Origin of the sequence: Cellvibrio sp. OA-2007, assembly GCF_000953825.1 — a bacterium.
Taxonomy (GTDB): Bacteria; Pseudomonadota; Gammaproteobacteria; order Pseudomonadales; family Cellvibrionaceae; genus Cellvibrio.
This window is the reverse complement of the sequence record NZ_BBUL01000084.1, coordinates 57672-111127: the sequence shown is the minus strand read 5'-3', so window position 1 is coordinate 111127 and position 53456 is coordinate 57672. Positions and strand designations below refer to the sequence as shown.

At 48.9% G+C, this 53456-nt stretch carries 49 protein-coding genes (1 of these 49 only partly in view); 17 read left to right on the top strand and 32 right to left on the bottom strand.

Annotated features, from left to right (window positions below):
• Positions 1–125: 125 nt before the first annotated feature.
• Together pssA and ilvC are read right to left on the bottom strand one after the other, a co-directional pair.
• On the bottom strand, positions 126–956 hold the full coding sequence (gene pssA, locus AWU77_RS07525; RefSeq protein WP_062061095.1) for a CDP-diacylglycerol--serine O-phosphatidyltransferase: 831 nt from the start codon (positions 954–956) through the stop codon (positions 126–128).
• A gap of 92 nt (positions 957–1048) precedes the next feature.
• Positions 1049–2065 carry a ketol-acid reductoisomerase gene (gene ilvC / locus AWU77_RS07520; protein ID WP_062061092.1) on the bottom strand — a complete coding sequence of 339 codons (1017 nt, stop codon included), beginning with the start codon at positions 2063–2065 and terminating at the stop codon, positions 1049–1051.
• A gap of 150 nt (positions 2066–2215) precedes the next feature.
• On the opposite strand from ilvC, the gene ilvY reads away from it, so the two are divergent.
• Both ilvY and AWU77_RS07510 read left to right on the top strand, forming a co-directional pair.
• Complete coding sequence (gene ilvY, locus AWU77_RS07515) at positions 2216–3079, top strand: HTH-type transcriptional activator IlvY (protein WP_062061090.1); 864 nt, start codon at positions 2216–2218, stop codon at positions 3077–3079.
• A gap of 119 nt (positions 3080–3198) precedes the next feature.
• Entirely contained in the window at positions 3199–3591 is a 393-nt protein-coding gene (locus tag AWU77_RS07510; RefSeq protein ID WP_062061087.1) for a hypothetical protein, read from the top strand.
• 302 nt (positions 3592–3893) lie between these two features.
• Here the strand turns inward: AWU77_RS07510 and AWU77_RS07505 are convergent, their stop codons facing one another.
• The 6 genes from AWU77_RS07505 to AWU77_RS07480 form a co-directional block, all read right to left on the bottom strand.
• Positions 3894–4856: a DUF6999 family protein gene (locus AWU77_RS07505; RefSeq protein ID WP_152625302.1), complete on the bottom strand. Its 963-nt coding sequence runs from the start codon at positions 4854–4856 to the stop codon at positions 3894–3896.
• Positions 4857–4859: 3 nt separating this feature from the next.
• Positions 4860–6737, bottom strand: a complete 1878-nt coding sequence (locus AWU77_RS07500) for a StlD/DarB family beta-ketosynthase (RefSeq protein ID WP_062061084.1) — start codon at positions 6735–6737, stop codon at positions 4860–4862.
• A gap of 3 nt (positions 6738–6740) precedes the next feature.
• Entirely contained in the window at positions 6741–7604 is an 864-nt protein-coding gene (locus AWU77_RS07495; RefSeq protein WP_062061079.1) for a fatty acid desaturase, read from the bottom strand.
• A gap of 5 nt (positions 7605–7609) precedes the next feature.
• Positions 7610–8362, bottom strand: coding sequence for a sterol desaturase family protein (locus tag AWU77_RS07490; RefSeq protein ID WP_062061075.1), 753 nt, complete (start codon positions 8360–8362; stop codon positions 7610–7612).
• Between the two features lie 120 nt (positions 8363–8482).
• A complete protein-coding gene (gene ilvN / locus AWU77_RS07485) occupies positions 8483–8974 on the bottom strand; it encodes an acetolactate synthase small subunit (RefSeq protein ID WP_062061070.1) in 492 nt (163 codons plus the stop codon).
• 20 nt (positions 8975–8994) lie between these two features.
• On the bottom strand, positions 8995–10731 hold the full coding sequence (locus AWU77_RS07480) for an acetolactate synthase 3 large subunit (RefSeq protein WP_062061066.1): 1737 nt from the start codon (positions 10729–10731) through the stop codon (positions 8995–8997).
• A 569-nt stretch (positions 10732–11300) separates the two neighbouring features.
• Here AWU77_RS07480 and AWU77_RS07475 point away from each other — a divergent pair.
• Entirely contained in the window at positions 11301–11729 is a 429-nt protein-coding gene (locus AWU77_RS07475; RefSeq protein ID WP_062061063.1) for a DUF4124 domain-containing protein, read from the top strand.
• Between the two features lie 74 nt (positions 11730–11803).
• On the opposite strand, the gene clpB is transcribed toward AWU77_RS07475, so the two are convergent.
• The 4 genes from clpB to rluD form a co-directional block, all read right to left on the bottom strand.
• The gene (gene clpB, locus AWU77_RS07470; RefSeq protein WP_062061060.1) at positions 11804–14461 is read right to left on the bottom strand and encodes an ATP-dependent chaperone ClpB; all 2658 of its coding nucleotides are present in this window, start codon (positions 14459–14461) and stop codon (positions 11804–11806) included.
• Between the two features lie 124 nt (positions 14462–14585).
• Complete coding sequence (locus AWU77_RS07465; RefSeq protein WP_062061058.1) at positions 14586–15113, bottom strand: DUF4870 domain-containing protein; 528 nt, start codon at positions 15111–15113, stop codon at positions 14586–14588.
• An 86-nt stretch (positions 15114–15199) separates the two neighbouring features.
• On the bottom strand, positions 15200–15958 hold the full coding sequence (gene pgeF, locus AWU77_RS07460) for a peptidoglycan editing factor PgeF (protein ID WP_062061056.1): 759 nt from the start codon (positions 15956–15958) through the stop codon (positions 15200–15202).
• The gene (rluD, locus tag AWU77_RS07455; protein ID WP_062061053.1) at positions 15951–16916 is read right to left on the bottom strand and encodes a 23S rRNA pseudouridine(1911/1915/1917) synthase RluD; all 966 of its coding nucleotides are present in this window, start codon (positions 16914–16916) and stop codon (positions 15951–15953) included. The genes pgeF and rluD overlap by 8 nt, the downstream gene beginning before the upstream one ends.
• A gap of 181 nt (positions 16917–17097) precedes the next feature.
• Here rluD and AWU77_RS07450 point away from each other — a divergent pair, with 181 nt between their 5' ends.
• The gene (locus AWU77_RS07450; protein WP_375600835.1) at positions 17098–17979 is read left to right on the top strand and encodes an outer membrane protein assembly factor BamD; all 882 of its coding nucleotides are present in this window, start codon (positions 17098–17100) and stop codon (positions 17977–17979) included.
• A 69-nt stretch (positions 17980–18048) separates the two neighbouring features.
• Here the strand turns inward: AWU77_RS07450 and AWU77_RS07445 are convergent, their stop codons facing one another.
• Positions 18049–19677, bottom strand: coding sequence for an NAD+ synthase (locus tag AWU77_RS07445; protein ID WP_062061047.1), 1629 nt, complete (start codon positions 19675–19677; stop codon positions 18049–18051).
• Positions 19678–19924: 247 nt separating this feature from the next.
• Here AWU77_RS07445 and AWU77_RS07440 point away from each other — a divergent pair, with 247 nt between their 5' ends.
• Positions 19925–21589, top strand: coding sequence for a PAS domain-containing sensor histidine kinase (locus AWU77_RS07440; RefSeq protein ID WP_062061044.1), 1665 nt, complete (start codon positions 19925–19927; stop codon positions 21587–21589).
• A 30-nt stretch (positions 21590–21619) separates the two neighbouring features.
• A complete protein-coding gene (locus AWU77_RS07435; RefSeq protein ID WP_062061039.1) occupies positions 21620–23026 on the top strand; it encodes a sigma-54 dependent transcriptional regulator in 1407 nt (468 codons plus the stop codon).
• Between the two features lie 61 nt (positions 23027–23087).
• Here the strand turns inward: AWU77_RS07435 and AWU77_RS07430 are convergent, their stop codons facing one another.
• Genes AWU77_RS07430 through AWU77_RS07405 form a run of 6 tightly spaced genes read right to left on the bottom strand, consistent with a single transcriptional unit; the run spans position 23088 to position 30645 of the window.
• Positions 23088–23507, bottom strand: a complete 420-nt coding sequence (locus AWU77_RS07430) for a type IV pilin protein (protein ID WP_062061036.1) — start codon at positions 23505–23507, stop codon at positions 23088–23090.
• Between the two features lie 14 nt (positions 23508–23521).
• Positions 23522–27931, bottom strand: a complete 4410-nt coding sequence (locus AWU77_RS07425; RefSeq protein ID WP_062061033.1) for a pilus assembly protein — start codon at positions 27929–27931, stop codon at positions 23522–23524.
• 13 nt (positions 27932–27944) lie between these two features.
• Entirely contained in the window at positions 27945–28481 is a 537-nt protein-coding gene (locus AWU77_RS20475; RefSeq protein WP_255353638.1) for a PilX N-terminal domain-containing pilus assembly protein, read from the bottom strand.
• Between the two features lie 58 nt (positions 28482–28539).
• A complete protein-coding gene (locus tag AWU77_RS07415) occupies positions 28540–29601 on the bottom strand; it encodes a PilW family protein (protein WP_062061027.1) in 1062 nt (353 codons plus the stop codon).
• Between the two features lie 11 nt (positions 29602–29612).
• The gene (gene pilV / locus AWU77_RS07410) at positions 29613–30089 is read right to left on the bottom strand and encodes a type IV pilus modification protein PilV (RefSeq protein WP_062061024.1); all 477 of its coding nucleotides are present in this window, start codon (positions 30087–30089) and stop codon (positions 29613–29615) included.
• A gap of 13 nt (positions 30090–30102) precedes the next feature.
• Complete coding sequence (locus AWU77_RS07405; protein ID WP_084618183.1) at positions 30103–30645, bottom strand: GspH/FimT family pseudopilin; 543 nt, start codon at positions 30643–30645, stop codon at positions 30103–30105.
• Positions 30646–30855: 210 nt separating this feature from the next.
• On the opposite strand from AWU77_RS07405, the gene AWU77_RS07400 reads away from it, so the two are divergent.
• Positions 30856–31383 carry a GspH/FimT family pseudopilin gene (locus AWU77_RS07400; protein ID WP_062061018.1) on the top strand — a complete coding sequence of 176 codons (528 nt, stop codon included), beginning with the start codon at positions 30856–30858 and terminating at the stop codon, positions 31381–31383.
• 24 nt (positions 31384–31407) lie between these two features.
• On the opposite strand, the gene ispH is transcribed toward AWU77_RS07400, so the two are convergent.
• From ispH to murJ, 6 genes are all read right to left on the bottom strand, one after another.
• Positions 31408–32346, bottom strand: a complete 939-nt coding sequence (gene ispH, locus AWU77_RS07395; protein ID WP_062061015.1) for a 4-hydroxy-3-methylbut-2-enyl diphosphate reductase — start codon at positions 32344–32346, stop codon at positions 31408–31410.
• Between the two features lie 2 nt (positions 32347–32348).
• On the bottom strand, positions 32349–32798 hold the full coding sequence (locus AWU77_RS07390) for a peptidylprolyl isomerase (protein ID WP_062061012.1): 450 nt from the start codon (positions 32796–32798) through the stop codon (positions 32349–32351).
• Complete coding sequence (gene lspA / locus AWU77_RS07385; protein WP_062061009.1) at positions 32791–33288, bottom strand: signal peptidase II; 498 nt, start codon at positions 33286–33288, stop codon at positions 32791–32793. Before lspA ends, AWU77_RS07390 begins: the two co-directional genes overlap by 8 nt.
• Before the next feature lie 13 nt (positions 33289–33301).
• Positions 33302–36100 carry an isoleucine--tRNA ligase gene (ileS, locus tag AWU77_RS07380; protein WP_062061006.1) on the bottom strand — a complete coding sequence of 933 codons (2799 nt, stop codon included), beginning with the start codon at positions 36098–36100 and terminating at the stop codon, positions 33302–33304.
• Between the two features lie 28 nt (positions 36101–36128).
• Positions 36129–37082 carry a bifunctional riboflavin kinase/FAD synthetase gene (gene ribF / locus AWU77_RS07375; protein WP_084618177.1) on the bottom strand — a complete coding sequence of 318 codons (954 nt, stop codon included), beginning with the start codon at positions 37080–37082 and terminating at the stop codon, positions 36129–36131.
• Positions 37083–37201: 119 nt separating this feature from the next.
• Positions 37202–38806, bottom strand: coding sequence for a murein biosynthesis integral membrane protein MurJ (murJ, locus tag AWU77_RS07370; RefSeq protein WP_062061117.1), 1605 nt, complete (start codon positions 38804–38806; stop codon positions 37202–37204).
• Between the two features lie 166 nt (positions 38807–38972).
• Between murJ and AWU77_RS07365 the strand changes: the two genes are divergently transcribed.
• The 4 genes from AWU77_RS07365 to AWU77_RS07350 all read left to right on the top strand — a co-directional run bounded on the left by AWU77_RS07365 (position 38973) and on the right by AWU77_RS07350 (position 42308).
• Positions 38973–39275 (top strand): YebG family protein, encoded by a 303-nt coding sequence (locus AWU77_RS07365; RefSeq protein ID WP_062061003.1) that lies wholly within the window; start codon positions 38973–38975, stop codon positions 39273–39275.
• 396 nt (positions 39276–39671) lie between these two features.
• Entirely contained in the window at positions 39672–40550 is an 879-nt protein-coding gene (locus tag AWU77_RS07360) for a transporter substrate-binding domain-containing protein (RefSeq protein WP_152625301.1), read from the top strand.
• Between the two features lie 122 nt (positions 40551–40672).
• A complete protein-coding gene (locus AWU77_RS07355; protein WP_062060999.1) occupies positions 40673–41929 on the top strand; it encodes a glycerophosphodiester phosphodiesterase family protein in 1257 nt (418 codons plus the stop codon).
• Positions 41930–42047: 118 nt separating this feature from the next.
• The gene (locus AWU77_RS07350; protein ID WP_062060996.1) at positions 42048–42308 is read left to right on the top strand and encodes a TIGR03643 family protein; all 261 of its coding nucleotides are present in this window, start codon (positions 42048–42050) and stop codon (positions 42306–42308) included.
• Positions 42309–42326: 18 nt separating this feature from the next.
• Here AWU77_RS07350 and AWU77_RS07345 read toward each other — a convergent pair whose 3' ends face one another.
• The 4 genes from AWU77_RS07345 to AWU77_RS07330 are packed head-to-tail and all read right to left on the bottom strand — an operon-like array spanning position 42327 to position 45443.
• The gene (locus AWU77_RS07345; protein ID WP_084618175.1) at positions 42327–43547 is read right to left on the bottom strand and encodes an SAM-dependent methyltransferase; all 1221 of its coding nucleotides are present in this window, start codon (positions 43545–43547) and stop codon (positions 42327–42329) included.
• 15 nt (positions 43548–43562) lie between these two features.
• Complete coding sequence (locus AWU77_RS07340) at positions 43563–44537, bottom strand: TIGR01777 family oxidoreductase (RefSeq protein ID WP_062060993.1); 975 nt, start codon at positions 44535–44537, stop codon at positions 43563–43565.
• A 12-nt stretch (positions 44538–44549) separates the two neighbouring features.
• Entirely contained in the window at positions 44550–44978 is a 429-nt protein-coding gene (locus AWU77_RS07335) for a thiol-disulfide oxidoreductase DCC family protein (protein WP_202966633.1), read from the bottom strand.
• A 15-nt stretch (positions 44979–44993) separates the two neighbouring features.
• Positions 44994–45443: a hypothetical protein gene (locus AWU77_RS07330; RefSeq protein ID WP_062060986.1), complete on the bottom strand. Its 450-nt coding sequence runs from the start codon at positions 45441–45443 to the stop codon at positions 44994–44996.
• A 71-nt stretch (positions 45444–45514) separates the two neighbouring features.
• Here AWU77_RS07330 and AWU77_RS07325 point away from each other — a divergent pair, with 71 nt between their 5' ends.
• From AWU77_RS07325 to AWU77_RS07315, 3 genes are all read left to right on the top strand, one after another.
• A complete protein-coding gene (locus AWU77_RS07325; RefSeq protein WP_062060983.1) occupies positions 45515–46084 on the top strand; it encodes a GbsR/MarR family transcriptional regulator in 570 nt (189 codons plus the stop codon).
• A 133-nt stretch (positions 46085–46217) separates the two neighbouring features.
• Positions 46218–47594: a cytochrome ubiquinol oxidase subunit I gene (locus AWU77_RS07320; protein WP_062060980.1), complete on the top strand. Its 1377-nt coding sequence runs from the start codon at positions 46218–46220 to the stop codon at positions 47592–47594.
• Positions 47595–47608: 14 nt separating this feature from the next.
• Entirely contained in the window at positions 47609–48628 is a 1020-nt protein-coding gene (locus AWU77_RS07315; RefSeq protein WP_062060977.1) for a cytochrome d ubiquinol oxidase subunit II, read from the top strand.
• Between the two features lie 55 nt (positions 48629–48683).
• Here AWU77_RS07315 and AWU77_RS07310 read toward each other — a convergent pair whose 3' ends face one another.
• From AWU77_RS07310 to AWU77_RS07300, 3 genes are all read right to left on the bottom strand, one after another.
• Positions 48684–49436 (bottom strand): hypothetical protein, encoded by a 753-nt coding sequence (locus AWU77_RS07310; RefSeq protein WP_062060974.1) that lies wholly within the window; start codon positions 49434–49436, stop codon positions 48684–48686.
• Positions 49437–49546: 110 nt separating this feature from the next.
• Entirely contained in the window at positions 49547–50005 is a 459-nt protein-coding gene (locus tag AWU77_RS07305; protein ID WP_062060971.1) for a DUF2721 domain-containing protein, read from the bottom strand.
• Between the two features lie 59 nt (positions 50006–50064).
• A complete protein-coding gene (locus tag AWU77_RS07300) occupies positions 50065–50739 on the bottom strand; it encodes a GntR family transcriptional regulator (protein ID WP_062060968.1) in 675 nt (224 codons plus the stop codon).
• Positions 50740–51081: 342 nt separating this feature from the next.
• Here AWU77_RS07300 and AWU77_RS07295 point away from each other — a divergent pair, with 342 nt between their 5' ends.
• The 3 genes in view from AWU77_RS07295 to AWU77_RS07285 are tightly spaced (at most 51 nt apart) and all read left to right on the top strand, a layout consistent with a single transcriptional unit that may run on beyond the window.
• Positions 51082–51843, top strand: a complete 762-nt coding sequence (locus tag AWU77_RS07295) for an outer membrane protein OmpK (protein WP_062060965.1) — start codon at positions 51082–51084, stop codon at positions 51841–51843.
• 20 nt (positions 51844–51863) lie between these two features.
• Positions 51864–52550, top strand: a complete 687-nt coding sequence (locus AWU77_RS07290) for a cysteine hydrolase family protein (RefSeq protein ID WP_062060962.1) — start codon at positions 51864–51866, stop codon at positions 52548–52550.
• Between the two features lie 51 nt (positions 52551–52601).
• A protein-coding gene (locus tag AWU77_RS07285) for a hypothetical protein (protein WP_062060959.1) crosses the window boundary here: on the top strand, positions 52602–53456 show its 5' portion. 735 nt of this gene lie beyond the right edge of the window; only the first 855 of its 1590 coding nucleotides appear in the window; it begins with the start codon at positions 52602–52604; the stop codon falls past the right edge of the window.

Genomic DNA, 53456 nt, shown 5'->3' with positions numbered 1-53456 from the left:
TTCGCGACTGACCCCAGCTCGGCAAGGGCGCGCACTATACGAATCCGACCACCCTTGCGCAAGCTCTTTTTGGAATTTACTGCACTTTAAATTCATTTGCGATCAATTAACAAACGCACTGATTTTTATTCGGGCGCTTTGGGCAATTTTGACCTACCCGACACAAGCTGAAACAGCCAAATAAGTGGCGCCGACAGACCATAAATCACCGCTATCGCCAGCACACCTTGTTGCTGATAAATAATAAGCGATGCAAAAACCAGCACCACCAACAACATAAAAGCAAAAGGAACCCGCCCGCGAAAGTTAAGCCCCTTAAAGCTGGTGTAGCGAAAATTAGAGACCATTAACAAGCCGGTAAACGCGGTAAGCACCGCAATAGCCGCAGCCCACACGCCCGTTGGCGCAGAGTCAAACCAAACCCAAACCGTTGCCGCAATAATTGCAGCCGCCGCAGGACTCGCCAAACCCATAAAGTATTTCTTATCTACCACACCAATTTGCGTATTGAAGCGCGCCAAGCGCAACGCCGCACACGCAGTGTAGATAAATGCAGCCGCCCAACCCCAGCGCCCAAGGTCATGTAGCACCCAACTAAACACTACTAGCGCTGGCGCAACCCCAAAAGAAACCATATCGGCGAGACTGTCGTACTGCTCACCAAAGGCGCTCTGGGTATTGGTCATGCGCGCGACACGCCCGTCCATTCCGTCGAGCAGCATGGAGCCAAAAATCGCAATCGCCGCTTGCGCAAAGTTGCCATGCATTGCCGAGACGATGGCATAAAAACCGCAAAACAGCGCGCCAGTAGTAAACAGATTAGGCAAAAGGTAAACGCCACGATGACGGACCTTCTTACCATTTTCAGAAACCTCTTCTACATGATCACCAAAAGGCAGCGGCCCTTCATGCTCAGCCGGATCTTGCTTGGAACTGTCATTATCGTGCTGATTCATACTTGCCTCTCCGATTGCGGGAGCGCCATTTTACACAGTCAGAAACAAAAAACGCGGCCTAAGCCGCGTTTTTTATCGGGATCAAAACCAGATTAGTTCTTGGTTTGGTCAACGATTTTATTCGCTTGAATCCAAGGCATCATAGCGCGCAGCTTGGTACCAACCACTTCGATACCGTGCGCCGCATTGTTGCGACGAGCAGCGGTCATTGATGAGTAGTTGGTTGCACCTTCAAGGATAAACTTCTTAGCGTATTCGCCAGTTTGGATATCTTTCAAAGCCTGACGCATCGCTTTGCGCGACTCTTCGTTGATCACTTTAGGGCCAGTTACGTACTCGCCGTATTCAGCGTTGTTAGAGATTGAGTAGTTCATGTTGGCGATACCGCCTTCGAACATCAGGTCAACAATCAACTTCAACTCATGCAAGCACTCGAAGTAAGCCATTTCTGGCTCGTAGCCTGCTTCAACCAGAGTTTCAAAGCCCATTTTAACCAGCTCAACCGCACCACCACACAGAACCGCTTGCTCACCAAACAGGTCAGTTTCAGTTTCGTCTTTGAAGGTGGTTTCGATGATACCGGTACGGCCGCCGCCTACGCCTGATGCGTAAGACAGTGCAGTGTCTTTTGCCTTGCCTGATGCGTCTTGGAAGATCGCGATCAGATCAGGTACACCGCCGCCGCGTACAAACTCAGAACGCACAGTGTGGCCTGGTGCTTTTGGCGCAACCATGATTACGTCCAAGTCTTTGCGTGGTACTACTTGGTTGTAGTGAATCGCAAAGCCGTGAGCAAAGGCCAAGGTAGCGCCTTGTTTGATGTTTGGCTCGATCTCTTCTTTGTACAGCTTTGATTGGAACTCGTCTGGAGTCAGGATCATTACTACGTCAGCAGATTTAACCGCAGTAGCAACGTCAGTGACTTTCAAACCGTGAGCTTCAGCTTTTTTAACAGTGGCAGAACCAGTGCGCAGACCAACAACAACATCTACACCTGAATCTTTCAGGTTGCAGGCGTGGGCGTGGCCTTGTGAACCGTAACCAATGATGGCTACTTTTTTGCCTTGGATGATAGAAAGATCGGCATCTTTATCGTAATAAACGTGCATAACAGACTCCTGTTGGGATGTTGCCGCCCAGTTGAATCAGGGCAGACTGGATAAAAGGCCGCCAGTGTAGAGAAACACTGGCATCGCGTAAAATGATATATTCGCAATTCAATGTTTCATTTTATGCAACAAGGTTATTAATTACCGCCCATGGACATCGCCAAACTTCGCCTATTTTGCAACCTCGCCAACAGCCTGCACTTTGGCCGCGCCGCCAATGCCAGCCATGTCAGCCCATCGACCCTGAGCCGCAATATCAAACAACTGGAGGATGACCTAGGCGTCACCCTTTTTGTGCGCGACAACCGCTCGGTCATACTCACCCACGAGGGCGAACAATTTCTCGCCTTCGCCAAAGAGGTGATTCAACAGTGGGAGACCTACCAGGAATCGCTGGTTGCCCAGGCCGATCAGCTGCGCGGCCAACTCAGCATCTACTGCTCAGTCACCGCCAGCTACAGCTTCCTCTATGAAATTCTTACCGAATTTCGCGTCAAACATCCGGGCATTGCGATCAAACTCCACACCGGCGACCCGGCGCAGTCGATTGAGCACATACTCGCTGGCGAAGAAGACATTGCCATTGCCGCCAAGCCGGACAAGTTACCGGCGGGCGTCAGCTTCAAACCCATCAACAGTTCGCCGCTGATTTTTATCACCGCTCATGACAAAGACTGGCAAGACAAAAACTGGGAGGAAATACCGGTGATTATTCCCGAGGAGGGTCTGGCGCGGGAGCGATTAAATATCTGGTTCGATTCCCTCGGCATCAAACCCAACATCTACGCCGAAGTAAAAGGTAACGAGGCAATCGTAAGCATGGTGAGTTTGGGTTTCGGCGTAGGCGTGGTACCGCAAATCGTGGTCGATAACAGCCCTCTCGCCAACAAGGTTAAACGCTTTGATCTGCAGCCAGATTTAGGCCCTTACGACACAGGGATTTGCGTGATGGAAAAGCGATTGAAAAGCCCGATAGTCAATGCATTTTGGAGCCAAGTTATGAGCAATCATTAATTGCTTTACTGGTATGCATCTTAACAATCGCTCTTAAAATCAAAACGCAGACGCTCTTGCCTGCATTTGGTGATTAATCTAAACTCGCACTCCCCTAAACCAAATCTAAAGGACTATCTATGTTTAATCTCAATTGGAAAGTAAAAGCAGTTGGTATTGTTGTATTAGTTATAGTGGGTTTTGCGTATTCTATTTTTGATAAAAATCAAAGCGCAGCCTACGCTCAGGCACCCGCCGTAGGTGATGTATACACCGTCAAGCTCAAATCATTTTTTCCTTCTGACAACCAAAGTTCTTACCCTTACGGCGTAATGAAAGTTGATGCAGTTAATGGCTCAAAAGTAACACTGAATATAGCTAGCGCACGCTTTGGCAACGCCAAAAGCGTTCGTAAATCGCTTAGAACTGACGGTCAAAACGCCAACTTTTACAGCAATGAAACGCTTGAGTTAGACAAAGAACAATTAGTAAGCCTGGTTGAATCGTCCGGCATTACACACATCGAGCGCTAATCAATATTTTTGCTTAATGCCATCGATTACTAACCAAGAAACCCCACCCTAAAAAGTGGGGTTTCTTATTTTTTAGCGCATATTAAATCGCAGCAAACGTCGATAAAAATACAAATGCACTGACAGCCTGCATTGCGCTGGCTTTTGCCAGTGAAGGTGCGCAAAGCAGCTTCAGACTGATCCTAAGCTTCTGCTTCAACAATAACTCCACCCACACCATACACAAGAAACTGCGCGCTGATTAATTGAGGAGCAACCTCATAAGAGGGAGCAGCGAAGTCGATAATGGAAAAAATTTTTCATTATTTGCCACTATCAACTGAGGTAGATTGGTTAACACTATATTCCGGTGCATGATGTTCAGCTTGCGCCTTTTTCAAATCCATCAATAACGCATGTAGCATTTCGGTTGATAAACCGTGCAATACCAAACGATAACCGGCGCGCAGGGTGCTCATCGGCACTAGCGGATGTTTGTTGTTGAGCAATACCAAATGCTGGGGTGAATTTAAAATCGTTGCTACATATAGGCCGATAGCTTCATCCAGTTGCAAGGAGTTGGATGCGCGCCAAAAATCGTTGTCGGTTAAAAATAATTGATAGGTGGGGGTAAACATTTCGATGGCGGTTTGCAAATCTATGCCGTTCAATTTTCCGCGCGGCATGGATTGCAATTGTATTTCCGGCTCTTTAATCATGCTGAAATCGGGCTGCGCAACCGGCACAAGTTTTTTATCGGCAGCGCGCAAGGCGTTGCCCAAACGAATCACAAAATTAAACAGATTCAAATCGTGTTTTAAAAACAGTTCATCTTTTAAATCATCCAGATTCATTGGTTTGAGTGGCGCGGCTTCTACTGCAACGGGTGCATTAGCCGCAACAAATTCCAGAATCTGTGCGCCCATATGAAAATGGCGCAACACCAACCAATTGGCCTCGGGGCGCACAAAATATTTTAAGCCGGTGGCGAGAATCCAATGCAACAGTTTGGACGCCGCCCAATTGCGCGGCACCACCACTTTAACAATCTGGATTAATACAATCAGTGTGCGCGCAATGGGCCGCACAAAGGGCAGTAAAAATTGGCGCGAGGGCGTTTCGGAATCGGCCAGCCAGGCTTTTTTCACATGATCGGGCAGCGGTGTACTTTGATCCAAATAGAGCGCAAGCCAAGGGCTGGGGTCGCGTGGATCAAATTCGGTTTGCAAAAACTTTGGGTTGTTTTCCCTCTTTTCTACACTGCTTACATTTTCTACACTGTCCATCGCTTATGACTCCAGAATATGTTCAAACTGCATCAAGTACAGCTGCGCCGTGCGCTTGGCGGTGGCGATAATCGCGCTTGCCGCCTGAGGGTCAATCGCCAAGACCAATTCAACTGCCGCCAACCAGCGTGCCAGATGGTGCTCATCATTTGCGCCGTGATATTCCAAAAAGCGAAATGCACTCGCGGGCAAATCCACTTGCTTGCGCAACAAAGGCAAAAGCGCAGGAACAATACGCTGCCCAGTGCCTTCAATAATATAAATTGCACCTAACAAACCAATCGGATTTTTGGTTGATGCTAATGAATGCAAATAGGTGTTCAGCGCTTCGCCGCCGGGATTGCGCTGTAAATTATCCAGCGGTTCAGTACCACCGGCTGCACAATAATCTTCATATAAAATTTTAAAGTCGTTTTGTTCTTCACCGGCATGAGTTTCAATTAATGCCGCTAAATCTGCATAAGCTCCCGTAAGCGACTCCACAGCCTCGCGCATCCATTTGCTGCCTTCGCGCACTTGCGGCACCCACTGGGCGGTCCAGTTGCGATAATCCTCCAGCGCAAATTGTTGGCTGACCAACTTATGAATGACCGGACTGCGCCATACTTGCGAGCGGTAGTCATGCCATGTTCCCGCCAGCGTGGTTAACAAACTTTGTAAATGCTGTGGCGCAGATTGCGGATCGTGTGGTGCGGCAATATCAGGCTGTACATTTTTTGCTGCTGGCGCAGCTGCCGCATGAGCAACCAAAGGTGCGTCAGCCGCTTCCACTTCAATCAACATATAGGCTGCGGTCATGCGCCCCGACTCGGGAATAAAACAAAATATTTTTTCGCCCGGCTTAACTTGATGGGTATCGAGAAATTCCGCGAGCATAATAAAAATCGAAGCCGAACCGGTATTGCCGCGCGTGGTTAAGTTGCTGTACCAGCGCTCGCGCGGAATGGACAAGCCCGCTTTATCCAACAACTCTTCCACCACCGGAATAAAACGCGCAGAGGAATAGTGACAAAGGAAGTGATCAATTTCGCTGGATGTTACCCAACCATCGTGCACCAGCTTTACATATTCGTGAATGCTCACATCAAACAAATGTGGCAGCAAGCGAATATCTTGTCGCAGCGATAAAGCACCCGCTGCTTCCGCTTCGCTGGATGACGGAAAATCCAAGAATGATTTGCTGCGACCCTCCGTCAACCCCAACTGCATACACACCGGATAATCACCGGCAAAACTTTTTTGGTGTATCCAATTAATTTTTAACCGCACACCCTTTTTTGTGTGCGGTGTATCGGTAAGCAATACTGCACCCGCGCCGTCAGACAACATCCAGCGCAGAAAATGTGCATCAAAATCACTGCTGTATCCACGCGGGGCAAAACGGCTTTTTTTGAAAATACGCGAGGGCATTTCTGCAGTGGCAACTAACGCCTGTTGATGCGCACCCAGCTCGATGGATTGCGCCGCATAATTTAATGCCGAAATACCCGCAGCGCAGACGCCAAGGCTCGACAAGGTTTCCATCGGCGGCGCGCCCAACTCACCTTGCACCATAGCGGCAAAACCGGGAATCAAGGCATCGCTACCGGAGGAGCCTACTGAGAGTAAACTTACATCACTCAAATTTGCATTAGCGCGCGTTAAACAATCGTGAATCGCATTAGCGGCAAGCTGGGTATGCGAAGTAACAGTTGCGCCGTTTTTATCAATCGCATAATGACGGGTTTGAATGCCGTTCTCCGCCAAAATTTTATTTTTAATACGCGACGAGATGCGATTAAGCGGCGCAATAAAATCATCCATTGCCTGATTATCAACTGGTTCACCCGGCAGGTGATAGCCCGCCGATTGAATATAAACACGATTAAAACGAGTAGGCATAAATTAGTCCTTGTGATGTAACGAGCGGCTGCGCCAACGCGGGTGCAGCAATGCCAAAAGATAAGTACGCAGCATATAACAAAGTAAGCTTTTTTCATGCAGCGCAGGGTGAATCTGTTGCACATAGATTTGATGCAATTCCGGCAACCGCGACCAATGCGCACGCGGATGCTGGTGATGGGCAGTATGTAAACCTATATTAAATAACAGCGGATTAAGCCAACCATAAAAATTGCGCGCAAACTGCAAATTATGACCGCGCCCATCGGCGTGGGCATGTTGTAAATAATTAGTCGCGAGCAGCCAATGCAAACCATGCAGTTGCGGAATCAATACCAGCACCAACCATTTTTCCCAATCGATCGAGGCCAGCACCAGCCACAAACCAATAACGAAAAGATACTGCAATACACAATAATAAAAATAGACACGCTGGAATTTATATCGGCGCTTTAAATAACTGACAAACTCGGGGTACAACACCGCAATCGCCTGCAGCGGATGCAATAAATACCCCAGCAGATGGTTTGTGTCACCGCGTGCGCCAGGTGTATTAAAACGGTAGGTGCGGGTTACATCCTGCTCGCCATGGTGATAGCGATGATGATTGGCAATATGGGAAGGATAAAACACAAACGTAGGATGCCCTTGCAACAGAGTGATCCATAAATCCATAACGCGATTTAAGCGGCGCGAAGCCCAGATCCGCACATGGGTATGATTGTGATGAATCACACCCACACCCAATGTTAAAAATAATTCTAATAGATAAAGCGGCCAACTAAATCCCTGCTGCCACTGCCACAGCACCAACAATGGCAAAGCCAGCAGATACACCAAGCTCTGCCAATCGCGCCAGTTACGCATAATAATTAGCGCACTCGCCAGCGATTAATTTGTTTGTCGGCGGCACCCGCTGGCAATGCTGTTTTGAAAATCCAATCCATAAACGGAAACATAAAACCGTAATTGCCGTTAAAACACGCGTGATGCAGATGGTGGCGGCGCGCACCGTTAAAAATAACGCGCGGTGAACGAGGGTTAAAATCAAAATTAGAATGGCCGATGCTATTAAACAGCAAACTAAACAAGGGCACAGAAAAAAGCGCATAGACACTAAAATCATGCAGTATCATGGGCAATAAAATCACATTGCCCAACATCATCGCTTCAACCGGATGAAATGCATAAGTAGACCAAGGCGTAGTGACTACCGAGCGATGATGAGGCAAATGAAACTGCCGCAACCAACGGGTATGCAGCAACCAATGGTTGATATAAAAATGGATTTCATTCCAGATAATCAACACAAAAATTTCCAGCCCGATTTGCAAGCCCGAAGGATTTATCGCCAACTCAGCCCAACCAAGCTGCAGCAACCCCCAGGGAAAAATCATCCCCACCCCAAAAATCCCAATCGAACTTGCAGACAACAAAAACTCGCGCCGCAACTGCCCATCACCCAACGGGCGAGGATCAAGTTTGACCCCAATATGCAAACGCGGCAACAATTGCTGGGTAAGCATTAAACTGAGCGCGCCAAACAACAAATAAATCCCACCAAAAAAAGCGAGACCAACACCGGCAATTTCGAAAATACTGCAATTTAAAATAAAGTCGCGCATTAACCTAAACTCATCGAATAAATTTTCACAACAACGCAACAACTGCGATTGACAGCTGATATCTATAAAAAAGGCCGAAGCCCTTGCGAGCTTCGGCCTTTATCATACAAACAAAAACACTTACAAACTCAACACTTTCTCACCGCGCGAAATGCCGCACACACCGGTGCGGACAACTTCGATGATGGAGGCATCGCCGACGGCTTGTAAAAATGCATCGAGCTTGTCGCTCGCGCCGGTGATTTGAATGGTGTAGAGGGTGCTGGTGACATCTACGATTTGACCGCGGAAAATATCCACGCAGCGTTTTACTTCTGCGCGCTGTGCACCGGATGCTTTGACTTTGATCAGCATAAGTTCGCGCTCAATGTGCGAACCTTCGGTCAAATCTACCAACTTAACCACGTCAATTAATTTATTGAGGTGCTTGGTGATTTGTTCGATTTTGTGATCATCGCCCAATGTTGTCAGTGTTAAACGCGACAGGGTTTCATCTTCCGTTGGTGCTACGGTCAGGCTCTCAATGTTGTAACCGCGCTGGGAAAACAAACCTACTACGCGAGACAGTGCACCAGGAGCGTTTTCGACTAATACAGAAATAATACGTCTCATACTTTTTGCTCCATGAACATTTAGGTGCGCTCCGTTTTGCTTAACAACATATCGCGCATGGAACCATTGGGCGCAACGTGCATTGGATAAACGTGTTCGGATTGATCGACCATGATATCCATAAATACCACGCGGTCTTTCAGTGCAAAACACTCCGCTAATTTCGCTTTCAGCTCTTCTTTTTTAGTCACGCGAATACCGACGTGGCCGTAAGCTTCGGCGAGTTTGATGAAGTCTGGCAATGAATCTTCATACAGACTTTCCGCGTAGCGGCTGGAGTACTGCATGTCTTGCCATTGACGCACCATGCCGAGCGCTTGGTTGTTCAAGCAAATAATTTTTACCGGCAAGTGGTATTGCGTGCAGCAAGATAATTCTTGAATACACATTTGGATTGAACCTTCACCGGTCACACAGACTACGGTTGCATCGCGATGCGCCATTTGCACACCCATCGCCGCAGGCAAACCAAAGCCCATAGTGCCGAGTCCACCGGAGTTGATCCAACGGCGCGGTTTGTCGAACAAATAATATTGCGCCGCAAACATTTGGTGCTGGCCAACATCGGAGGTGACGTATGCATCGCCGTTGGTGACTTCCCAAATCGCTTGGATAACTTCTTGCGGTTTGATTTTATCGCTCGATGTATCGAAACGATTTTTGGTATACAAACCGTGACGATCGCGCCACTCGTTAATTTGCTCCCACCAAGCAGCCAGTGCGGTGACATCGGGCTTTTCGTCGCCCTCTTTAATCAACGCGAGCATTTCACCCAGCACGCTATCCACTGCACCTACGATAGGTACATCGGCAGTAACGGTTTTGGAGATAGATGCCGGATCAATATCGATATGAATAATTTTGGCATTCGGGCAGAACTTGCTCACGGTGTTGGTGACACGGTCATCAAAACGCGCGCCCACGGCGAGGATGACATCGCTGTGATGCATCGCAGTGTTGGCTTCGTAAGTGCCGTGCATACCCAACATGCCGAGGAAGTTTTTGCCGGTGCCGGGATAAGCGCCCAAGCCCATCAAAGTATTGGTCACTGGGTAATTAAGCAGATCAACCAATTCTTTGAGCAGATGCGAAGCATTGCCCTGCACTACACCACCGCCGGAATAGATCATCGGGCGCTTGGCGCCGAGCAGCAGTTGCACCGCTTTTTTAATCTGGCCGGAGTGACCGCGAGTCGCTGGAGTATAGGAGCGCAGTTTCACCTTATCGGGATATTCATAAGGAAAGGTGTAGGCCGGGTGGGTCAAGTCTTTGGGCACATCGATAACCACTGGGCCGGGGCGACCGGTCGCAGCGATGTAGTAGGCCTTTTTCACAATCTCAGGAATTTCGCTGGCGTGTTTGATCATAAAACTGTGTTTTACGATCGGGCGGGAAATACCCACCATGTCGGTTTCCTGAAAGGCGTCTTCACCGATCAAGTGGCTTTGCACTTGGCCAGAGATAACTACCATCGGAATAGAATCCATATAGGCCGTCGCAATACCGGTAATGGCATTGGTCGCACCTGGGCCGGAGGTTACCAATACGGTGCCGACTTTACCGGTCGAGCGCGCGTAACCATCGGCAGCGTGCGTAGCTGCTTGTTCGTGGCGAACCAAAATGTGTTTAACGTCAGATTGACGGAAGATGGCGTCATAAATATGCAGCGCAGCGCCGCCTGGATAGCCAAAAACGTATTCAACGCCTTCGTCTTTCAGGGCGCGGATGAGCATATCTCCGCCGGAAAGCATTTCCACGATAATTCCCCTTTTAGGATGTGAATCGCATATGCGCGTGTGTCTTTTACCAAAAAGCTGCTACAGCCGTTAGTTAAGGAGGCAAAGAATCACACAGGAAAGTATTGGCACTTAGGGCAGGCCAACACCGTGAATGATCCACGATCAAAACCCGGCAAGGTCAGGATCGGATCAGCGAAAACCGTGCAGGTAAACAGCGGCTTTCTAAGGTGATGCTCTGGTAGGAGCACCGCCAGCAGAGGGTTCGCCAAGAGGGTGACTTGGCGGGAGGCAATTGGTGTCCGGGATTATCGGCCAGCTGCCAGCCATCTGGAGGACTAGCAATTTTCGCAAGATATGCTTTAAAGTCAAGCAATTAACTTGCTTTTGCGCACTTTTTAATCGCGCCGCCCTAATATCCAGCCTGTCCCCAGCGTGAAATAAGCAACAACCGCGCTTATGGCGCCTGCTTGCGCTCTCTCACAGATTTACGCATCCCGGTTTCGCTCCGCAGACATAAGGTCTATAGTGCTCTAAAGGCCGTTAATGGCCGCATCTATATTGCTCATTGGCGTAGAAGGATAAGATTCATGAAGTGTTCACGCGTACTCGGGGTTATAAGTGCCTTAATTCTGGGGCTGGCAATCAGCCAATCAGGCTTTGCTAAAGAAAAAGTCTACACTTGGACAGATGCCAAGGGTGTAGTTCACTATGGCGAGCGGCCACCCAAAAATGTTAAAGCAACACTGGTGAAAACCCGCACGGGGCATAGCGACCCTACGCCGGCACCAACAGCCACCACCCAACCAAAAGCTGATGCAAAGACTACTGAGAGTAATCAACCATCATTAAAAAACCCTGAACGCTGTGCCAGCGCAAAAGACAACTTGGCGATGTTAAATTCTGTAGCGCGGATCAAAACCACCAATGCCGACGGTGTTGATGTCATCCTAACTGAGGAAGACAAAGCCAAACAGCGCGAAATAGCCCAGCAAATTATCGATCAAGCGTGCGAATAGCCAACTCGCAAACCCGCAATAAAAAAACGGCCACTCAACGATGGCCGTTTTTTTATGTACTGCAATATGCACTATTAGTTAAGCCGTTTCGGATCAAACACGATTTTGTCACCGATTAAATGACCGTGAATAATCGCGCCAGGCATAAATTTACCGCCAAGAATGTCCTGCGCGAGCGGGTTTTCAATCAATTGCTGGATCGCGCGTTTTAGTGGGCGCGCACCATAGACTGGGTCAAAACCAACTCCGGCCAGTTTATCCATTACCTCATTATCCAACTCCAAACTCAGTTCGCGCTCCGCCAAACGGGTGCGCAACAGCTCCAGCTGAATATCGGCGATGCCGCGAATTTGTTCGCGTCCAAGTGGATGAAACACCACCACCTCATCGATACGGTTGATAAATTCCGGGCGGAAATGCCCGGTCACTACTTCCATCACTGCATCTTTCATTGCGTTGTAGCGATTCTCGTTATTTAACGAGTTATTTGAATCATCGCTCACAAAACTATCGAAGCTCACCGTATCAAACGATTTATCTTCCGCTAATTCCTGAATGCGATCCGAACCTAAATTCGACGTCATTACAATCACGGTATTGCGAAAATCCACTGTGCGCCCTTGGCCATCGGTTAAGCGGCCATCGTCCAATACTTGCAACAAAATATTAAACACATCGGGATGCGCCTTTTCGATTTCATCGAGCAAAATTACCGAATAGGGTTTGCGGCGCACAGTCTCGGTAAGATAACCGCCCTCTTCATAACCCACATAACCCGGTGGCGCACCGATCAAACGCGCCACCGAATGTTTTTCCATAAATTCCGACATATCGATACGCACCATGGAATCGGTGGTATCAAATAAAAATTCGGCGAGGGATTTACACAACTCGGTTTTACCCACACCGGTCGGGCCTAAAAATAAAAACGACCCATTAGGGCGATTGGCATCACTCAAACCGGCGCGCGAACGGCGCACCGCGTTGGATACAGCAACCACCGCTTCATGTTGGCCGATAACACGATTATGCAGCGCCTCTTCCATGCGCAATAATTTATCGCGCTCACCTTCCAACATTTTGGATACGGGAATGCCGGTCCATTTAGAAACCACTTCGGCAATTTCTTCTTCAGTGACCTTATTGCGCAGCAGTTTCATTTCCATCATTTCGGCTTGGCTGGCCATGTCCAACTGTTTTTCAAGCTGCGGAATAATGCCGTACTGCAATTCGCTCATGCGCGCCAAATCACCTTTGCGGCGCTTGTCTTCCAACTCCAGGCGCGCCTGCTCCAACTGGCTTTTAATTTCTTGTGAACCTTGCAGCGCTGCTTTTTCGGCGCGCCAAATTTCTTCCAAATCATTTAACTCGCGCTCAAACTTATCAATATCTTGATCAAGTTTTGCAAGGCGTTTTCTGCTTGGCTCGTCCTCATCTTTTTTCACCGCTTCGCGCTCAATTTTAAATTGAATCAAGCGGCGCTCAAGGCGATCCATCTCTTCCGGTTTGGAGTCGATTTCCATGCGAATACGGCTGGCCGCTTCATCAATTAAATCGATGGCTTTATCGGGTAATTGGCGATCGGTGATGTAGCGCTGGGATAATTTTGCCGCCGCGATAATCGCTGAGTCGGTAATATCCACCCCGTGGTGCACTTCGTAACGCTCTTTTAAGCCGCGCAGAATGGCAATGGTGTCGGACTCATTCGGTTCATCCACCTGCACTTTTTGAAAGCGGCGCTCCAGCGCGGCATCTTTCTCAATGTATTTGCGATATTCATCGAGCGTGGTGGCGCCCACACAATGCAATTCACCGCGCGACAACGCCGGCTTGAGCATATTGCCTGCATCCATTGCGCCCTCGCCTTTGCCGGCGCCGACCATGGTGTGCAATTCATCGATAAATAAAATAATGCGCCCTTCTTGTTTGCTCAATTCGTTGATGACTGATTTCAACCGCTCTTCAAATTCACCGCGAAATTTTGCCCCGGCGAGCAAACCGCCTAGGTCGAGCGATAGCAGGCGTTTATCTTTTAAACCTTCAGGCACTTCACCATTGATAATCCGCTGGGCAAGACCTTCCACAATCGCGGTTTTACCCACGCCGGGCTCGCCAATCAATACCGGATTATTTTTACTGCGGCGCTGCAATACTTGAATGGTACGGCGGATTTCGTCGTCGCGGCCAATCACTGGATCGAGCTTGCCAGCTTCGGCGCGCGCGGTTAAATCGACCGTGTATTTTTCCAATGCTTGGCGATTGCCTTCTGAATCAGCGTCATCCACGTTTTCACCGCCGCGCACTTTTTGAATCGCTTGCTGCAAGCGTTGGGCATTGCCAAATTTTTTCAATAATTCCGGCACCGCACCTTGCGACTCCAGCATTAACACCAGCAGCACCGAATCACTGGAGACAAATTTATCCCCGACTTTTTGCGCATGACGATCAGCAAGATTTAACAGACGCACCATGTCGGGCGACATAGTGACCTCGCCGGTTGGATTTTTGATTTGCGGTAAATTTTCCAGATATTCATTGAGCGCTGTGCGCAAGCCCGCCACATCAAATCCGGCCTGACTCAACAACAAGCGCACACTGGCCGCACCCTTTTGGTCGATCATCGCCAATAACAAATGGCCTGGGTCTAATTGACTGTGGTCCTGCCCCAGCGCGATGGATTGGGCATCGGAGAGTGCAACTTGCAGCTGATTGGTTAAACGGTCGATACGCATGGATTACCTCAAACGATGTGTTACTCGGTTGAAGCTGAGGTGGGGCGTGAGGAGGGGGATTTCAAGCAGGCCAGCAGCCTGCTTGTCATGTTTGCGGAAAATAAAACGGGTTATTTGCGCCAGATCAATTTTGCGGCTCAACCGGCGTTACCGGTGCACGCGGAGTTTCTTTGACATCAAAAAATTTAATCGCCATAGGGTAGTTTTTGATGATGCCTTTGTTGGCGTCCATCGCGCCCATGATGGTGAATACAATCGAACACACCAATAGGATCGCCATCAGGAAAAATCCGACCACGATAAAACACAGAATCGCACTCACTAAAAAGTAGATAAGTGAACTAAATACCCAGTTCATCACTACCTTGCCCTGCTCATCGATATAGGGATCTTCTTTTTTCGATTGCCACATAATCAGCGGCACAATTAAGCCAAGGAAAGGAAACAGCCAGGAGCAAAATTGCGCCAGATGCAGCACCATCGCGTAATCGAAGTTGTTGGTTTGCATGGTCATGGTATGGGGCTGCGATGTAGATGCGGCCTGTTGCGGCTGGGCACCCAAAATACGCTCCTTGGCTTGTTGATACTCTTCTTCACTGATTAGGCCTTTTTGTTTTAGGTCATTCAGTTTTTCAATTTGATCGAGATCCATAATGATTCCTTGTGGGCGTTGATAAAAGTAAAACTCACCAGATTAGATGCCAATAGTGCCCACCTGGATGCAGTAGGGCAAAAAAATTATTCCAGCCAAATCAAGCTCGCCATGCGGCCGGTGATTTTGTCGCGGCGATAGGAGTAAAACCGTGTGTCATCCTCGTAGGTGCAGTAATCGCCACCGTAAACGTATGTCACCCCCAGCGCATTTAACTCGGCACGCGCGAGGGCGTAGATATCGGCATAAAAATGCAGTGGCCGCTGGGCAGATACAAACGCAGTGGCAATCTGCTCCGCATGCTGCGGGTTGCGCGCCGCTTTAAAAAACGCCTCAAGCACATCCACCCCCACTTCAAAGTGCGGCTGGGAAATAGCGGGGCCAAGATAGGCGAGAATATCGCCCGGTACGCCGTTGAACTTTTGCAGGCCGCGCGCGCAGATACCCTTGGCCAAACTGCGCCAACCACAATGCAATGCAGCTACTTGGGTGCCTTGTTTGTCGCACAATAAAATCGGCAGGCAATCGGCCGTCATCACCAGACAGGCTTGGCCGGGTTTATCGCTAAAACTGCCATCCGCAGTGCGCACCAAACCATCACTTTTGGCATTGACGACTTTCACCCCGTGGATCTGCTCTAACCACTGCGGTGTTTTTTGCAGCCCCAATTGCGCCGAAAGCTGGCCGCGATTAGCGGCGACATGCTCAGGGTTATCACCCACATGCAAGCCAAAATTATTGCTGGCGTAGGGTGGCAGACTAAGGCCACCCGCACGGGTGCTGATGTAGCTGCGCACATTCGCGGGGGCAGGCCAGCTGGGAGTAATGCCCGCCAACTTAGTCATCGGCAAGGGTAAAACCGGTGTTGAGTGCATCGAGCAGATTTTTGAAATCCTCCGGCAGGGGCGCCGTCCACTCGGTGTATTCACCAGTACCAGGATGCTCCAAGCCCAACTTAAACGCATGCAGCGCCTGACGCGGGAAACTTTTAAGCGTATCGATCAAATGTTGATTGGCGCCTTTGGGGATTTTAAAGCGGCTGCCGTAGGTTTGATCGCCCACCAGCGGGTGACCAATGTGCGCCATGTGCACGCGGATTTGATGGGTGCGGCCAGTTTCCAGCTTGACACGAATATGGGTATGGCTCGGGTAGCGCTTGGCTACGCGGTAATGGGTCACCGCGCGTTTGCCGCCGGCTTTGAGTACCGCCATGAGCTTACGCTGCATAGGGTGGCGCCCCATGGGTGCGTCTACGGTGCCGCCGCCAGTCATTGTGCCTACCGCTACCGCTTCATATTCGCGGCTTACTGTGCGGTCGGCCAACTGCTCAACCAGATCGGTGTGCGCTTCCAGCGTTTTAGCAATCACCATCAAACCCGTGGTTTCTTTATCGAGGCGATGCACAATACCTGCACGGGGCAAGTTAATCAGTTCGGGGATGTGGTTGAGCAAGGCATTCACCAGGGTGCCGGTGTAATTCCCCGCCGCTGGATGCACCACTAACCCCGCCTGCTTGTTGATGATGATTAGGTCGTCATCTTCATGGACTATATCCAGCGTGATCTCTTCCGGCTGCCAATCGCCCTGCGCTTCTAACTCGGCCTTAAGCTCCAGCACTTCACCGCCAATGAGCTTATCTTTGGGCTTGGCCGTGCGACCATCCACTTTAAGCTGACCGTCTTTAATCCAGCTCGATAGACGCGAGCGGGAAAAGTCAGGGAACAACTCGGAGGCGATCTGGTCGAAGCGCATGCCGCTCATTTGGATGGGCACATGGGCGCTCAGGTCAAAAACATCTTTCATTAAAAAACCTCTAGTGATTGTTTCTGGCTGTAAATGATTCGCCAAAAATCGGAAATTGGGAGCTTTTACTGCTGCCAGATTGGTATCCGCCAAGCTCTGTGTTTAAATACCCTGCCCCGCAAACGGGGTCTATTTTATCGAGATAAGAGTCTATAACCCTATGCGAGTCCTGCCCTGTTTGATGCTTAGCACCCTCGTGCTGCTGACTGCCTGCTCCAGCAAAGAGCCTGAATACACCACCGAAGCGGATTTATACAATGCCGCCGAAGAGCAACTTGAGCGCAGCCAATGGGAATCCGCGATCAAAAACCTCAACTCGCTCGAAGAAAACTTCCCTTTTGGCACCTACGCTGATCAAGCGCAGTTAGAACTTATCTACGCCCATTACAAGTCCGGCGAGGCCGATGCCGCCATCGCCACGGCGAACCGTTTTATCCGCCTGCACCCCCAACACCGCAATGTGGATTACGCCTACTATATGCTCGGCATGGCCTCTTTCACTAAAGACCAAGGTATGTTTGAACGCGTTATGCCGGTCGATACCTCCAAACGCGACCCAGGTGCGGCACGTGAATCACTTGCTAACTTTACCCAGCTGCTCAATCGCTACCCCGACAGTAACTATGCTGCCGATGCCAAAAAGCGCATGTTACATCTGCGCAATCACTTGGCGCGCTACGAAATCCATGTCGCGAACTACTACTTTAAACGCGGCGCCTACGTTGCTGCCGTAGGTCGTGGCCGCTACGTACTGGAAAACTTTCCGCAAGCGCCATCTACACCCGATGCGCTGGCCGTTATGGTACAGGGTTATCACCTGTTAAAGATGCCCGAAAAATCCAATGAGATACTGGAAATTCTCAAACTCAACTATGCCGACTATCCTGCACTCAACAAAAAAGGCGAATTTGATTACGAGTACATGTACAACAACGGCCAGTCTCGTTGGTTGGCCTACCTAACCTTGGGCTTGTTCAGTAAAGACGAAATTACTGGTTTCGATACCCGCGAGCTTTACGACCCGCAGTACAAAACCATTAACGATGTAGCACGCGCGGAATAATCGCGCCGTTGCACACCAATAGGCCGCTGTTGCGGCCTATTTTGTTTTTGGGATAGGGTTTGCGGGCGATTAATCCCCCAACTTCCAGCCCGAGGTAATCGGGTAACGGCGGTCGCGGCCAAAACCACGCTGACTGATACGCACACCGATCGGCGCCTGGCGTCGCTTGTATTCATTCACATCCACCAAACGCACCACCCGCTCAACCTGGTCGCGATTAAAACCTTCGTTGATAATCGCCTCAGCGCTGTAATCCTGCTCTACATACAATTCAAGAATACGATCAAGGGTATCGTAAGGCGGCAGACTGTCTTCGTCTTTCTGATCCGGCGCCAATTCAGCCGATGGCGGACGGGTGATAACCGACTCAGGAATCACCTCGCCCAATGTATTGCGGTAGCGCGACAGGGCAAACACCAGGGTTTTGGGCACATCTTTAAGCGCATCAAAACCACCGGCCATATCGCCATACAGCGTGGAGTAACCCACTGCCATTTCGCTTTTATTGCCGGTAGTGAGCACCAGATAGCCTTTTTTGTTGGAGATCGCCATTAGCAGTACGCCACGGCAGCGGGCCTGCAGGTTTTCCTCGGTAGTATCGCGTTTGGTGCCTGCGAACTCATCGCTGAGCGCGGTCATAAAGGCCTCATACATGGGCTCGATACTAATCGAGCTGTAGCGCACACCGAGGCGCGCAGCTTCATCGGCGGCATCATTTTTACTGAGATCAGATGTATAGCGAAACGGCATCATCACTGCCTCAACGCGGTCGGCACCTAATGCATCCACCGCAATCGCCAAGGTCAACGCCGAATCTATGCCGCCCGACAAGCCCAATACCACGCCTTTAAAGCGGTTTTTGTTGACGTAATCGCGCATACCTACCACCAGCGCTTGGTAAACCGCGGCGGTGTTGTCGAGCAGCGCTGCAAGCGGCTGAGGTGGAATACTGACTTGCTGCTGATCCCACGCCACAACCACAGAAAACTGGCCTTCGGCAAAGGACGGAGCGCGAAATTGGGTGATGCCTTGGTTATCGATAACGACCGAGCCACCATCAAACACCAACTCATCCTGACCGCCAACCAGATTGGTATACACCACGGGCATCTGCCCTTCCCGGGCGCGCTGGGCGATGGTCGCCTCGCGAGTTTGCTGCTTGCCCTGATGATAGGGGGAGGCATTGAGGTTGAGCATCAGCTTAGCGCCAGCCGCACTGGCCTGCGCCATAGGCTGGGCAAACCAGATATCCTCGCAGACACTTAATGCGGTAGGTACACCCTTCAGATCAAATACACAGGCTTGATCGCCCGCAGCAAAATAGCGCTTTTCATCAAACACCTGATAATTCGGCAAACACTGCTTGGCGTATTCGGCAATTAATTTTCCACCTGCTATAACCCCTGCCATGTTGTACAAGTGCCCGTTTTTTACTCGGGGATAGCCAATCACCAATGCCACCGGCAACTCTGCGTCAATCAATTCCTGCAGCGCTCGCTCGATGCGCAGAGTCAAACTTGGGCGCAGTAATAAATCCTCCGGTGGATAGCCAGTTAGGGTCAACTCAGGAAAGACAATGGCATCTACAGCGCCATTGGCCAGCGCCTCACGGGCGACACTGAGCACCTTGGCGGTGTTGCCGGGAATATCCCCTACAAGGGTATTAATTTGAGCGAGAATAAACTGTAACTGCGACATAGAGCTCAGGCGGTAGTAAAGTGGGAACAGCATTGCTGAAAATTACGTTTGGAATCACACACCGGAAAGCAGTATAAGCACTGGGAAATTGGCAAAATTACCAACACAATTGACTTATGCAACCAGACACCTAACAAAAAACATAGGCTTCAGGCGACTCAAACACTGGCGTGTATTGTCCGCGATCCAGCCTTTTAAAGCCAAGTAGAATTTATCCGCTTATCCGAAAAGGACACAGAACAACACCATGACATCCAATTTGCTGAACCTTCAACACAGCTACAACCCCTACGATTTGCTGCGTATCTACACCTACTACCGCACACTGCTCGGTAGCGTATTACTGCTGATGTTCCAAATAGAGTTTGCCCCCAAAGTATTGGGCAACGACAACCCCGATCTCTTTTTTTACACCTCAGCTGCTTATACCGCCATCAACTTTGTAACCCTGGCGGTGATGTGGCGATTAAAATACTCGCCCTCCCAGCGCAAACTATTTAGCTCGCTTCTAATTGATGTGATTGCAATAAGTCTCTTAATGCATGCGAGTGGCGGCGCACTCAGTGGCTTGGGTTATTTGCTACTCGTGGCCATTGCCGCTGGCGGCATTATGCTGCGCGAGCGAATTTCATTTTTTCTTGCTGCTATCACCACCATTGTAGTGATCGGCGAGGGAGCCTTTCGCTTTTTGATTCTAGTGCAAGACAACAAATCTCTATTCGCTTCTGGAACACTCAGCGCTCTCGCCTTTCTAACGGCGATACTTTTTCAATATCTCACCAAAAAAATTCGCCTCTCGTACGCAGAGGCCGAAACACAAGCAGCACAAGCAGCGCGTTTGCAAAAATTAGCACAAATTATTGTAGAAAGAATGCGCACCGGAATTTTAGTATTGAACGAAAATCTTGAAATAGAATTATGCAACCAAGCTGCCTTAAAGTTGCTCGGCTCAACACAGGACACCACGGCAAACTTACGTTTGGATAATTTCCCCGAGCTGTATAAAAAACATCAATCCTGGCAGCGCAATGCCAACGACCACTCGCCCTATTTAAAAATCGACGGCGACACTATTACCGAAGCCAAAGCCAATTTCGCTTACCTGGAACCTGGCACCTCTGCAGACATTTTGATATTTCTTGAAGATGTGCGCTCACTCAATCAACAAGCACAACAATTGAAACTCGCATCACTAGGGCGACTAACCGCCAGTATTGCCCATGAAATACGCAATCCGCTCGGCGCCATCAGCCATGCAAGCCAACTGCTGGGTGAATCTGATACCTTATCCGCAAGCGAACAGCGCCTGCTGGATATCATCAACAATCACAGTAAACGCGTTAATCAGATTATCGAAAATATTTTGCAGCTATCGCGCCGACGCGGGGCCAAGCCAACCCAGATTAACTTGCAGCAATGGGTTCATACATTTGTCGCTGACTACAAATCCAGCAAAAGTAATGGCTCGCAATTCAATATTCTTATAAAAGAAAAAAACATCGGCGATTCACACAGCGACTTTGACTACGACGACACGAGCATGATCACCAGCCTGTGCGCCAAATTTGACACCAGCCAACTACAGCAAGTGCTAACCAATCTTTTTGATAATGGTATCCGCTATGGCATAGCACAAACAGGCCGCGCTGATTTACGCATAGAAATCGGCCTGGACATCAACCAACAACAACCCTATATTCGGGTGATAGACTTTGGTGCAGGCATCAGCGAAGAAAACCGTAAACATTTATTTGAACCTTTTTTTACCACGGAAAATACCGGTTCAGGATTGGGCCTGTACATCTGCAAAGAATTGTGCGAAGCCAATCAGGCAATTATTTCCTACAAACGCACAGAACAAGGCGAAAGCTGCTTCCATTTACAGCTGGCGCATCCGGATAAAAACTCCTAATAAAAAGTTTATGGGATTTAAAAAACAGTTATGACTCAAAAACGCGCATTAATTATCGATGATGAACCAGACATTCGCGAGCTTCTGGAAATCACTCTAGGGCGAATGCAAATTCACACTGACAGCGCCGACTCTGTTGCCAGCGCAAAACAATTGCTACTACAGAACCACTATGATCTGTGTTTGACCGACATGCGTTTACCCGATGGCAAAGGATTGGAATTGGTGGAATTAATTCAACAGCAGTATCCTCAGCTCCCGGTAGCGGTTATTACCGCACATGGCAGCATCGATACCGCAATTGAATCCATGAAAGCCGGAGCATTTGATTTCATCTCCAAACCCGTAGATTTAACCACGTTACGCAAACTGGTCAGCACCGCAATTGAATCCAGTGAACTCAAACCAAAACCAATCAATAGCGTAACGCCCATCATCGGCGAATCAAAAGCCATTCAAGATTTAATTCGCCGCATTGAAAAACTCGCACGCTCCCAAGCCCCCGTCTACATCAGTGGCGAATCAGGTTCGGGAAAAGAATTAGTTGCTCACTCAATTCACGATTTAGGGCCGCGTGCAAGCAAACCCTTTGTCGCCGTCAACTGTGGTGCAATTCCACGCGAACTCATGGAAAGCGAATTTTTTGGCCACAAAAAAGGCAGCTTTACCGGAGCTCATCAAGACAAAATTGGCTTATTTCAAGCAGCGGAAGGTGGCACCTTATTTTTTGACGAGGTTGCCGATTTACCGTTGGATATGCAGGTGAAATTGCTGCGTGCGATTCAGGAAAAACAGGTTCGCCCGGTCGGAGCAGCCGACGAAATTGCCACCGACGTACGTATTCTCTGTGCAACACATAAAAATTTAGAGTTGGAAGTTAGCGAAGGAAGATTCCGGCAGGATTTATTTTATCGCCTGAATGTTATTCAGCTTTCAGTCGCCCCCTTACGTGAAAGGCGCGAAGATATTGCGCAACTAACCCAACACTTACTGCATAAACTCGCAACCGATATTGGACTTACTGCCCCCACGCTGTCAGCAAATGCATTGCGCATATTGGAAAATTATCACTTCCCCGGCAATGTGCGAGAACTGGAAAATATTCTGGAGCGTGCGTTCACGCTCTGCGATAGCAATATCATCGACACTCAGGATCTACAACTGCGGGGGCATGATCACCCATTCGATAACGGCTCTGAAAAAACCTATGCAACAAACAAATCATCGACACGCAGCAATAACGTACAACTAGACTACCCAGCACGCTGCGCAGAATATTCCTCACTGGATGAATACCTACAAGATGTTGAAAAAGAAATTCTCTGTCACGCTTTGGAGCAAGCCAAGTGGAATAAAACGCTGGCCGCAAAACATTTGGGGATTAGCTTTAGATCGCTACGATATAGATTGCAGAAGTTGGGATTGGATGATGAATAAAGCAAACGACTAATTAAATAAAAAAGCGGCAGGTAAATGCCGCTTTTTATGTATTGCTGGCTTACCAACACACTTCCGGTTTTTGCACCCCCGTATGCTCCAGCGTTAATTTATTGCAGCCATTTGCAGTGTCTTGAGTTTGAGGTGATTTAATCGCCTCTGCTGTCAGTTTGTATGTTGTTGTTTCAGACCCGCTGGTATGCGCAATTGTGATTTTATAAAAACCAGAACCGCGCGTTACATAAGTCCCAGCTTCAAGCGTTTTATAAGCTGGGCAATTGTCTTTGTCGTTAAAACGAGCAAAAGACGTGTAACAGCGCTGCAATCTCTGCGCAAAATCAAATAACTCTGTCTTTGCTTCAGCGCGGTTACTTTTTCGCACAGACTCCATATAGGAGGGATAAGCCATCGCTGCAATAATTCCAACAATTGCAACGGTTATCATCACCTCTATCAAAGTAAAGCCTTTTATTAGTTTCATGTTATAACCCTATGCTATTGCAACTGGCGCCAAGACTGCCGACCTTCGGATGCGGCATCATATTCGGCTTTGAGATTAAGTAAAGTTGCATCGGTGCCGCTACCAACAACGGCCCCCTTGCCCGCCTCACCTAATTGACCAAAACCCAAATCGCCCAAAACCAAAAAGCCATTGTAGGTATTTTTGATAGGGGTGATACCCGCCTTATCTCCTACAGCTCTGACAGCCATTAACCAGCTGCCGCCACCATATTGACAAGCTATGCCAGACGGAATCAAGGTTGGGAATATCAAATAGTCCTGCAACAATATAGCTTTAGTGGTAACACGTTCACCAGCCGTATCATTGAAATCGAGATACCAGCCATTTTGAGTTTTCCAATCCGGCGATTGCACTGGGTCAGCCACATCCTGTTTCACTTTGCGCGAATCAGTACCACTGCCATCCGTCGCGCTTTTGTATGTTGTCTGCAACTCTTTTACAAACAGATCGCTTCTTTTTACTTCAGTTCCCACGTCTGCAATGGCGTAATAACTGTGCCGAGGTGTCGTCGAACTGGAGTTATCACCTACATCAAAGTATTTACCGGTACCAAAGTAGACCATAATTTTATTTGCTTTAACTGCATTTAACCCCAGAGTGGGTGCAGCGGTAATGGGCTGAGCGTTGTTACTGGCATCTTTTGCAGCAAACAGTAAGTACTTCACTTTCCAATCGCTTGCCGAATCACTCGATAAGTCAAATCGCCAAAGATTGCCGTTTAAGTCACCTGCATAGGCAGCTTCAACCTGGCCAATCACATTAGGTAAAAGCGCCGGGGCAGACAGCCCTGTACCAGCGCCTGTATCCAATACTTTCGTTTTGCTCTTATCTTCTATATCTACAACAAATAGTCTAGAGGTGCTGCCACTCCCGCTGCCGTTGCCGAAAATGGCTGCCCAGCGGCCATTTTTCATTGGAACAATTAGCGGTTTACCCATTACATAACCCATCTGGGGGTAATCTTTTTCACTTAACTCCCAAAGCACTTTAGGCGTGCTATCAGTTACGTCCAATGCGTAAACGCCTCGCGCACCCGCCCCCATAGTGCCGACGATAATTGTGCGCCACGCACCACCAATATAAACATCGCCTACTGTAATTGGCCCATCCACTATAAACCGATGAGGATTCTCTTTAGTGCCATAATTTGCTTCTGTAATGGCAGCTAACCTTGGAATAGCCAACCCAGGCACATAGGCGAACAACTCCTTAAACTCTTTCTTTCCTTCCGTAGGTGCCTGAAATGCATGCACTGCACCATCATTTGAACCAACAAATACACGCGGTGTTTTTCCTTTTTTCAGTGCAACATAATCGCGATAGGTGCTACCGCCATCAGGCAAACGGTTATAACGGAAATCCCACGCGCCTACATAAGCAGGACTTGAATTAACAATATCGCCCAAGATAACTCTTTCAGTTCCGGTGCCACGCTTACGCAAACCGTCAGTTTCAGTTTCATAGGTAGCATTACCCAGTAACCAATCAATACGTTTTTCAGCTTTGGCATCAGTATCTCCCGTTAGCTTAAATGCAGTCTGCTGACCAAGCGGTCCAGTTGTTAAATTGCCCCACGCAAATTTCACCAGACTAGTACCATTAAACGTATATACGTCTCTTCCGGCACCAGTTGTAGGCATGCCCTTGCCTTCACTTGTGGTGAAAGCTGCCTTACTAGGAATACGGCCATCCTTATCAAATTCAAATACATTTAGCTCACCGGTCCAGTTTTCACTGTTGAACTTTGCCTGATACACATAGGCGCCTTCGGATAAACGTGTTGAGTTAGTGGCAACTGCAGATGCAGAACCAATACCCTTAGCCACATCTCTAAACGCTTCGCGCAAAGACGCCTCTAATTCACGAGGGTTAGTTGCAAAATAATAGGAACCAAGCTCAGCAGCTGTTTTGCCTTTAATCGCGTCAATCACTTTGGCGTCTTTGTAATAATCCAAACGCTTTTCAGGGTCATAGGCCGCTTTGCCCAAAGTGGATTCAACCAAGGCATCACTAAAGCCACCCCATTTAGCGGCGTAGTACAAAGGAGTTTGTAGAAACTTAGCTGAAGACGTACCCAGCGGGTAATCTACACTCGGAGCTTCTGCATCTGCGGTATTACAGGCCTTGGTTGTACACTCGAATTGATCGAAAGAGTTTATCCCGCTCTGAAAATGCGGGCCATCATGCGACTCTGTTCCCCCAATCACATAACCAAAGCCCATTTTATTAGGGGTTGATTGCGCCACCACATCGGTAGTTACTTTGACCGAACTATTGGTGACTTCATATTTGATAATACCCCACATGTCCTGATCATAATCGCCGCCCTGTTCACTATCTTCCCAGTTAACATAGAGCTGACCAGATTTGGATACCCCTGGAACCTCAGTTTGCTTTAATATTTTAAAATCAACAATTGCACAGTTCCCCCCGATAGATAGATTCTTACAAGCAGGAAGAATACTGACTGACTTTTCCCCATTAGGGGTTTTTACTTCTACTTTTGGTAGCGCGGGAGACAGCGCCACGCCATAGGTACGAACTGTTTGAGCATTAGGTACACTTGTGCCGGGCAGCAAATCATTGGTGCGAGCGTAGTAGGCCAAACCTGCAATCCCATAACTCCCCTCCAATCTAGGTGCATCAGGGCAAGTACCACGCACTGCAGAGAGTGAGGTCAGCGTTTTGCCAGTACACAACCCAGCATTTGCCTCGAGCGCAGCACCGGTAAGGCCAACAAAATACTTTCCTGTTAAATTTTCATGCGTAGAACTGGCAATTTTATTCGTCCATTCATTCAAAACTGCTTCAGCTGTCCCTCCGGTAATATCTGCTGCAGTTGCAAGATTGTCGCCGTCGTAGGAAGTTGTGGAAGCGTTAAATTGCAATACATTCAGCGGCGCGCAATAGTTGTCTTTATTGACTGGTGCACTACCCCATGCAGCACTATTAAGTCCTGTAATCTTATCGCTCCCTGTCACAGAGAAATTTGTGTTTACCGATTTCCCAGCCAAGTAGCGCAAAGATTCAAGATAAATTTCAGCTTGGGGGTTACCCCAGTTGGTGCAGGTGTCATCTGAAAATGAACTCTTACCCCAGGAACAGCTATCGCCAGTGTTATAACTACCATCTTCACCATTACCGCTGTAGGAGTAGCCGTAGGGTCTAAGCAGGTTTAGGGTTTTAACAATCCCATCTACCGGAACACCGCTACCGTCTTTTTTAAATGTGCCGTCAGTGGTCGCATTAACTTCCGACATCATGTTACCTACTGCTTTGCGCAACACACCGCCGGATTTATTTTTTTTGTACGATCCAGTCAACAATCCAAAATTAATTTTTGAACTACTCGCCTCATTGCGAATTTCGCCAAATTCTTGCAACAAACCCTGAGGTTTCTTATGTGTACTAGTAGGGTACTTATAACAGTTGGACTCCTCCAGCCCCGCCACACACACCTTAACTCTCACGTTTAGTTCACTGGCGACGCCAGTCTTGGATAGTTTATTTTTATCCAATGGACTGTCGCGATATGCATACACTTCGGTGACCGCAAAGCTATTGCCATTCACCCCTCTGTCGGTTTGAGAGATGTCGGAACGCCACCGGCACTGCCAACGCTCATTACTAGCCCAAAACATGTGGTTCCCCTTTGCTAAACGCATCAGGGGGGGATTAGTCACGTTTTGAGACAACCCTGTGCCCGCGGTTGTATTGCAGATAGTAAAGCCCGGGCTGAAGATGTCTTTGCCTGCAGCATCTTTTTCCCACGTGCCTTTTACTTCATCCGCACTGAATGGCGTAACGCCAGCCATTTCGGTAGCTGACCCGTTGTAATATTTTGCAAACGAGTGTGCATCGTGTGGCAAAAATGCACGCTCCAACACAGTCTCGGAATCTGTATCCGTTGAACGAAAACCACCGTATAAAATTTTTCTAATCGTATCTATACGAGTCATTGTGGCCCAGTTGAGAAAATTACCACTCCACTCTCCACTACAGTATTTAGATGTAGAATTCACCGCACCCGTAGGTTCAAACCTATTGTCTTTATATTGGTAACATTTACCGCTATCGAAATAACCATAATAATCATAAGTATGTTTATAGGTTGTTTCGACGCCATCGTTTTTCTCAAGATCAAGATCAGAGTAATCATCGTAGACCTTGTAATGGAGCTGATGGTCTTTCGACATATTGAGCATCATGATCGGCACAACAGGGTTCGAAAGAAATAATGGATCTTGTGAAGGCGCCGCAGCAACCGCAGCATGACTAATTGCAACACTAAAAAATGCGGAGATCGCACCTATATTTATTTGACGCAACGGGAGACGCCCAGCGATAGCAGAAACCTTGGCAAAACACTGTTGAATGAACATAGTTAACTCTCCGCTACTTAAAACGACGTTTATAGGCTGATTGCACTACGGCTTCTGCATCGGGGCTTAATCCAAAACCTCGCGCAGTCGCACGATATGGAGTCGCATCACCGGTAGTCATCATGCCGCCGACATCAATCGCACTGCCTTCAGCAGCGGCACTAGCCCCCATATCTACTTCCAACTCTTCTAATAAAAAACTAGGCTTGTCGGCAACTTCTTTAATATCCAAACCACTTTGCTTGGCAATTTTTTTCCATTTTTCCTTGGTTAGATAAGTCACCGAATTTTTGGGGATGGCGCTCATGTCCAGACAGGCACCTTTACCGTCCAAACAACTAAAAGAAGGCAACGCATCTTTGTTACTTGGCGATAAAATCCACTCCCCTTCACGCAAAGCAGACTCCGCGGCCTGAAATGCGATATTACGATCACGCATATTACCCGCCATGTTTTCCTGTAACCCCGTACCACGAATTGCCGCAAGACTGACGATGGTGATTAACAACACCATGATCAACCCCACTAGTAACACCACGCCCCTCTGCATAGAGGGCTGGGGCATTTGAGCTCGATAAAGAAGATGAATACTGTTCATTCTGTCCAACCTATTGAATATTAGTAGCGCGACTGCGGATACCGATAGTAGAGCTGAATACCTGACGCAAATATCGATCATCCTTATCTGGCGTTACTGTAGCGCCCGCAAATGTATAAGGTTGCGATTTTTCTACGACATTGTTATCCGCACTTCTTACCACAAGCTCAATGCGAACCGACTGAACAAAGGGCCACTCCGTATTATTCAGAGCATCAGCCAAACGATACTCATCGTTATCGTTAACCCCATCCCCATTCGCATCGCGTACAACGTGATATGTCACACGCATATGCTCAACGCCCTCCAACAATTCCAGCGCGGTTTCGGCATTCGTTTTTTGCCACAAGCTAGGAGTGCCTGTAGGCCCTTCTGCCAAAAAGTACACTACAGTATTCATCGCCAACACTTCGCCAGTGGTAAAATTTTCTGTTGGAACAATACCGCCCCCCCACCCCTTATCATGCTTGAAGTAAATATCAGTACCGACCAGTGACGGAGCAGCAACAAGCTTAAATACCCGCGCCTTGAAACAATCACTCACCACAGCTGCAGAATCCTTACATATACCTGCAACACAACCCTTTGAATCTATTGCGTCTGGGCTATAGGCATATATGCCTTTCGAGTCATTCGCTTTGGATAATGGCAACCCACTGCCATTGGCGGTATGTAGTACCAGCACGTTGGCGGTTTTGTCCTTCAAGGGAGTAATTGATGCGCCCAAGTCGGCCGCCTTGCCAGGTAAAGAATCAATACTTTTATAGCCTCTCACTCCCTCGGCAAAATTTCCGTGCAAGTCTTTGATCACAATGTTGCCGTCCTGCAACTCAGCACCTGGTTCATCAAATTTGGGGCGATAACACCCGTAGTAAGCCGCCATACGAATGTCGCGCGCCATAAAATCAACGGCCAACCGCCCAGTTTCCTGAATTCGAGACATGGCTTGCTGAGTGCTAAATACTGTTTTACTGGACAAAAAAACTTGCACCACTCCGGCCATCAATATCAACCCTAGAGTGATCGCAATCATTAATTCAATCAGCGATAAACCCGCTTGACGCAAATGCATAACGGTAACCCTCACAGCCTGGCACTATAGGTAAAAGTTGTTTTATTCTCTGCATCTTCACCAGAGCTGTTTAATTCATCCCATTCAATTGTTAACGTGCATATTTTTGTTGCGTCATCACAATCAACACCGCCTTTTCCATTAGGTAATTCCGCAGAGATATTGCGCCGCCATGCATGCAAATCGGCTGCCGCCAACGGGGTTAACACTGGCGTTTCCGTCTCCTTAACATGAGTCAGTTCCGACGTGTAACTCTTAATATTTTTCACATTGATACGCATCCGATCTAAGAGGTCATACGCAAATATATTTGCCTGAGAGCGGAAATAGGCTCCTTGATTAAACTGCAATGAACGTGTTTGCATGGCACCTAAAGCTAACAGCGATGTAGATAAAATCAGCAGGGTTACCAATACCTCAATTAAACCAACGCCTCGCTGAAAATCAGGCTGCTCGCATTTACACTGATAAAAAAACGGCCGACTCATACTCCCCCCTAAGCTACTCAGTAGCGCAAGCAATACGGCTCACTGATACCGAGCCAGATAGACCAATATTGATTTGCCTAGCCGCAGAACCAGTACATTTTTTAAATTGCGCTGAAATTACAAACGGCTTGTCTGTAAGGCGCGCCAATGTACCCAGCCCGGTATACCGAATAAATGTTTTGTCATCGCTACCATTTTTTACGCTTATCACTGCGCTGCTATCTTGTTTCTTCCATGCGCGCAGCACGGTACCGACAACTGGTGTCTCGGTTGTATCAGCGGCGACTGTATCAACAAACGCAATAAAGCCTTCATTCCAGCTACCACTGCAAGTTTCACCATCTTTGCTGGCGCACAACGAAACTCTTCCGGCTCGTTTAACCGCCTCAATACGGGCAAAATTAATGGCGGAGGCGAAATCTTCGCCAAGTGCAATGGAGCGGTTATTTAACATTTGCGACTGAAAACTAGGGATGGCAATTGACAACACTATAGCTGTAACAACCAAGGTCACCATAAGCTCAATCAGGGTAAAACCGTTCATGGAATATCGCATGTAATCTCTCTCAATTTACCGAGCCAACGCCCTAATAACTTTTAATAGACAGCTAGATTAGGGTTGATTATATTACTGCAGCCTACCACGGGCTCTGCGCAAAGATGTTGTCAGCGCGACATATGGCACTGACAGCTGAATGAACGGCTAGGCTTGGCGCGCAACGCGACTTTAAAAAATGGATTTAAGCTCACATTAAAGGAATAGACTATGAAATCTCATGGATTGACTCTTCTGGAACTGCTGGTCAGTACCACCATCTTCTGTATCATCCTCGCTATCGGCATACCCAGTTTCAACAAACAAATCAGCGACACACGCACCAAAACCGCCACTCTCGCGCTGCTGGATGCTATAGAAACGACACGCGCTACCGCAGTATTCCGCAATCAGCAGGTAATCCTTAAGGCCACCAACAAAAAATGGCATGAAGGATGGACGCTGTTTATCGATAAAAACAGCAATGACCTACTCGATAGCGATGATGAAACACTGCTGGTTCACTCAGGGTTGGATGTAGTGCTTACCCAAGCCAAGGCGCCCATTAATAGCTATGTCGCATTTATTGGCACTGGCGAAGGACGGCAAATAGGATCAAAGGGTAAAGGGGGATTTCTCGCGGGCACTATCAAGATCTGCCCGGTAACCAAAGGCGAAGGCTATAGTTTGATATTATCCAAAGGAGGTAGAACGAGAGTAGCAAAGCTGAGTCTTGCCGAGTGCGATGCAATACGATGATCACAAAACAGCACTGTGGATCGCTTAGATCCGCAGTGCTTTGGGAAGAGAAAAACTGATATTTTCCGGGGTGCCATCCATTTCAATAGGGGCTTCGGCACCGCAGGCCTTAAGTTTATCGATCACCTGCTTCACCAATACTTCAGGCGCAGAAGCGCCTGCGGTGATGCCAATACTGGTGCGATTTTGTATCCACACCGGATTGATATCATCCGGCCCATCAATTAAATAGGCTTCAGTACCGCAACGCTCTGCCAATTCGCGCAAACGATTGGAGTTGGATGAGTTAGGTGAACCAACTACCAACACTAAATCACACTCCAGCGCGAGCTGACGCACTGCGTCCTGGCGATTAGTTGTCGCGTAACAAATATCATCGCGACGCGGGCCTTGAATTTTCGGAAATTTATTGCGCAGGGCTTCGATGACTTTGGCTGTGTCATCCATTGATAAAGTGGTCTGGGTTACATAAGCCAAATTCTCTGGATCATGTACCACTAACGCATCTACATCCGCTTCATCTTCTACCAAATAAATTGCACCACCGTTGCTGGCATTGTATTGCCCCATAGTGCCCTCTACTTCAGGGTGACCTTGGTGGCCAATCAAAATACACTCGCGCGCTTCGCGGCTGTAGCGTGTCACTTCGATGTGCACTTTGGTTACCAACGGACAAGTTGCATCAAAAATTTGCAGGCCGCGCGCTTCAGCTTCTTGCCGCACCGCTTGCGACACACCGTGCGCACTGAAAATCAGAATCACATCATCGGGAACCTGCTCAACTTCATCGACAAAAATCGCACCGCGCTCGCGCAGCGAATCCACCACAAATTTATTGTGAACCACCTCATGGCGCACATAAATTGGCGCACCAAAAACATCGAGCGCGCGGTTGACTATGTCGATTGCGCGATCGACGCCGGCACAAAAACCGCGGGGATTAGCGAGCTTGATTTGCGTCATAATCAGTGCACCTGAACCGGTTCGATTTTGATAATAGCGACTTCAAATAAAATATCGCGGCCAGCGAGTGGGTGATTAAAATCTACCACCACTACCTCATCGTCATAACGCTGCACTACACCCGGCAGTTCGGTTTTTTGCGCATCAGCAAACGACAACATCAAACCTTCACTTAGTTCGAGGTCAGGGCTAAATTGGCTGCGTGCAATTTCCTGAATATTATTGGGGTTGCGCTGACCAAAACCATCTTCTGGTTTAATCACCAGGGTTTTGTGCTCGCCTTCCAACATACCAAACAGTGCTTTTTCAAAGCCGGGCAGTAAGTTGCCATCGCCCACGGTAAAAGTGGCGGGGGCACGCTCAAAATTGGAATCCACCATATCGCCATTATCCAACTGCAAGGCAAAGTGCAGGGTAATTTTAGTGCCGGGACCAATTGCTAATTCACGCATTTGCTTTTTTCTCTTTACTAAACAACATATCAATAATTAATACCGTAGCGCCGAGCGAGATCGCTGAGTCAGCAAGGTTAAAAGCCGGAAAATAACTGGCCTGATAGTGGAACTCAATAAAATCCACCACATGCCCCAGCACAATCCGGTCATACAAATTACCCAGCGCACCGCCAAGAATAAAAGCCAGCGCAAAGGCTTCGCGTGGTTTTTGCTGCGCGGTGCGCGCAATCCACACGCTTAACAAGACGCTAGCAGCAAGCGCAATCGCAGTAAAAAACCAGCGCTGCCAACCTCCCGCTTCAGCCAAAAAGCTAAAGGCCGCGCCGGTGTTATAAGCCAAGGTAAAATTAAAAAAAGAGGTGAAGACCAAGGTTTCGCCGTATTCAAACGCCGCTTCAATAGCGTGTTTACTGGCTTGATCCAAGGCTACAACAATCAGCGCAGTCAGATACCAGAACCAAGGTTTTTGATACATTTTTAGTGGCATGTTTAATTCACAATTAGGCAAATTGACGGGTTTCGCCCGCACCATCTACGTTGTCAACACAACGCAAACAAATGGTTGGATGGGTTGAATTTGTACCTACATCTGCACGGTGATGCCAGCAGCGCTCGCATTTTGCGTGCGCGGATTTTTTCACTGCCACTTGCAGACCGGCAACATCGGTAGCTTCGGCATTTTGTGCTTCAGCGAGTGGGCGAATTTCCGCAGTCGATGTAATCAATACAAAACGCAGTTCATTGGCGAGTTTATGCAATTCTGTTTGCAATTTTTCATCGCAATACAGGATTACTTCTGCACCCAATGAGCCGCCGACTTCTCCGGCCGCGCGTTTGGCTTCCAGCACTTTGTTTACGGCATCTTTTACTTCGGCGATCAATTCCCAGTAACTGTCGGCAAACGAATCCGCTGGCATTGCAGGCAATTCATACCACTCAGCAATAAATACATTGGCTTCGCGCTCACCGGCGATTTCTTTCCAGATTTCATCGGCAGTGAAACTTAAAATCGGCGCAATCCAACGCACCATCGCTTCAATCACATGCTGCAATGCGGTCTGCGCCGAACGGCGTGCAAGGGCATCGCCTTTTACCGTGTATTGACGGTCTTTAATAATATCGAGATAAAAACCGCCCAACTCCACCACGCAAAAGTTGTGCAGTTTTTGGTAGATCAAATGCAGCTGATAACTGTCGTAGGCGGCAATAATTTCCTGCTGCAATTGCGCAGTGCGCGCCACAATCCAGCGATCCAACTGCAACATGTTTTCTGGTACAACTGAGTCAGTCACAGGATTAAAGCCAGTCAGGTTCGACAAAATAAAGCGCGCAGTATTGCGAATACGGCGATAAGAATCGGCGGTGCGTTTTAAGATTTCATCGGACACGCTCATCTCGGTGCTGAAATCAGTCGCAGCCACCCACAAACGCAATACATCCGCCCCCAAATCGTTCATCACTTTTTGCGGCGGGATTACATTGCCAATCGACTTGGACATTTTGCGCCCCTGCGCATCCACCACAAAGCCGTGGGTTAATACGGTTTTGTAGGGCGGCTTGGCATGCATGGCCATCGACGTTTTCAGTGACGATTGGAACCAGCCGCGATGCTGATCGGATCCTTCCAGATACAAATCCGCAGGGAAGCGTAAATTAGCGCGCTGCGCCAATACCGCATAGTGAGTCACGCCTGAATCAAACCAGACGTCCAAGGTATCGGTCACTTTTTGGTATTTATCGGCATCGGCGCCGAGCAATTCGGCGGCATCCAGTTCGAACCAAGCATCCATACCGCTTTGCTCAACTTTTTGCGCAACCGCTTCAATTAAACGCGGTGTTTCCGGGTGCAATTCTTGGGTTTCTTTATTCACAAACAATGCGATGGGAACACCCCAAGTGCGCTGACGGGAAATACACCAGTCAGGTGAAGTCGCGAGCATGGCATCGATACGCGCCTTGCCCCAATCCGGTACCCACTCAACACCTTCAACCGCTTGCGCAACCTGATCGCGCAAATTGTTTTTGCTCATGCTCACAAACCATTGCGGTGTAGCACGGAAAATTAGCGGGGTTTTAGTGCGCCAGCAATGCGGGAAGCTGTGGGTGATTTTGCCTTGCGCCAGCAATGCATTTTTTTCAATCAAAAGTGCGACAACTTTTTCATCGACTTTGTAAACATGATCGCCCGCAAAAATTTCTACGTTGGGGCGATAGGTGCCGTGATCGTCGATGTAATTGAGTGTGCCGATTCCGTATTTCACGCCGACATTAAAGTCGTCCGCACCGTGGTCTGGCGCTGTGTGTACAAAACCAGTACCGGCATCGGTAGTGACGTGATCACCAAGGATTACCGGCACTTGGCGAGCGTAGAAAGGATGTTGCAGCAGCATTTTTTCCAGCGCTGCGCCTTTTACGCGGCCGACAATTTTGTGCTCTTCTACTTTTGCACGCGCGAGCACGCTGCTAATCAAAGTTTCAGCAACTAGCAAACGCTCATCGCCAACTTGTACTAATGCATAGTCAACTTCGGCATTGGCAGAAACCGCTTGGTTCGCAGGCAATGTCCAAGGTGTGGTAGTCCAAATCACCAAAGAAATTGTTCCGCTGCCGCTTAATTCGCCAATCGCTTTTTCAATTGCAGCTTGATCGACAAACGCAAATTTTACGTCGATGGAGAAAGAGGTTTTATCCTGATATTCCACTTCTGCTTCAGCAAGTGCAGAACCGCCGACCACGCTCCAGTACACAGGCTTAAAACCTTTGTGCAGATGGCCGTTGTCGGCGATTTTTCCGAGCGCGCGAATAATGTCGGCCTCGAATTTGTAATCCATGGTGAGATAGGGTTTATCCCAATCGCCCTGTACGCCCAAACGGATAAAGTCAGCCTTTTGGCCTTCCACTTGTTTGGCGGCGTATTCGCGGCATTTGTTGCGGAAGGTTTTCACATCCACTTTATCGCCCGCTTTGCCGACTTTTTTCTCGACGTTGTGCTCGATAGGCAGACCGTGGCAGTCCCAACCCGGCACATAGGGTGCATCAAAACCGCTCAGAGTTTTACTCTTGACGATAATATCTTTCAGAATTTTGTTAACTGCGTGACCGATATGAATATCGCCATTCGCGTAGGGCGGGCCGTCGTGCAAAATAAATTGCTCACGACCGGCACGCGCCGCGCGAATTTGTTGATAGAGATTATTGGCTTGCCATTGTTTCAACATGTCCGGCTCGCGCTGGGCGAGGTTTGCCTTCATGGCAAAACCGGTGTTAGGCAGATTCAGTGTTGCTTTGTAATCGGTCATGATTCACGGTCAACTTTGTTAGCAATAATTAATTAGAAAGGGTCGAGAAAAAGTCTTTGGCTTGCGCAATATCCGTTTGCAGTTGCACTTGCAGCTCATCCAGCGAGTTGAATTTTTTTTCATCGCGCAATTTGCTGTGGAAAACCACATCGATCAAAGCGCCGTACACTTTGCGCGAAAAATCAAACAGGTGAACTTCCAGCAGCGGTTTTTTGTCGCCACTCACCGTGGGGCGCACTCCAACATTCGCCACACCTTGATGCACAGTGCCATCCAGAAATTTTACTGTCACAGTAAACACACCGCGCAAGGGTGAGCGGTAGCGACGTAAATGGACATTGGCCGTTGGCACACCCAATTTACGCCCGAGCTGTTGGCCGTAAGCGATGCGCCCGCTGATGCTATAGGGTTTGCCCAATAGCGCTTCTGCTTCGGCGAAATCACCTTTCTCCAGCAGCTGGCGAATGCGCGTACTGCTGACTCGCTCTCCGTCAATTTCCAGCGTACAGGTATCGGTCACTGCAAAACCGCGCTCGGCGCCCACTTTTTGCAGCAGGGCAAAATCGCCACGGCGATCACAGCCAAACCGGAAGTCATCGCCAACCACTAAATGTTTGATCGCCAAGCCATCGAGCAGCACTTTGTCGATAAACGCTTCCGCCGACAAGCTGCGTAGGGTTTCGTTGAACTGCACACAGAGCACTCGTGCGACTCCGGCAGCCAGCAATGCCTGCACTTTTTCACGCAGGCGCATCAGGCGTGCGGGGGCTTTATCGCCGGAAAAAAATTCGTGTGGCTGAGGCTCAAATACAATCACTACAGCCGGTAATTGATGCTGTTTAGCGACCGCAATCAACTGGCGCAAAATAGCCTGATGACCAAGATGAACGCCGTCAAAGGAGCCGATAGTTGCTACACAGCCGCGATGCCAGGGGCGCAGGTTGTGCAACCCACGAATAAAACTATGTGCCGCTGGATTCACGCTGTGTAGTACCCTCAACCCAATTGTCTGTAAATGAGTGCCGGAAAAATGAAGGCGGGAAGTATACAGGAGCGGCGGCGTTTGAGCCTACCCCGCCCCTGTGAATGACGCGATTTTGATCAGCTCCGCGCTTTGAAATCCTGCAGGCGCACGCCCACGGCAAACAGGGCGACGAGATAAACCGCAAAACCCGCCACACAGACAACCGCGAGGCGCAAGATTCGCTCCATCACCCCCCAGTCCGACCAGAGATTCCAGAGCAAAAGAAAGCCGAGCAATACCGCCACCATCGCCAGATTGGCGGCGCCGTAGCGCAACCACAGCTTTGGCCAATTAGCGGCGGGATGATAAACCCCTGCTTTGCGCAGGCCGCGATAGAGCAAATAGGCATTCACATAGGCCGCCATCGCCGTGGTAAACGCCAAACCGACATGGCCTAAGCCCCAGAGCATGACCAGCGGTATCACCACCAGCGGCTTCATCAGCATATTGGCGACAATCGCGATAATGCCGATGCGCACTGGCGATTTCATATCCTGCCGCGCGAAATAACCGGGCACCAACACCTTGATCAGCATAAAAGCGAACAACCCCAGCGCATAGGCTTTGAGGCTATAGGACGACATCAAGATGTCTTCCGCCTTCATCTCCCCGTGATAAAACAGGGTGTAGAGAATTGGCTCCGCCAGAATGATCAGCGCAAGCGTGGCAGGCAGGGCGATAAGCACCACAAAGCGGATCGCCCAATCGAGCATCTGGCTAAACTTTTCGCCCGATTGCGCCGCACTCAAGCGCGACAACCCCGGCATAATTACCGTCGCAATCGCCACACCAAATACACCCAGCGGCAGCTCCACCAAGCGGTCGGAGTAAAACAGCCAGCTCACCGCCCCGTCGCCCAACATGGTGGCGATGATTGAATCCAACAACAGATTGAGTTGGCTCACCGACACTCCAAACAGCGCAGGCGCCATCAATACGAGAATGCGTTTAACGCCGGGGTGTGACCAATCCAACTTGGGCGATGGCAGCAAATGAATCTGGCGCAAAAACGGCAACTGGAACAGCAGCGAGAAGATGCCCGCTACCACAATACTCCACGCCAAAGCGTAAGCGGGATTAGGGAAAAAATCGGCAACCAACAGCGCGGCCGCGATCATAAACACATTGAGAAAAACCGGCGTAACCGCCGGAATGGCAAAGCGGTCGTAACTATTTAAGATCGCACCGGCAAATCCGGTCAGCGAAATCAGCATCAAATAGGGAAAGGTGATGCGCACCAGATCAGTTAAGAGCGAAAACTTCTCTGGCTCATCGGCGTAACCATAACCAAACACATAAGCCAAACCGACCGCACCCACCACACCAATCACTGTCACCAGCAGCAGAATCGAGCCGAGGCAGCCAGCCACTTTATCCACCAGCTCTTTGACGGCGGCCTGCGTGCCCTTCTCGCGATACTCCGACAACACCGGAATAAACGCCTGCGAAAACGCACCCTCAGCAAACAAGCGGCGGAAAAAATTGGGAATCTTCTGTGCAATCGCAAACGCATCCATCGCACCGCCCGAGCCCATCACGGTTGCCAGCACTATATCGCGCGCCAAACCGAGCACCCGCGACGTCATAGTCATAGAGCCAGTCAGCAAGCTGGAGCGCAGCAGGCTTCTCGGTTTGGTCGGTTTTTCGGGGGATGCAACGGGAGGCAACTCGGAGTCAGACACGGCAAATCCTGCGCGGGTAAAAGATGCGGCATTATCCAACGTCTCCCCCTCAGGGGATAGCCACCCAGCACCAGATCACCAGAAAAACAAAAAAGAAAGTTGACATTAATCGCACTGCAGAATACTGTACATAAAAACAGTAACAACACTTTCGAGGATTTACACAATGGCAGTAATCGCCGTTTGGCTATGTGATCGGGATGGCAGCATGTTTGAAGATAAAAAAGTCGCAGAAGAGCACGATAAGTATCTGGAACTGGCCGCCAATATCACCCAGTTAATTGAAGACAATATTCCCGGCATCGACGAACAATACAGCGAAGCGATTGGTATTTTGCTGGCGCAGCGCCGCGAATTACTCGCCAAAGCCTGCAAAGGCAAGCCCGATGAATTATTGCAGCCCTTCACTTATGAAAAGCCTGCAACCCTGAACAGCAAAACTGCCGCCACCACGGAGAAGGACAACTAGGTAGCGGGAGTTTCTGTAAAACCGGTGCGCCCACATCACACCGGTGCCGTTAATGGCTGCCCACACAGCCATTAACAATTGCAAACAACTGAATCACCACTCAGTGGTTTGTACGTGTGTTTAGGTGTGCACTCTGAATACTTGAATAACTACTCCCCAGCAGTTGCTTAATTGTTCAGTTGCACACCTGCTTCCAATCACTTATCCCTGCCCAGCTGTCAGCCACCGCTGAAGCAGGCGATAAGCTGCTTTCACCACCGCACCTACTCCTCCTTAGGGAACCTCAACGGGTGCGGTGGTTTTTTATTTATGCCCATGTAAATAGCCAGCAAGCGGCGTGCAATTACACATGGTTAAGCTAAAGTTAGTGGAATGCAAACCAGAAGGGGGTCACTAATGCTACAGACTGGTAAACCACTTGGTGCCCAGCACGCCACCTTGGTATTGATATTTTTCTTGGCATGCCTTTCATTAGAAACCTCAGCAAAAGACTTGCGCGTAGTACAGGGCGATAACAGCATAGAAACCTATGCCAGAGGGCTGCTAACACTCGCGCTCAGCAAACTGCCAGAAAAATACGAAGTGCAGCAAACCATCCCCAGCAACAGTGAGGAGCGCATGGTCAGCATGCTTATAGACAACCAACTAGAGGTTGTCTGGTATGCCACCACCAATGATCTGGAGGAGCGCCTGCTGCCCATTCGAATCCCCATCTATCGCGGCCTATTGGGCTACCGGATACTAATGATTAAAAAAGGCACCCAACACAAATTTGATGGCATTAAAACCAAAGAGGATTTAAAACGGGTATCGCTCGGACAAGGGCGCTTTTGGGCAGACACTAATGTACTGACCGCCAACAATCTGAACGTTGTAAAGGTACTGAAATACGAAGGGCTGTTTTATATGCTCGATGGCGACCGTTTTGACGCCTTCCCTCGCGGCGTTCATGAACCCTTTGCAGAGATGCAGCGCTACCCCAAACTCGCACTCGATGTAGAACAAAACCTACTGGTGTCTTATACCAACCCATTTTATTTTTTTGTAAACAAAAACAATCACAAATTAGCACAAGATATTGAGCGTGGCCTGCGCATAGCAATTGAAGATGGCAGTTATGACAAGTACTTTTTTAACGACCCAACGGTCAAAGATGTGATCAATAAAGCGAATCTGAAAAACCGGCGCATTATCCACTTGGATAATCCATCACTGCCTAAAAACACACCATTGGATGATAAGTCGCTGTGGTTCGACCCCTACTCAATTGAATAACCCGACGTAGCGCACAAAACAAAAAACCATCGTAAATCTGTCATCCAATCAGCAAAATAGTTTCACATTGGCGCGATAGGGTTGGCTGGACATCCACCAACCCAACCACTACGGAGGCTTTTATGTTGCGCCGATCCCACCTACTTTACGGCTTTACTCTATTTACTTTATTTATATCCGTTACCGCCTGCGCTTACGGAGACCGCGACGACCAGCGCTACAAAAACGACGATAGAAATGCCAGTATTCAACTGGGCCCTCGCCCGTTTTATTTAGTCGATGATATGGACGAAAGTCCACTCAAGAAAAAACTGCAAAGCTGCATCAATAGCCCGGTGAAAAAAACCAACTTCTCTATTGGGCACCGCGGTGCACCGCTGCAATTTCCCGAGCACACCAAAGAATCTTACGAAGCCGCGGCGAAAATGGGCGCAGGTATTGTGGAGTGCGATGTCACCTTCACCAAAGACAAACAATTGGTATGCCGCCACTCACAGTGCGATCTGCACACCACCACCAATATTCTCGCCACACCACTCGCCAACAAATGTACACAAAAGTTTTCACCCTTTGATCCGGTGAGCGGCAAAGCGGCCAGCGCCAATTGCTGCACCAGCGACATCACCCTCGCCGAATTTAAAACCCTGCAAGGTAAAATGGATGCATTTAATCCCAAGGCAACCACGGTTAATGAATATCTGGCTGGCACCGCCAACTGGCGCACAGATTTATACGCAAGCAAAGGCACGCTACTGACGCACGCCGAAAGTATTCAGCTGTTTAAAAAGCTCAATGTAAAAATGACACCGGAATTAAAATCTGCCAGCGTGCCCATGCCCTTTGAAGGCACCTACACTCAAGCCATGTATGCGCAACAAATGATTAATGAATACAAAGCCGCCGGTGTTAAAGCGCGCGATGTCTGGCCGCAATCATTTGATATTCAAGACATTCGCTACTGGATCAAAAACGAACCGGAATTTGGCAAACAAGCCGTGTATCTGGACGATGCCAACACCATCGCCGATTTGCCAACAGCCGCAGAATTGCAAATGTATGCAGACGAAGGTTTCAACATTGTTGCCCCACCGATTTGGGTACTGCTGGCGCTGGACAACAACAATAAAATCATCCCTTCTGAATACGCTCGCAACGCTAAAAAAGCCGGATTAAAAATAATCACTTGGTCATTTGAACGCTCAGGCCCACTCAAAAATGGCGGCGGCTGGTACTACCAAACCATCAACCCAGCAATTAACAACGATGGCGACATGATGGACGCCCTGCATGTATTAGCCAAAGACGTTGGCGTAGTAGGCATTTTTTCTGACTGGCCAGCAAGCGTGAGTTATTACGCTAGCTGCATGAATTTGAAATAATAACAAATGATAAAAATAAAAAGCCCCGCTCATCGCCGATGAGCGGGGCTTTTTATTGTCAACCTATGATCTACATCGCCAAAAATGCGTATCACTAGCAAACGATGTAGGTGACAAAATGAACAACAACACAACACTCACTCAGACCGACATATCGCGCATTATTGAAATGGCTTGGGAAGATCGCACCCCCTTTGAAGCCATAAAAACACTTTATGGTTTAGGGGAGCCAGACGTGCGCATTTTGATGCGACGAGAGTTAAAACCTTCATCATTTCGCCTCTGGCGCGAACGAGTGAGCGGCAGAAAAACCAAACATCTGCAGCTTCGCTCATCAGAGATCAATCGGGGCTACTGCCCTACACAATACAAACGCTGAACCGATCAGAGCGAAGCTCTAATTCTGCAACAAGGTTTCCAAGCACTGCTCGGTAATTCCATAAAACGTTTTGATATCTGCAATCTGTTGCAACACTTCTCTATTGTCGCGCTGCGTTTTGCGCTTTTGGGCGAGGATCATTTTGTTTTTGCTGGTGTGTTCGAGAGAGATAAATTCAAATACCTTGGTGTCGTAGCCGTGAGCTTCCAACAGCAGGGCACGCAAACCGTCGGTAATCATCTCGGCTTCTTGGCCTAAATGGATGCCGTGTTGTAACAGCGGCGCAAGCAGCGCAGGGCTTTGCAGTTGCGGGCGAATTTGTTTGTGGCAACAGGGCGAGCACATAATAATCTCGGCGCCGGTGCGAACCCCCATATTGAGTGCGTAATCAGTGGCGATGTCACAGGCGTGTAGCGCAATCATAATGTTGATGTTCTGCGCGGAGAAATGTTGCACATCGCCCTGCTCAAATTTAATCCCGGTGAGCGATAATTTCTGCGCGGTTTGATTGCATAAATCCACCAAGCCTTGACGCAGCTCTACACCGGTCACTTGCGTATTCACCCCAAGGTTTGCGCTCACATAATCATGTACCGCAAAGGTCAAATAGGCTTTGCCTGAACCAAAATCAGCGATGTGCAATTCATTACGTTTATCCAAACCGGTTTGTTGAATTGCGGTGGATAAGACTTCAATAAATTTATTAATTTGTTTCCACTTGCGCGACATAGCCGGAATAATCTGGCTATTGGCATCGGTAATGCCCAGCTCGCGCAAATAGGGGCGATCCTGCTCTACATAGCGCAGCTTGGTGCGATTGTGCGATTGTTCTACTTGAGAGTATTTTTGATCGCCCGCAGCCGGCGAGTTTTTATTGCGATTTTTATTAAGCAGCACCTTGCCTTTTTTGCTAAAACTCAACTGGATTTCCCAGTCGTCGCTAATCATATGCGCATTGTGAAAATCACTGCCCAGCAATTGTTGCAACAGCGCCAGCGCATCGTCGAGCGCGAAATTTTTGGTCACATGATTAGTGCGATACTCATATAAAAACGATAAAAGTTTTTGTTCTTTAATCTGCACCGGGCGAATAGTAATGCGATTTAATTCCGCTTCGCTGCCCTTATATTTGGATAACACCAAGCGCTGCAGCGCACCTACAGCAAACGCCTGTCGGCATTCTGTATAAAATTTTTCTAGCTCACTGGTTGATTCAATATTGGGCCGATCGCTCGTCATAAACACACTCTTGATTCACTCACAAAGATCGGCCAATGCCGATACTGCCGTCGGAAATTCAAATTGAAACCCGGCACTGAGCAAATTATGCGGGATAACCCGCTGCCCTTCCAATAATAAATCGGCCTGCTCACCTAATAGCCCGCGCATTACAAATGCGGGGGTTGGAATGATACAGGGACGATGTAACACCGCTGCCGCTTGCCGACTAAATTCCAACTGCCTGATAGCCTCGGGAGCGGTGAAGTTATAAACCCCACCGCGCGTTTGCGGCACTACCGCCGCAGCAAAATGCATGCGGCATAAATGCGCAATGCCACGCAACAAATCACGTACATGAATCCACGACATCCATTGCTGGCCGCTGCCCAATTTTCCGCCTGCACCTAATTTGATCGGCAAGAGCATCATCGGCAGTGCACCTTGGCGGCCGAACACCACACCAAAACGCAGAATATCAACCGTCACACCATAATCCCGTGCACGCCCCGCTTCGGCTTCCCATTCCTGGCAGAGTTCCGACATAAAAATCGCTTGCGGCGCGCTGGTTTCGCGCAACTCAGTATCATCACTCTGAGGTTGAATACCGTAATAACCAATCGCAGAGGCCGATAACAACAACTGCGGCTTGTGCTCCGCTTGTGCAATCCAATCCACCACCGATTGCGTTACCGCGATACGGCTCGCGCGCAATATTTTTTTGCGCGCCTCGCTCCAGCGCCACCCTAAAATGCGCGCACCGGCTAAATTCACCACAACATTTAACGGAAAATCGGCGGGCAATTCGTGCATCGCAGTAATAGCGCTTACTTTGCCATCAAACAATTTATTCGCCGCGACGGGGCGACGCGTTAGTACCACCACTTGATGACCATCGGCGAGCAGTGCACGCACCAACAATTGGCCGATAAAACCGGTAGCTCCAGTGACTAATACACACTGACTGGAATCACTAAAATGCAGTGCTGATGACTGAGCTTTGCTGGTCATAAGTATCTCCCGCTATTCCAAAAATCGTTTTTGATAACCCTCGGGTGGTAATGCGCAATGATCGTAACGACCAAATAATCGATACCTGTTGCGCGCAATAAAATGGTAGCCACCATCGCGCAGGCGCTTGGGCAGCCAACGCATGAGTGCCAGTATCGACCAGGGAAAAGGCATGGCCGCCATAATGGCGATAATTGCATCGCTGCGCGTGAGACAAGTGCCGTTGTGAATCAGCAGCAGCGTGTCGTATTGATCTAACGGAAAATCATAATGCGCTAACAACGCCTGCCCCTGTGGCGACTGCACCGAGCAGAGCTTAAAGCGCTCGCGCCGATCAAAGCGCAAAATAAAACGGCTCCAGTGATTACACAGCTTGCACACCGCATCAAATAAAATAATGCGGTCTTGCGGATCAATTGCAGGCAGCTGCAGATTAGTCATCATTACCTCTTGAATTTATCGACCAACACGTCGATCAATCAGTGCCAGACAAATCGCCGCAGGCACTATTGCCACAATCGCGCCCAAATCGACCCACAGATGCGACCACATTGACTGCCGCAAAGAAATAACAATATCCTGCGGTGCCCACCAGAGTATGGCAAAACCCAACACGAGCCAAATCAACGAGTCGGCGTAGCGATTGCCCAGATACACCAGCAACAACATAAACAGCGAAAATGCCTGCAAGGTGGCGCCAAATAATTGGAACCACCAATGTTGTAAACCAATCAGCTGCGATGGCTCAGCCAGCTTAAAGCTGGCGACAGCCTGCTGGTGATAATACGCAAGCCATGGCGATTCAGCCCACCACGTCATCACAATGCCCGCAGCTAGATGACCCAGCGCTACCCCATACAACCAGCGCACCAGCCAGACACGCTTATCGGCATTAACAAATTTCATTCATTTCTCTCTTGACCAAAATCAAATCATTCTGTAATTTCAGAATATACTGAAATTACAGGAATTCCAACATGTCAGAAAAACTCACCCCGATGATCCAATCCTGCATTCTTCACTTTGGCGAAATGGGTAGCCGCTGGGGGATTAACCGCACGGTTGGGCAAATGTACGCCCTATTAGTGCTGAGTAAAGAGCCGTTATGCGCCGATGACATCACCGAGGCACTGAGCATCTCCCGCTCCAATGTAAGCATGGGGCTGAAAGAATTAATGTCTTGGGAATTGGTGAAACTCCAGCATCGCCCGGGCGAGCGCAAAGAATTTTACTCAGCGCCGGGCGATGTGTGGGATATAGCCAAAACCTTAATTGAGCAGCGCCGCAAACGTGAGATAGATCCAACCTTATCAACGCTGCGCAATTTATTGATCGAAACACCGGCCAACGCCGAAGAAGAATACGCACAACAACGCATGCGCGAAATGCATGAGTTGATTGAAATGCTCACGCTCTGGACGCAAGAAATCCAACGCCTGGATTCCGCCCAGCTCGGCAAATTACTCAAGCTGGGCAACAGCATCGGCAAAGTTTTGGATATGAAAGACCGCCTGCTCGGCACTACCAAAAAAGACGCTACAAAGTGACGTAGGTTGGGGTGAGGAACGAACCCCAACATAACAATCTCATCACTCGCACCACCAACATCAACGAAGCAATTTGCATTCACCCTCAAAAGGATTTTTATTTTTTAATCGAGTTTTTATCGAGGTAGCTAAAATGCTCGAACCATCTGTCATAGACACCCTCATCCTCTCCCGCATTCAATTCGCCGCGAATATTTCATTTCATATTTTATTTCCGTCCATCTCCATCGCCATGTGTTGGTTTTTGGTGTATTTCAAACTGCGCTACAACGGCAGTGGCGATGATGTGTGGATGCGCGCCTATCGTTTTTGGGTGAAAGTATTTGCACTGACATTTGCACTGGGCGTGGTGAGCGGCATCACCATGAGTTTTCAATTTGGCACCAATTGGCCGGGCTACATGGAAACTGTCGGTAATATCGCAGGGCCACTGCTCGGCTATGAAGTGCTGACCGCATTTTTTTTGGAGGCTACTTTTCTAGGCATTATGTTGTTTGGCATTAATCGCGTATCCAATCGCATGCATACCATCGCCACTTTTTTGGTGGCCTTCGGCACGACTATGTCAGCGTTCTGGATTATTGCACTCAACAGTTGGATGCAAACGCCAACGGGCTTTGAAATGCGTGATGGCAAAGCGTTTCCGCTGGACTGGATAGAAATTATTTTTAACCCGTCCATGCCATATCGTCTGGCGCACATGTTGGTCGCCTCGGGCTTGACCGCTACATTTTTAATTGCCGGTTTATCGGCTTATCGCATTTTAAAAGGCGATCACAAACCCGCGCCGCGTCTCGCACTAAAAACAGCGGTTTTTGCCGGCGCGATGCTAATTCCGCTGCAAATTTTATTGGGCGATATGCACGGATTAAATTCACTGCATCACCAACCGGCAAAAGTCGCCGCAATTGAAGCGGTATGGCACACCGAAAAAGGCGCGCCGCTGGTGTTGTTTGCAATTCCCGATAAAGAAACCCAAAGCAATAAATTCGCCATTGAAATCCCCAACGTGGCGAGTTTGATTCTCACCCACCAACTGGATGGCGAAATCAAAGGTTTAAATGAATTTCCCAATGCCCATCCGCCGGTTGCACCGCTGTTTTACGGTTTTCGCATTATGGTGGCGATGGGCATGTTGATGCTGGCGGTATCCTGGTGGGGTGTATTTATCTATTGGCGCAAAAAAGAAATACCGCCCCTGCTATTAAAAATTTTTGTCGGCATGACATTCTCCGGCTGGATCGCCACCCTCGCCGGATGGTACGTCACTGAAATTGGTCGCCAACCCTGGCTGGTCACCGGCGTATTGAGTACCGCCGATGCCGTCACCAAAACACCAGCGGCTAACGTGGGCACTTCGCTGGCGATTTATTTAACACTCTATGCGGTGCTGTTATTTGCCTATGTGCGCACGCTATTTTTAATGGCGAGAAAATCAGTATTGGTCGATCGCCCGGAAGAAGTGGAAACACTGCAAGAAAAATTAATTGACGCGCAGACTGCGCACTAACCGAGGCCGCGATCATGACAGACATTACTCAACTAACCGGCCAAGCATTTTGGTTACCGGTTATTTTTATCGGCCTGATGGGATTGGCATTTTTTATTTACGCGATTCTGGATGGCTATGATTTAGGTGTCGGGATTTTATTACCCCACGATTCCGAAGCGCAGCGCGACCAAATGATCGCCAGTATTGGCCCCTTTTGGGATGCAAATGAAACCTGGTTGGTGCTCGGCATAGGCATTTTGTTAATCGCCTTTCCCAGTGCGCACAGTTTAATTTTATTTCACTTGTATTTACCCGTAACCGCTATGCTCGCGGGCTTAATTTTGCGCGGCGTCGCGTTTGACTTTCGTGCTAAAGCACCAGAAGACCACAAAGCCCTGTGGGATAAAGTATTTCAAGCCGGTTCACTGCTCGCGACACTCGCACAGGGTTATATGCTCGGTTTGTATGTGATGGGTTTTGAACAAAGTTTTGCCGCTCATGCCTTTGCTGCACTCAGCGCCATTTGTGTGACGGCAGGCTACAGTTTTATTGGCGCCGCATGGCTGGTAATGAAAACTGAAGGTGAATTACAAAGACGCGCCGCCTGGTGGGCGCGCCGCTGCGCCTGGTTGATGACACTGGGCATTATCGCGGTATCAATTGTGAACCCACTGGTGAGCGATACCATTTTTAATAAATGGTTTGGCAGCTCACTGTTTATTATTTTGCTAATGATTCCGGTATTTTGTTTTGTACTGCTCTTTATTGTTGATCGCTACCTACGCCTATTTCCCTACCCCAACGATTTTGGCTGCTGGATTCCGTTTGCATCGGCCATTTTTATTTTCCTACTGAGCTTTATCGGTTTGGCCTATAGCTTTTTGCCGTACGTAGTGCCCAACCGCTTGGATATCTGGCAATCCGCCAGCGCACCAGAGTCTTTAATGTTTATTTTGTATGGCGCCGCCGTGGTATTACCCACCATTATTCTCTACACGATTTTTTCCTATCGCGTATTTTGGGGTAAAGCGACGCAGCTGAAGTATTACTAAGAAACCATAAAAATTGCGCCCTACCCTCATCAAAATAGGGCGCAATTTGAAAACATTAAAAAGGAAACGCAATCGCTCGGCCAAGTCCGGTTGTTGGCATAAATCCTATACAAAATATTTGTGTCACCAGATAAATAGGGACACCCCATTTAAAAACAGAATGCACTGCGTTGAATCTCAAACGGTCTATTACCACTGGCGTTAGCCATAATATATAAGTCGTCAATAAAGTTAACAGCGTACCATCAATAGGGATAACACCAATAAATGCAATGCGCGTGATGGAAGCAGGAATCATAGTCAATGTCGCCATCAGCATAAAGCGCTTATGCAGGTGCAATTGTTTGCGGTAAAAAAATCCCAAGCTGCATAAAATAATGAAAGCGATAAATGTATGCAAAACACCCCAGATCAAACTAATTCTTGAATACAAAAACCCTGCATCCCAATTTGGATTATAGGCACTCATTGCGCCATAAAGTATTTGCGAACCACTAATAATTAACGCAGCAAGTAAAACCAAACTGCAATAGCCTAACTGTTTATGAACTGCAGTTTTCTTGAGAAATACCAAATTTGACTGAATGGCAAATACGACAAACCAAGCTAAATACACGACGCCATGCACTACAAAAGAAGTCGGGACACTCGCTGGAGCAGTGGAAAGCTTGAAATAATGTGGAAGCATTGTTATAAAAATAACCACCAGCAATAGCAGCGAAAAACCTCCATAAATCGGCTGCGCGATAAACTGGCTTTTTTTGGCTTTGTTGAGGTCGGCGGTAGAAGCAGGAGGCAGAGAGTCCATGTTGTTATCCTTTTTGGTTAAATGCCAACCAAAACTAGCACCGTACCACTACACGCGACATAACAACACCGTAAAATAATCCTTAAACAGCCAAATCTATAAGGACGCGTTTACTTTTGCCGCGCGATAACCTGTATACGCACCGTGCGGGTTGCCAAGTGTACTTCACGCAAGAAATAGGCAAGCCCTACCACCAGGGTTAGCGTTGCAGCAGTAAACAAAAAGCTAATCACCCATTTAAATTCTACCTGCAACATTACCTGTAAAAAAATGACTGCCACAACGGTACATACAAACAAGGCCGAACAGGTACAGGCGGTAATAGCTAAACTGGCATAACGACGCCGCCGTTCAAGACGACTCAATTCTTTTTGAAAGATATCCGGATTATTTTCAAAATGTGGTGGCAACTCCTGTTCAGTAAGGCTCCGCCCACGATCGATAATACGCGCAAGACGCCCTGCCATTACATTTAACAAACCGGCAATACCGGTAAGCAAAAATACTGGCGCCAGTGCAAGCTGGATGGCGTGCGCGACATCGCCAAAATTCATTACTACATCAGCCATAAATCTCATCCATAAACTTCAAAAAATAATTTTTTGCCGATCAAATAATCGCGCTATTTCTAAGCTTTATGCCGCTTAATCGCCTGCTGTAATTGACTCAAGGTTACACTGCGGGCGAGGGCCTGGCTTTTGCTGATGTGTTTGGTCATGGCTTTGCGCGCCTGGGTTTTATTTTTGTCGCGGATTAATTGGCAAATCGCAAAATGTTCTTCGCAGGTTTCTATTACCGATTGACGGTCGGGAAAACCCAAACGACGCAAAATACGAATATTGTTGTTGATATCGCGCAGATAATTAGCGAGCACCGGATTGCCGCTGCCGATGGCGATACCTATGTGAAATGCCTCTTCCCGCGCTTTGATTTCTTCCATATCCAATTCGTCATCCAATCGTTCTGCATTCCAATCTTCCTGCAATGCATCCAGATCTTCATCGTCCATATGATTGCAGGCGAGTTCGACGGCGCTGGCTTCGAGCATGATGCGCACATCGTAATATTGGCTGATGGTTTCAATATCCACCGAGCGCACAAAACAACCCTGCTTGGGCATGATGGTGATTTGGCCTTCAGTCTCCAAACGCTGTAATGCGGCGCGTACCGGGGTGCGGCTGACTTGAAAATCCTCGGCGATTTCCGATTCAGTCAGGCGGGTGCCGGGGTAAATTTCAAAATCGATAATCTTTTTTTTGAGCTGGTCATAGACCAGTTGCGCAGCGGATTTTGGGGTGGTCAAAAGAAGATGCTCCGTCGGTTAAACCGATGACTAATCGTGCGGGGCAAGCCCCCTGTTAATCCATGGTAGGCGAGGCTCCAGCCCTTGTAAACCAGCCCACCACCGCACTCAAGCGGTGCAGCAGCTAGCTGCAAAGCATTGCTTTAGTGCTGGGCAAGTGCCGAACCTCGCGTTTTTTAACCCGTATCACCGCCCTAGCTCCAGCGAAAACCATCAATATTTCATCAACTTAGGATCTCACCCAGCGTTTATTTTTTAAGCTGGCACAGCTAATGCTAAACACATCGTTGTATACAACATTGTTTACAAAAAATCCCAAAGACCACCAGTGAGGATATCGCCATGCCCCAGTTGCCCCCGCTAACGCGCCGCTGCACCACTGTGTTTGCCAGTTTATTGATTCCGCTCGGCCTGACAGCAATGCAGGCTCAGGCAGATGCCCGCTGGAGCAGCACCAATTTGCAGTACCACTATGGCACTGAGTATGAGCTGGGCGATGAGGAGCGCAGCCTGATTACGCTGGAGCATGCCAGCGGCTGGAAATACGGCGACAACTTTTTCTTTGTGGATATCACCAACCCCGACCGCACCGGAGAACTGACCCAAACCGGTTTTTATGGCGAGATTTCCCCGCGCCTGAGCTTTGGAAAAATGACAGGCAAAGATTTATCGGCAGGCATTATTCAGGATGTTCTGATCACCACCACCGCCGAAATAGGTGAAGGATTTCACACCTATCTGTACGGCTTGGCGGTGGATCTCAAGTTGCCCAAATTCAATTTTTTCCAGATTAACTGGTATGCGCGCAACGAGGTCAGCTTCGGTACTGATACCGGCCAGCAAATCACTCTGGCATGGGGTATGCCCTTTGCTATTGGCAAGGCGAAATTCAGCTTTGAAGGTTTCTTCGATTACGCCTGGGATGTAGGCCCAAGCGAGGACAACATCATCACCCAACCGCGCCTGCTGTTAGATGTAGGCTCGCTGATGGATTCACCCGGTGTATTTCAGGCGGGCATCGAATACCAGATCTGGCGCAACAAGTTCGGCATCGATGGTGTTGATGAAAACTTTCCCGAGTTGATGGTGAAGTGGATTTTTTAAGCCGAATGTGAGGTTCACCCATGATCAGCCTGAGCGCACACCCCGAAGCAATTGATCTCGACCTGAGCCGCTCCGCGCTGGTGATTATCGATATGCAGCGCGATTTTCTCGAACCCGGTGGTTTTGGCGCGAGCTTAGGGAACGATGTGAGCCTGCTGCGCTCAGCCATCGCACCCTGCCAAACACTGCTCGCCGCCGCGCGCGCGCTGGGCATGTTGGTTATTCACACCCGCGAAGGGCATTTGCCGGATTTAAGCGATGCCCCGCCCGCCAAGGTGATGCGCGGTAAACCGGAGCTGCGCATTGGCAGCCTCGGGCCTATGGGGCGGATTCTGATTCGCGGTGAACCCGGCCACGGGATTATTCCGGAGCTGGCACCCATCAAGGGCGAAATCATTATCGATAAACCCGGCAAAGGTGCTTTTTATCGCACTGAACTGGGCGATGTGCTGAAGGAGCAGCGCATTGAAAACCTGCTGGTATGCGGCGTCACTACCGAAGTGTGCGTGCATACCACGGTGCGCGAGGGTAATGACCGGGGCTATCGCTGCATTGTCATCAGTGATGCCTGCGCCTCCTACTTCCCCGAATTCCACCGCGTTGCCTTGGCCATGGTGTCAGCGCAGGGCGGGATTTTTGGCTGGGTGAGCGATAGTGCAGCGGTGGTTGCCGCGCTCTCATCCGAACACTCCGTCAGCATGTCATAACCAGTTTTAGATCCTTGCTAGCCCACATTACAAACAGGAGCGGACAAGACCATGAATAGCACCATCAACACAGCGGTAAAACTCTGGAAACCGGGCGACTGGAATGCCCTGTTTGGTTTTGGCACCAATATTTTGGTAAATCTGCTGGTGCTCACCGCACTGCTGCGTTTTGTACTGCAGATGCCGGACGACATAGTGTTTGGCCGCATCCTGCCCGCCGTGGGGCTGATGATGTTTCTCAGCACCAGTTACTACGCCTACCTCGCCTACAAACTCGCGCAGCAAACCGGGCGCACCGATGTCTGCGCCCTGCCTTCGGGCATCAGCGTGCCGCACATGTTTGTGGTGGTATTTGTGATTATGCTGCCCATCAGCCTCACCACCGGCGACCCGATCAAAGGTTGGGAGGCGGGCTTGACCTGGGTTTTTGTGCAGAGTTTTGTGTTGATGATCGGCGGCTACATCGCGCCCTACATCCGCAAAATTACCCCGCGCGCCGCCTTGCTTGGCACGCTTGCCGGGGTGTCGATCGCGTTTATTTCGCTGCGCCCCGCGCTGGAAATGTTTATGACCCCGGTGATCGGGCTGGTCTGTTTTGCAATTATTTTATTGAGCTGGTTTGGCGGTGTGCGCTACTTTAAAGGCATACCCGCCGGGCTGGTCGCCATCGCCGTGGGCACCTTAATCGCCTGGGGCTCTACTGCAATCGGCCTCAACTTTGGCGGCCTCTCATTGGCAGGCCTCACCCAATCGCTCACCAGTTTTGGTTTTTCCGTCCCGCTACCTGCAGTTGACCACGTATTTTCCGGCTTTGAATTTATTGGAATCATTCTGGTGACGGCAATTCCCTTCGGTATCTATGACTTGGTTGAAGCCATGGATAACGTCGAGAGCGCCGCAGTGGCG

Excerpts from the sequence above, each read along its gene's own strand:
- pssA (WP_062061095.1), bottom strand. The coding sequence starts at position 956 with ATGAATCAGCACGATAATGACAGTTCCAAGCAAGATCCGGCTGAGCAT.
- ilvC (WP_062061092.1), bottom strand. The coding sequence starts at position 2,065 with ATGCACGTTTATTACGATAAAGATGCCGATCTTTCTATCATCCAAGGC.
- ilvY (WP_062061090.1), top strand. The coding sequence starts at position 2,216 with ATGGACATCGCCAAACTTCGCCTATTTTGCAACCTCGCCAACAGCCTG.
- AWU77_RS07510 (WP_062061087.1), top strand. The coding sequence starts at position 3,199 with ATGTTTAATCTCAATTGGAAAGTAAAAGCAGTTGGTATTGTTGTATTA.
- AWU77_RS07505 (WP_152625302.1), bottom strand. The coding sequence starts at position 4,856 with ATGGACAGTGTAGAAAATGTAAGCAGTGTAGAAAAGAGGGAAAACAAC.
- AWU77_RS07500 (WP_062061084.1), bottom strand. The coding sequence starts at position 6,737 with ATGCCTACTCGTTTTAATCGTGTTTATATTCAATCGGCGGGCTATCAC.
- AWU77_RS07495 (WP_062061079.1), bottom strand. The coding sequence starts at position 7,604 with ATGCGTAACTGGCGCGATTGGCAGAGCTTGGTGTATCTGCTGGCTTTG.
- AWU77_RS07490 (WP_062061075.1), bottom strand. The coding sequence starts at position 8,362 with ATGCGCGACTTTATTTTAAATTGCAGTATTTTCGAAATTGCCGGTGTT.
- ilvN (WP_062061070.1), bottom strand. The coding sequence starts at position 8,974 with ATGAGACGTATTATTTCTGTATTAGTCGAAAACGCTCCTGGTGCACTG.
- AWU77_RS07475 (WP_062061063.1), top strand. The coding sequence starts at position 11,301 with ATGAAGTGTTCACGCGTACTCGGGGTTATAAGTGCCTTAATTCTGGGG.
- clpB (WP_062061060.1), bottom strand. The coding sequence starts at position 14,461 with ATGCGTATCGACCGTTTAACCAATCAGCTGCAAGTTGCACTCTCCGAT.
- AWU77_RS07465 (WP_062061058.1), bottom strand. The coding sequence starts at position 15,113 with ATGGATCTCGATCAAATTGAAAAACTGAATGACCTAAAACAAAAAGGC.
- pgeF (WP_062061056.1), bottom strand. The coding sequence starts at position 15,958 with ATGACTAAGTTGGCGGGCATTACTCCCAGCTGGCCTGCCCCCGCGAAT.
- rluD (WP_062061053.1), bottom strand. The coding sequence starts at position 16,916 with ATGAAAGATGTTTTTGACCTGAGCGCCCATGTGCCCATCCAAATGAGC.
- AWU77_RS07450 (WP_375600835.1), top strand. The coding sequence starts at position 17,098 with ATGCTTAGCACCCTCGTGCTGCTGACTGCCTGCTCCAGCAAAGAGCCT.
- AWU77_RS07445 (WP_062061047.1), bottom strand. The coding sequence starts at position 19,677 with ATGTCGCAGTTACAGTTTATTCTCGCTCAAATTAATACCCTTGTAGGG.
- AWU77_RS07440 (WP_062061044.1), top strand. The coding sequence starts at position 19,925 with ATGACATCCAATTTGCTGAACCTTCAACACAGCTACAACCCCTACGAT.
- AWU77_RS07435 (WP_062061039.1), top strand. The coding sequence starts at position 21,620 with ATGACTCAAAAACGCGCATTAATTATCGATGATGAACCAGACATTCGC.
- AWU77_RS07430 (WP_062061036.1), bottom strand. The coding sequence starts at position 23,507 with ATGAAACTAATAAAAGGCTTTACTTTGATAGAGGTGATGATAACCGTT.
- AWU77_RS07425 (WP_062061033.1), bottom strand. The coding sequence starts at position 27,931 with ATGTTCATTCAACAGTGTTTTGCCAAGGTTTCTGCTATCGCTGGGCGT.
- AWU77_RS20475 (WP_255353638.1), bottom strand. The coding sequence starts at position 28,481 with ATGCAGAGGGGCGTGGTGTTACTAGTGGGGTTGATCATGGTGTTGTTA.
- AWU77_RS07415 (WP_062061027.1), bottom strand. The coding sequence starts at position 29,601 with ATGCATTTGCGTCAAGCGGGTTTATCGCTGATTGAATTAATGATTGCG.
- pilV (WP_062061024.1), bottom strand. The coding sequence starts at position 30,089 with ATGAGTCGGCCGTTTTTTTATCAGTGTAAATGCGAGCAGCCTGATTTT.
- AWU77_RS07405 (WP_084618183.1), bottom strand. The coding sequence starts at position 30,645 with ATGCGATATTCCATGAACGGTTTTACCCTGATTGAGCTTATGGTGACC.
- AWU77_RS07400 (WP_062061018.1), top strand. The coding sequence starts at position 30,856 with ATGAAATCTCATGGATTGACTCTTCTGGAACTGCTGGTCAGTACCACC.
- ispH (WP_062061015.1), bottom strand. The coding sequence starts at position 32,346 with ATGACGCAAATCAAGCTCGCTAATCCCCGCGGTTTTTGTGCCGGCGTC.
- AWU77_RS07390 (WP_062061012.1), bottom strand. The coding sequence starts at position 32,798 with ATGCGTGAATTAGCAATTGGTCCCGGCACTAAAATTACCCTGCACTTT.
- lspA (WP_062061009.1), bottom strand. The coding sequence starts at position 33,288 with ATGCCACTAAAAATGTATCAAAAACCTTGGTTCTGGTATCTGACTGCG.
- ileS (WP_062061006.1), bottom strand. The coding sequence starts at position 36,100 with ATGACCGATTACAAAGCAACACTGAATCTGCCTAACACCGGTTTTGCC.
- AWU77_RS07365 (WP_062061003.1), top strand. The coding sequence starts at position 38,973 with ATGGCAGTAATCGCCGTTTGGCTATGTGATCGGGATGGCAGCATGTTT.
- AWU77_RS07360 (WP_152625301.1), top strand. The coding sequence starts at position 39,672 with ATGCTACAGACTGGTAAACCACTTGGTGCCCAGCACGCCACCTTGGTA.
- AWU77_RS07355 (WP_062060999.1), top strand. The coding sequence starts at position 40,673 with ATGTTGCGCCGATCCCACCTACTTTACGGCTTTACTCTATTTACTTTA.
- AWU77_RS07350 (WP_062060996.1), top strand. The coding sequence starts at position 42,048 with ATGAACAACAACACAACACTCACTCAGACCGACATATCGCGCATTATT.
- AWU77_RS07345 (WP_084618175.1), bottom strand. The coding sequence starts at position 43,547 with ATGACGAGCGATCGGCCCAATATTGAATCAACCAGTGAGCTAGAAAAA.
- AWU77_RS07340 (WP_062060993.1), bottom strand. The coding sequence starts at position 44,537 with ATGACCAGCAAAGCTCAGTCATCAGCACTGCATTTTAGTGATTCCAGT.
- AWU77_RS07335 (WP_202966633.1), bottom strand. The coding sequence starts at position 44,978 with ATGACTAATCTGCAGCTGCCTGCAATTGATCCGCAAGACCGCATTATT.
- AWU77_RS07330 (WP_062060986.1), bottom strand. The coding sequence starts at position 45,443 with ATGAAATTTGTTAATGCCGATAAGCGTGTCTGGCTGGTGCGCTGGTTG.
- AWU77_RS07325 (WP_062060983.1), top strand. The coding sequence starts at position 45,515 with ATGTCAGAAAAACTCACCCCGATGATCCAATCCTGCATTCTTCACTTT.
- AWU77_RS07320 (WP_062060980.1), top strand. The coding sequence starts at position 46,218 with ATGCTCGAACCATCTGTCATAGACACCCTCATCCTCTCCCGCATTCAA.
- AWU77_RS07315 (WP_062060977.1), top strand. The coding sequence starts at position 47,609 with ATGACAGACATTACTCAACTAACCGGCCAAGCATTTTGGTTACCGGTT.
- AWU77_RS07310 (WP_062060974.1), bottom strand. The coding sequence starts at position 49,436 with ATGGACTCTCTGCCTCCTGCTTCTACCGCCGACCTCAACAAAGCCAAA.
- AWU77_RS07305 (WP_062060971.1), bottom strand. The coding sequence starts at position 50,005 with ATGGCTGATGTAGTAATGAATTTTGGCGATGTCGCGCACGCCATCCAG.
- AWU77_RS07295 (WP_062060965.1), top strand. The coding sequence starts at position 51,082 with ATGCCCCAGTTGCCCCCGCTAACGCGCCGCTGCACCACTGTGTTTGCC.
- AWU77_RS07290 (WP_062060962.1), top strand. The coding sequence starts at position 51,864 with ATGATCAGCCTGAGCGCACACCCCGAAGCAATTGATCTCGACCTGAGC.